Here is a 57,671-nt window from a genome sequence, read left to right on the forward strand (position 1 = left end):
GGTATAATTACTGCAAAATCCATTACATTCTCCTTTTTAGCTCTGTTAATCTTGCAATTTCTGAGCCAATTTGCAAATCACTAAATTCTTTTTTTGAAAGTATATACAGCTCCTCAAATTTCAATGCCTCTTTAATGGCATTATCTGTTTCTAAAAAAATCTTTGTAGGCAATATCACTTTTCTCGTTTCTAATTTATAAATCATATTTTTTAAGTTTGGATATTTACTATTTATTATCTCAATAGTTTTTCCAGAAACACTCCCACCTACTGTAAAAGTAAGATTTGCATTTTGTATTTTTTGCCCAATTGCCTGTAAAAGTTTAAAAGTAAATTCACTATCTGGTTTTATATCTTCATTGAAATACGAAGCAGTTAAATCAGATCTTCCTATCGTGATGTTGTCAAATTTTCCAATTGCAAATTCTAATATTTCATCTAATTGTTCCATTGCATTTTTTGTTTCAAGATTTAAAGTTGTATGAATTTTGCATTCACCGTAAACTTTTTTTATACTGTCTGCAAACTTCTTAGCTCCGAACTTACTCTCTACCATAGGAGCAATAATACCATCTACATCTATTTCAGCAGCATCTTTAATATCTCTAACAGCTTCAACGCCACCAATTTTTAAAAATAGCTTGATTCCCGCTTTGGAAGTAAGTCTTCGTAACCTCATCAGGTCTCTAAAAGATGAACCTTCGGCTTCAAATTCTGCTTTTATTCCTTGTAAAGCATATTCGTCACGAAGTTTACAAAGCTGATCATATAATTTAATTTCGATTCCAAACATTTATCTGACCACCTTCATAATTTGATTAAACACCTGTTTTTGGGATAATGCATTAGTATCTAGTGGAGATATATAGCCCCAGTTCGCCTGTAATAATTGCAAATTTAATATATTTCTACATTCATTTAAGTGTTCACTATTGTCATCTAAGAAAAGAGCATATGGGATTTTTTTATTAATCATAATTTCTTGTATTATAGTTGCTTTACTTTTATATTTTGCGAAATCCTCTTTATCGTAGATAGATTTTTCGCTCAAGTATATACCTTCAAACTCTAAAAGTTTTTTGACTGTAGCTTTATCTTTAGTGGTAATAATTAAAAACTCATCTTGCTTATTGATCAATAGTGACTTTATCATATCTAGAAAACTATAAGATTCATTTAGTTTTAGCCATTTTTGTAAATCATTAGTTTGTAATTCTTCTCGTGTATCAAAAAACAACTTTTCAAAAACTTTATAATCTTTTTGTAAAGCGTTGTCAATAATCTCTTTGTACTTTTTCTCAAAATTGATAGCCTGGGTATCAAGAAGTTCTAGTAAATATTTATAGTTCCATGCAGGTCCTACTAAATATCTATATTTTAAAAAGAGCTCATAATGTTTCGATGTGAATTTAATATCTTCTATGGTTTTATATTTATGCTTCGCAATCATCGAAATGACATATGCTTCTTTAACTGTATTAAATAAAACACCATCGAAATCTAAAAATATCATTTGGCAATTGACTCAAGGATAATATCAGTAGGAGCATAAGCAAACCCTTGTATCGTACGATGAGATGTAACTATATTAATTTTATCAAAAGGCCATCGTTGATCTAATTCTACTCTAGGAGTAAAACTAATATCTGCCATACCACAATCTATAAAATACTCTCCAGCTACAATATTTAAATCAAACTCCATTGAGATTTTATTCAAACCTTGTGTTAAAGTGATTGGAGTATCTATCGTATTATCTCCCCAGATCGTTATTCCATCACGATTTTTAATGCTTGTTCCCATAACAATAGAGGGGAACTCTCGTTTTGCTAAGATATAAAAGCGTAAATAAACTTTTTTTCCAGCCGTCAATACCGCATCAGTTGAAGTTGCTTTTTCATCATGAGATAGCGTTACTTTTGCAAATATAGCTTCATGAGTCCCAAAACGATGTTCATTCACTTCTTTGTTTGGAGTAATATCAAAATCTAATTCTATATTCTGTACTTGTGTTTTTTCAACCTCTTTTAGTTCTTCAATATTAAAACCATCATGCTTTCTTATTAATACCTCATAATCGTAAGTAGTTTGCTTCACATCATCTGAATATTTAATTAAATTTCCACTATGAATAAGCATAGCTTTATTGCAGTACTGAATGATTTGTTGTGTACTGTGGCTTACAAAAAGTATCGTTTTTCCTGCTTTTTGAAAGGCTTGAAACTTTTGAAAGCACTTGAACTGAAAAGCAAAATCCCCAACACTCAAAGCCTCGTCCACTATCAAGATATCTGGATCAACATTGATAGCCACAGCAAAAGCAAGTCTCGCATACATGCCGCTACTGTACATTTTAACAGGCTGATACACAAAATCTCCGATATCAGCAAAAGCAATGATCTCGTCTACTTTTTGCGCTACTTCTTCTCTCGTATAACCCATCAAAGAGCCTTGAAAGTAGATATTTTCAACACCCGTGTACTCAGGGTTGAACCCAGCACCTAATTCAAGCAAAGAAGCGATGCGACCGTGTACATGTACGCTTCCATTGGTTGGTGTTAGAACTCCTGTGATGATCTTAAGTAGAGTACTTTTCCCAGCACCATTTTTACCGATGATGCCTACTGTTTCACCTTTTTTGATCTCAAAGTTGATGTTATCTAGAGCATAAAACTCTTTATGATATTGTTTTTTTAATGGATGTAATGACTCTTTGAGACGGTCTACGGGTTTGTCGTAGAGTTTATAGATCTTTGTTAAGTGGCTTACTTTTATGGCTGTGCTATTCATTTTTTTATCTTCTTTATACTTCTGCTTACTTTTGCAAATCCAAGATTAAACTCAAACTTTGTAGTAGTTTCGACAATCTCTCCATCTTCATCATCCGCTAAGATATCAGGCTCTATCTCTATGATCTCTTCAAGTATTTTGTTTGATTTATTTGCTAGTTCTTTTTGTCTTGCTTCCTCTTCCGTTTTCATGATAGCATTTATGTTTCGAGATAACTCTTTCACTTTTGCAAATGTTTCTATGATGTTCAGTGTGGTTTCTGTAGCTATTTTACTTTTTATAATCGTAGCTAACATATATAAACCTTTTTCAGTGAAAACCTTTGGGGTAACTGTTGAATGCTTTAGATTATTGAACCGATCAAAATTTTTGATTAGTTCAGTTTTTTCCTCTTTGGTAAGCTCTATGATATACTCATCAGGAAATTTATCAGGATTATTTCCTACTGCTTGATTTATCTCTCTCGTTTCTACACCATACAGTTGTGCTAGATCGCTATCAACTATCACAAACTGTTCTTTATATTTGATGAGTTTACTTTCTATTGTTTCAAATTTAATGATGCTCATCTATAGGTATCCTTTTTTGATCTCAAAGATGACATCGTTTAGAGCATAAAACTCTTTGTGGTATTGTTTTTTTAGTGGGTGTAGTGACTCTTTTAGTCTGTCTACGGGTTTGTAGATCTTTGTTAAGTGACTTACTTTTATGGCTGTGTTCATTTTAGCTTCCTTAACATTTCGAACGAATCAATATCTATCTTTGATACTGCAAACCATTTTTTTCCAAGATCTTTGAGACTTGCGCCAAAATGATAAACATCCATATCGTCTATGATTAAAAATCTATCATGAGAGAGGTCAAATGTTTCTATCTCTATTTTTGGATATTGAGCATTGTGTTTTTGTATATCAAGTTGAAGTTGTTTTGAAATCGTCTTTGTATATATTTTCATAGTGACTTTTATGTCTCTTTTGGTAAATAATACCAAAGTACTCTCATCTATATAATTGTCCAAAAGTTTGATAGAAGTTTTTGCAGATTTTATGATGTCGCTTACAAAAAGGTAGGCATCAAAGATTTGACCATCATAAAAAATATGTTGTTTTTGTTGGACTTCATTGTTTTCAATCGCTTCAAATATTTTATTAAATTGTTCATCGTGCAAAGAAAGTCTTTGTTCGACCCTTTCAAATCTTTGAAATATATTTGCATTCAAAGATATAAATTTTCTCATTTCTACAAAAGTGTCTATTATTTTTATACTTACTTCAATAGCCGTTTGGCTTTTAAGCACTGCTGAAAGCATAGATACACCTTGCTCTGTGAAAACATATGGTAAGTATTTTCTGTGTGTTCCCCAGCCTTTTTCAAAACTTAAGGTCGCAAATTGCGACCTTAAGTTTTCATACTCATTTTCTGTAAGTTGAAATCTAAATTTTTCAGGAAATCTTTCAATATTTCTTTTAACTTGTTCATTCAATCTTTTAGCTTCTACACCATACAAAACTGCTAAATCCTCATCAAGCATTACCTGTTTATCTCTGATTGTATAGATTTTATTTTGAATAGATTGGGATTCAACTGGTATTATAGTATGCATCACAACACATCCGCAAAGTGAGGTCTGAGTTTTCTAAATACAATGGCTCCAAGTACAAAGAAAACCAATGTAATTCCCCAAAACTGCAAAGCTTCCATAGGCTTTTCCCAAAACCATACATGATTTATCAGTGCATCACGATACCCTTGAGTGATGTAATGGGCAGGATTGAGTTCAAAGAGCCAACGGTATTCTTTTGGAACCATCGACAATGACCAAAAGATAGGAGTTAACCAAAAACCAAACTGTATAGACATGCTAACAAGTTGTCCTAGATCTCGAAAGAAGATAACCACACTACTGGTTATCCACGAGATACCCAGTAAAAGAATAATGGCTGAAAACAGATAATAAAACATCTGAAGCCAATAAAGATTTGGTTCATACCCATAGATAATATACATTGACATCATAAATGCCATAAAAAAGAGATGAACAATAACGGCTGAAGTAATTTTAACAATAGGTAATAAACTTACCCGAAACACAATTTTTTTGACCAAAAATGTACTGTCTAAAATAGCATTTGTAGCGGAGGCAAGAGCTTCGGAGAGAAAAAACCATGGAATCATCCCGGCTACAAGCCAAAGGATAAAAGGTACATCTTGCACAGGTGCGGCTTTAAAACCGACTTGAAACACAAACCAAAATATCAAAACTGATATAGTAGGCTGGATAAATGCCCATAAAATGCCAAGGTAATTGTTCAAATAGCGCGACTTAAAATCGTTCTTAACCAAATCTTTGAGCAGTCTTCTGTTTTGGTAGATGTCTCGTAAAAATCTATAAAATGCTTTAATATATCTCAATTATACTTCCTCAAATACCACTCAATGGTTTTCACGATGCCACTATCAAAATTTTCATCGGCTTTCCATCCTAGTTCATTTTCAAGTTTTGTGGCATCGATAGCATAGCGCCTATCATGTCCTGATCTATCTTCCACAAAAGTAATGAGCTCTTTATAGCTTTTTGTTGTTGGAACTTTTTCATCAAGAATGGTGCAGATGCGGTCTACTATTTGTAAATTTGTTCGCTCATTTCTTCCACCAATGTTATAGGTTTGTCCTGATTTTCCATTGTGATACACAAGGTCGATGCCCTTACAATGATCTAATACATAAAGCCAATCGCGGATATTTTTACCATCTCCATAAATGGGGATGGATTGGTTGGAAAGAGCTTTTCGAATGATGGTTGGGATAAGCTTTTCATCATGCTGTTTGGGCCCATAGTTGTTTGAACAGTTTGTTATCACGGAGTTCAGTCCATACGTCTCTTGGTAGCTTCTTACTATCATATCGCTACTGGCTTTACTGGCACTATAAGGCGAATTTGGTGCATAAGGAGTGCTTTCTGTAAAAAAGCCAGTCTCGCCAAGTGTTCCATACACTTCATCAGTTGAGATATGGTGAAACCTTGCATCTTGGTATTTGGCTTTACATGTAAAGGGTTTATCCATCCAGTATTTGTATGCTATATCAAGCAGTGTGAATGTGCCGTTGATATTGGTTTGGACAAACACACCAGGATTTTTGATGGAATTATCGACATGAGACTCTGCTGCAAAATGAATAACACCTTGTATATCGTACTCGCGAAAGATAAACTCTACTAATTCACGATTGCAGATATCGCCTTTGATAAACTTATATCTTGAGTTACCTTCGCACTCTTTGAGGTTTTCAAGATTGCCTGCATAGGTCAATAAATCTAAATTTATAAGAGTGTACTCTGGATATTTTTCTAAAAAATACGGTACAAAATTGGAACCGATAAATCCTGCTGTTCCTGTTAATAATATATTTCTCATTATTTTCTTTCTCCCATTTTACGCAAACATACCTCTAAACTATCTTTCCAGTAAGGAATTTCTATAGTGTACTCATTTTTAATTTTTGATTTATTTAAAAGTGAATAATGTGGGCGTTTGGCTGGGGTTGGATACTGCGACGTTTCAATAGGATTCACTTTACATGTAAGCTTTGCCATCTTCATAATTTCTTGTGCAAAATCATACCAACTAGCAACACCTTCATTGGAATAGTTATAGATTTCTGTTTGAGTATTATTGATTTTCGGAAGTATCTCTAAAATCGTTTTTGCTAAATCTTTAGCATAAGTAGGAGATCCTACTTGATCAAAAATGACACCTATAGATTCTTTCTCTTTACCTAGACGAAGCATTGTTTTTACAAAGTTAGCCCCATAACTGCTGTAAACCCAAGAAGTACGGATAATGACGCTATTTGGAAGCTTTGTATGTAAAAGTGCATTTTCACCTAAAAGCTTGGTTTTGCCATAAATCGATTGAGGATTGGTTGCATCTGTTTCAAGATAGGGTCGATAAATTGTCCCATCAAAGACATAGTCTGTTGAAATATGAATAAGTTTAATATTGTGTTCTTTTGCGATTGTTGCTAGGTATTTTACCGCGAGATGGTTAATCTTATCGGCAAGTTCTTCTTCGCTTTCTGCCTTATCAACTGTCGTATAAGCAGCACAGTTAAGAATAGCATTGATAGCATTGTGTTCAATATACTGACGAAGAGTTTTTGCATCCGTAATATCAAGCTCTTCTTTATCCGTAAAAAAATAGGTGTTGGGATACTCGTGAGACAGTTCATGTATCTCACTTCCTAATTGTCCATGTGATCCTGTCACTAAGATATTAAGCATAGTAATTTCTTCCATACTCAAAAAGGTCAAGTGTATCTTCGAGCTTTGGTTGTTTTGTGTCTTTTACAGAGAGATGCAAAAGTTCTGACGTGATTTGCCAATCAATTCCAAGATTGGAATCATTAAACGAAATACCCCTATCACACTCTGGTGCATAATAATTATCAACTTTATAGGTAAACGTACATGTTTCACTAAGCACTACAAAGCCATGCGCAAACCCTCTTGGGACAAACATCTGTTTTTTATTTTTACCATTAAGCTCTACACTCACATACTTGCCAAAAGTGGGGCTTCCTACACGTATATCCACTGCGACATCAAGCACTCTTCCATCAATAACACGCACCAATTTTGATTGGGCATAAGGAGCAAGTTGGTAGTGTAATCCTCTTAAGACACCATGATGACTTCTGGATTCATTGTCTTGGCAAAAATTGACTTTATAGCCTAAAAAATTTTCAAATTTATCGTGTCTAAATGTCTCTACAAAATACCCACGCTCATCGCCATGCACTTTGGGTTCTATAATAATTACGTCTGGTATAGCAGATCTTGTAAATGTCATCTTCGTTTTCCTTGATTCGCTCTTCGTATAAGATATTGCCCATATTGATTTTTTTTCAATGGTTCCGCCAAAATGAGAAGTTGCTCTTTGGTAATATACCCTTTTTCATACGCTATCTCTTCCAAACAGGCTACTTTAAGACTTTGTCGATGCTCTATGGTTTGTATAAACTGACCTGCATCAAGCAGGCTTTCATGGGTTCCTGTATCGAGCCATGCATAGCCTCGTCCCATCAATTCTACTTTAAGATCGCCCATCGCAAGATATGCCTGATTTACCGAGGTAATTTCAAGCTCACCTCTTTCACTGGGCTTCACTCCCTTCGCTATTTTAATCACCGAATTGGGATAAAAGTAAAGCCCTACAACCGCATAATTTGATTTGGGATCTTTTGGCTTTTCTTCTAAGCTGAGTACATTATCCTCTTCATCAAACGCAACAACACCGTAACGCTCAGGATCACTTACATAGTAACCAAAAACAGTTGCTTTAGACTCTTGTTTTGCATTCTCAACCGATTTTTCTAAAAGCCCCGTCAGTCCTTGCCCGTAAAAAATATTATCACCAAGCACCAAACAAACACTATCATTTCCTATAAATTCTTCACCTAAAATAAACGCTTGTGCTAATCCATCGGGGCTTGGCTGAACAATATAAGTAAATGCCATACCAATTTCTTTCCCATCACCTAAAAGCTCTTGGAAACGCGGTAAATCTTGAGCTGTAGATATGATAAGTACTTCACGAATACCTGCTAACATCAATACTGAAAGTGGATAATAAATCATCGGTTTATCATAAACTGGCACAAGCTGCTTACTAACCCCTTTTGTGATAGGGTAAAGCCTTGTGCCACTGCCACCTGCTAAAATAATACCTTTCATAACACATATCCTTTAGGATTTTTAATTTGAAATCGCCACATATCTTCACATATTTTATCTAAATCATACTCTACTTCCCACCCCAACAGCTTTTGCGCCAATGTGGGATCAGAATAAAACTCTGCAATATCTCCAGCGCGCCTTGGCATCACTTCAAAAGGTATTTCTTTGCCACTCACTTTTGAAAAGGCGTTGATGACTTCCAAAACACTGTACCCTTTTCCTGCACCTAGATTGATAGCGGTGCATTGAGGCTTGTTCAGTGCTTGCAGTGCTTTGACATGACCAAGAGCTAGATCCACCACATGAAGGTAGTCTCTTACACCTGTTCCATCACGGGTTGGATAGTCATTGCCAAAAACATTAACGCATTCACGTCTTCCAATCGCCACTTGTGCAATGTAAGGCATCAAATTGTTGGGAATGCCTTGCGGATCTTCGCCGATGAGCCCACTCTCATGCGCTCCTACAGGGTTAAAATAGCGAAGAATCATGATCTGCCACGTTGGGTCGGAGCGAAAAAGATCACGCAGTATCTCTTCGATGACCAATTTGGTCTGACCGTAAGGATTAGTAGTTCGCAAAGGGTGATTTTCAGTGAAAGGAAGAAATTCAGGATCACCATATACGGTGGCAGAAGAGCTAAAAACAAGTTTTTTAATGTTCAGTTTTTGCATCACGCGAAGCAGACAGAGGGTGCCGTGTACATTATTGTCATAATATGCTAATGGTTTTTCAACCGATTCACCCACGGCTTTAAGCCCAGCAAAGTGAATGACCGCATCACAGCCTATAAGTGCTTTTTCAAGAGCCACTTCATCGCGAACATCACCAGATATAAAAGAGAGTTGTTTACCTGTAATTTGCATTACACGTTTTAAAGACTCAAACGTGCTGTTGGAAAAATTATCATAAACGACAACATCAAATCCTGCGTTTTGTAGCTCTACGCAGCTATGGGAGCCTATATACCCAGCTCCGCCCGTTACTAAAATCTTCATATAGCTCACTTTGTTCTTTAAATAATGAATCAATAAATAGTTAATGAAGTGTAACAACTTTTCGCTTTATTTAGAGTTAACTACTCCTTTCGAGATTACAAAAATGTTACTTACTTAGTTTCAGGCAATAAGTTTGAAGATTTTCCACATTACATGTAAGGAGGAATCCTTACATGTAACAGAAGATTTTAAAGTTTTTCGATACGTACAGGAATGGCTTGCCTTGCGTTAGAGCCGACCACAAAATCACTTAGGGTTGCAATGTTAAGACGAGAGGTATCGCTGAGTCCTAATTTGTTGATATTCACACCGCTTCGTCTGGCGATTCTGCCTTCTTTTATCGTGCCATTGATTTGCACACTCATACCTCCTTCTCCCTCTCTTCCGCCGCCATGTTCGATGCCGATGGAGCGAAGATGTAGCCCCTCACGAATACGACAAATGCCCTGCACTTTTCCTTCACGTGAACGCACGACCACACGATCGCCATGGGCAATGCCGTAGTTTTTTGCGGTTGTCGTGCTCAAATCAATAAACGTGGTATAGCGTGTATCACGTAAACTCTCCACGGAAGCTGAGTAGGAGGAGAGCACATTGGATTTGTAGCTAAAGGCTAAGAGATTGAACTCTTTGGAGTCCATATCGATCTTCGCTCCCGTGTAAAATCGAGGTGCATAGTAACGTGGCACGCCACTGTAAGGCTCACCACTTAGGGAATTAAACGCTGTTCCCACACTTTGGTTGTAAATGGCAATCGGTTTTTTGTACGCATTGCTCATTTTGTTACCCTCATAAGCACTTGTTTTATCGGCAAAGCGTCCACCCCTGCTCATCACATACGCGACTCTGCGCCAGTTATCCGTGCAGATACGCTGTAACAAAGGAACGTACTCACCAAGTCCTGCAAGAGCGATCTCCTCATCACTCGCTTCAGGTGCAGGATTAGCGCCATCCATGGCAACGTTTTCAAAAGCGCGTAGGTAAAAATCTTCAGGCTTATCAAAATCAAACTTAGCTGTCGTTCCGCTAATCGCATTTTTGCCAAAGCCAGCTAATCCCAAAGCTTTTCCAAGCTCGATCATAAAGCTGTCCATACTGATAGGCTCACCGTTGGCAAATGTCGCATTCGGCGACTTTAAAATCGGATAACGAACATGCGTTGTTTTGGTCAAATGCCCTGCCCAAGGAGACAGCACGCCCCATGTCTCATACAACACCGAATCGGGCACGATATAGTCCGCATAGCGACTGGTTTCATTGATAAACGGATCAATCGCAACAAAAAGAGGAATCGCCTTGTCAGGGTCTTTCAGCAGTGGTAAAAGATGCTCACTCCCGCTTTGTCCATAGACAAAATTTGCATTCCAACTAATCAGCGCTCCTAGTTTATACGGGTACGCGTTGGCACTGCTGTTAATGACCTCAGATTCAATGGCAGGGCTAAAAGGAAACCACGCATCTTTGGCAGGGTAAGGATTGACGCCTTGTTCCACTTTACGTCTGTATTCACTACTTTTTTCATACGCCATTCGAGCTCTATCGATGCGGACGCCAAAAGGTTTTTGCTTACCGGCATAGGCTAGAAGATTGTAACATGCGCCATTGAAATCTTTAAATTTTCCTCCGCCGACACTCATGCCGCCTTTATGGTTGAGATTGCCCACAAGGGCTCCTAGCATCATAATGGCATAGGTCGTATAAAATCCTGTCGAGTGCATCGTCCCACCGTGACAATCCACCCCAACACTTCTGCCATAAGAGGTAAATTCACGGGCAAGTTCTAGAATCGTTTGTGCATCGACCCCACTCTCTTTGGCATAAAAATCAAGAGAGTGTTCAAACGCCGCTTCTTTAAGGAGCACAAAAGAGCTTTTAACCGTGTACTTCACACCTTCTAGGCTTACTTCGCCTTCATACAAGATGTCAGCTTCCAAAACATTAGCGGCATTTTTAAGCAGTCCATCGGCTTTATCAATCACATGAACCGCTTTAGTAGCATCCACTAAAATTTCACCTTTTTTCGCCCCATCCATAATGACAAGATGCGACGCATTGGTAAAACTCACCTCGTTCAATGTTTTTTGAGCAGCATCGCTTGGGATAGCAAGATACGCTTTTAAGTAGCGCTCTTCTTCAATAATCACGCGAATCATTCCCATCACCAACGCCAAATCACCACTGGGTTTGATCGGCAACCAACGTGACCGATCCCCTACCGCAATCGAATCGCTGTTGGTTAAAATAGGTGTTACGATCACATAACGAAGCGCTCCACTTGTACGTCCTTTGGCAAGCAGTTTCGCTTGACGTTTAAAAGGGTTGCCTGCTTGCGCAGGAGCGGTTCCAATGCTGAGTAAAAACTCGCAATGTTCAAAATCGGGCTTCATGTGGGGAGAACTTGCAAAATCATCCAAGTACGCTGCTTCTCCAGCCCTCATCGAGAGCCCACAGATAGAGGTATGCCCCATAAAATTGACCGTGCCAAAGCTTTGAACAAAACGGTGTACCATGTAGTTTTGACGCCCTTCATCCGCCGTTCCTAAAACACAGAGTTTATTGGCAAGAGGACCGTAATCTGGATTTTGCGCATCGATCAAGGTTTTGGTATCGGCGAATGCTTTAAGTCCTTGCACTTCGCCTTCACCAAAGAGATTGCCCCCTTCGCTGATCTCTTTAATAAGCTGTTCGATGGAAATGCTCACCCATTTATCTTCGCCACGTTTGCCCACACGTTTGAGTGGTGTTGTTACACGGAAAGGATCTTTGAGTTTTTCATAGACGAGATTACCGCGTGAACATGCCGTTGAGCGCATCTCTAGCCCACTCTCTTTCCAACCTGACGTCGCTTTAAAGCTCTCTTCCAATGGTGTTTTGTAGGGTAACCACGGGTCACTGGAGAGCAAACTGTACGGATTTCCAAAAACACGTACCACTTCGCCACTTTTCGCATCGATTTTGACGCGTACGGAACAGAAGGTTGTACAGCCATTGCAGACACTTGGTTTGACTACAAAATCGTTTGAATGCGTGATGACACCCTCTTTTTGTGTGATTTCCGTAAGCGGTGCATTGCCATAAATCGCATCTTTGGCTTTTTCACCTCTTCGCTGCATCGTGATCGCTTTTCCAAGTGTCTCATGATACCCACCCACCGCGGCACTTCCTGCGACGATGCTCGTTCCGATCAAAAAATTTCTGCGTGATGTTTCCATGATTATCGCTCCCCTTGTTTAACATAATAATTTGCCATCTCTTTATCCCAAGGGAAAAGCACCATTACCAACGCGATCAACGCGATCAACAAACTCCAGTTGGAGAGTACCGATACGATGCTATCAAACCCTGAAAAATGCGGATGGTATTCAAGTAAAAATGGTGTCGTTTTGCCAATGCTTTGACCGCCAATAACCGTGTTCCAACGAAAAATCCACACACCAATGGCGGAGAGAATGCCTCCAAACAAAACCCATTTGAACGAGCGTGCAAAATAGTTTGTAAACCCGATGATCATCGGCACCAAAAGACAAATGACATAATCAACGATCAACACTTCCCAAAAATTTTCACCAAAAAAGAGTTTGAGCGCGTATTTTTCTTCACCGTTAAACGTAATGGCAAAAGTCAGCCAGAAGAAGCGAATCACAAGATCGATCACAATAAACCACGCTAAAAGGCGTGCAAGACGTTGCATCATATCCATGTCTACGCGTTTAAAATCCGTAAAGAATTTTTGAAAAATCGGCAGTAAAATGATGAGCAAGCCCGTTCCAGAAACCATCGCCGAAGCTAAAAATAAAATAGGCATGAGTGGTGTATGAAACAGAGGTATCGCATGCACAGCCCCTAAAATATAACCCGTGTAGCCGTGTACGCTCAGAGCCAATGGTATACCAATCGCACCTAAAATAACGCCTAAATGGTGGTCTTTTTCGACCTGTTCTTGGCTTCTCACCATCCCTTTTGAAAACCAAAAGTAAGGGCGGTAGAGCACTAAAGCTTCAACCAAAATCAATAAAGGATACGCGATCAATAACAACACACCCCATTTCATCGGAGAGGTAGGGAAATTCTCCCAGCCATAGAAGAAGAAGTTGATGATGCGCCCTGGTTGGCGAAGATCATCGATCAAGTTCATGGGCGCTGCAACGAGCAACACAAAGGCTAAAAGAAGCGAAAATCCCGCGATGGGTTTGTACTCTTTCATGCCAAAAACATGGGCAAAACTGGAGATAATAAACGCCGCCGCAGAGCTTCCCGTAAACCAAAAATAGTTGGGAATATCAATGCCCCAAGGGCGATCAGGCGTTATGCTCGAAATCGTATGCAGTAGTGTTCCAAAGTCCATCTTATTCTCCTTTTCCTGACCACTCGTGTGTAGCCATTCCATCGATTTTTCGTGCCATATCGTCTAATACTCTTGGTGAATACGGCAAACCTTGAATTTCGCCACTGAGCGCTATGTAAAAAACGCGTGGTTTGGTTCCACTAGCAGGTTTTAAAACCGTCGTTGGAAAGCTTGCCAGTAGTTTGGAAACAGCCGAGTGCGGGTCATTAAAATCACCAAAAACACGCGCTCCTCCCACACAGCTTTCCACACACGCAGGCAATAAGCCATGATCGACTCTGTGTGCGCACAGCGTGCATTTATCAGCAACATTGGTGATCGGATTGAAATAGCGTTTGTCATAAGGGCAGGCGTTGATGCAGTATCCACAGCCCCAGCACACTTCACTGTCGACAACGACAATGCCATCTTTGCGCGCAAACGTCGCACCTGTAGGGCAAACACTCACACAGGAAGGTTCCGCGCAATGGTTACAAAGTTGGGGCAAAAACGCCTTATGCACATTAGGATAAGAGCCTAATTCATACTCAGGCACATAGGTTCTAAATTTCTCTTTGGGGACTCTGTTTTCGCTTTTGCAGGCACTCGTGCAGGCTTGGCAGCCAACGCATTTGCGCAGATCAATCACCATTCCAAAGCGCTTACCCTCTTGTCCGATGTAGCGTGCATCGCCACTTTCTCGTCCAGGATTGGTAAGGCTTATGGCGTTGGCACTAGGGGCAGTTAATACAGCAGCACCTATAAGAGCGGTTGTTTTTTTAACAAACCCTCTGCGGCCTTGTTGCAGCTCTTTCTCATCCATCATAACTCCTTTTGGTCTATTCCAAAAGCAATCATAACAATCACAAGAGAGAAACTAGGGAGAAAGCCTTAGAGGATGATCTCAAATACAGCGCCTTTATCGCTATTGTACGCGCGTAAAATGCCATTCGCATTTTTTTCGATGATGGTTTTGCTCATGTAAAGTCCAATGCCCGTCCCACTCTTGGCATGTTTGGTACTCACATAAGGCTCAAAGATTTTTTCGATCGGCTCTAATGCGATGCCACCGCCATTATCCGCAATGCAAATCAACGTTTTGCCCTCTTTACATGTAAGACTGATCCAGATCGTCGGATCACTGATAGAACGCTCTAAAAGCGTATCTTTGGCATTGCTGATAATGTTTAACATCACTTGGGCAAATTGACTCGGATAGCCCTCCACTTCACAGCTATGTTCAAGCTCTAAGATCAATTTGATGTGATGATTTTTCAAAGCAGATTCGATCAGTTCCAGCGATTTATGAATCGCCTCGCTGACACGGTAACGCTCTTTCTTTGTTTCACTCGCAAAGAAGTTACGAAAATCATCAATCGTTTTGGACATATACGCGATCAACCCTTCCGAGCGCTGAATGCGATCCTCAAAAATCGCTGTCGTGAGTTTCTGTTTTTCCCAAAGGATTTGCAGATTCATAAGCGTTGCACCCAGTTCACTCAGAGGCTGTCGCCATTGATGCGCGATATTGCCGATCATCTCGCCCATGCTCGCAAGCCTGCTTTGGTGCATCAAGATTTGCTCATTTTCCATGCGCCCTTTGATCTCTTCATTGACGCGATCTTCGAGCGTATGGTTGAGCTCTTTGAGGCTGGCTTCACTCTTTTCGAGGCGTAAGATCAAAACATTAAAACCATAATTGAGTATGATGAGAAGAACAGCCATCATACTCATCGCCACAAAAAAGGCTGCATAGACCGCATCTAAAAGCTTTTGCTGCTGATCGCTGATGTCTTGAAAGAAGATCAACTGAGCTAAATCATCGCGAATCAACCCCTTAAGCGTAATGACATGCGTAATGTAGGTACTTTTCTTATTTTGAGAAATCTCGCCATCGTGAAGACTAATGCCTAAAAGCGCCTCATCAGGAGGAACAAACGCCTCGCCTTTAAAGAGAATATAGCCTTTGAGGTTGGAGAACTCTTCGACCTCATTGAGAAAAAACTCAGGGGCAATCGCAAACTCAAGCATTCCGATGACTTTTTCATGCACGATGACTGGCACCATAATATGATACGCAGCGTAATGTTTGGAGAAGAAAAAGCCTATTTTAGGCTCACTAGGAACTTCGCCACTTTGCTCGATCTCTTCGTGTTTAGGTTCTTTGCCAAGGTACGCAAGAAGCATCAAGTTTTCATCGTAAAAACGAATCCCCAGCAGATAAGGATTTTCTTGTTTCAACACGTTCCAGCGAAAGCTTGAAAGTCCCGTAAGTTGCGCGATGTTTTTCTGCTCAAGTGCTTCTTTAATGCCGTATGAATCAAGATTGGCGTAGGCGCGATTAAGGTAAAAAGCACTCGTGCGCTTCAGCGTCATCGCATAAATGCTGTGAATTTGCGCCGCATAATCTTTACGCGACTTTTCAATGCCATCTCTCACATCCAAATAGCGCATCCAGCCAAACAGCGTCGCCATCGCTAGAAATAGCATCAATACGAAGATCATCGTTTTGGTTTTGGTCGAAGGCGTCGAGAGCGCTTTAATGTAAGACAAGTTTGTATCCGATGCCAAAGACATTTTCGATGCTCTCTTTGGTCAGTTTTTTGCGAAGCTCTTTCACAAGCGCTTTAAGCGCTTCCTTACTTCCGCCCTCTCCTGCCCAAATCGCCTCTTCAAGCGCGTCAAACGAGATCACACGATTTTTTTGACGCAGCAGATACTCAAATAAAAGACGCTCTTTTTTGGTGAGCACAAACGATACCCCTTCATTGATCAGCGTTCCCCCTTCTGGGTCATAGAAAAGGTCACTCCCCGCTTTGATTAAACCGCCTTCACCCCATTCGTACATCCACTCGGCACAGGTTTTAAGGGCATCTAAAAAGCTCTCTTTGGAAAAGGGTTTGAGAAGGTATTTACAGATATTGAGCTCAATGGATTGTTGGAAATAAGTAGGTTCTGCATGCGCACTCATAATGATCACGGGGACGCGCTTATGCGACTTTCGAATCTCTTTAAGCAGTTTGAGCCCGTCGCATTTTGGCATGCAAATATCTAAAAGCAAGATGTCAGGGTTGTGTTCAAAAAAGAGCTCCAGTGCCTCTTCGCCATCTCCCGCTTCGATGACTTTGTCGAAAAAAAGCTCCAAGGTTTGTGCCACGCTTTTACGTAAACTCGCTTCATCTTCAGCGTATAAAATAGACAGATGCTCAAAGAGAGAAAGTGGGTTTGCCATAGCGTATCCTTATCAAAAAAGACTATTCTAACGCACCTCAAATGAATTGTCAACCATCTTTACATGTAACGATTTCTAATGCTTAATCACACCCAAATCCACACACGCGATATGTGTCGGTGAAGATTTAGCACTCTTTTTTAGGACGCCAAAGATTTCATTGAGTTCGTTATCATCCAGATCGTGCTGGTAGCCGAATCCATGGCAAATAACCGCAGCACTGACCGTCATCAAAGGAAATTGCTGAATCACACCATCGCGATTTTTTGCCATAATGTACCCCGTACTTAACCCTTGTTCGCAGTAAAAACTCTTGATGTCCTCTGCAAATTTACTCACGATTTCTAAAATAATGCTATAGACTTTCTCAAAGCTATCATCATCTTTGAGGCTCCAACCAAGGAAAAAATCATCGCCACCAACGTGTCCGACCAAGCACTCATCAAAGCCAACGGAGCTTCGCAGAATGTCGGCAAAAAGTGTAATGGCGCGGTCTCCTTTGCGAAAGCCGTAGTAGTCGTTAAAGGGTTTAAAATTATCAAAGTCAAAGTACGCCATCATCACTTTTTCTTTACCGTCGACTGCATTGGCGACAAACTCGTTAATGATGCGGTTACCTGAAAGTCCTGTGAGCGGATTTTGATCTTTGGCATCGACAATATTTTTTTCATTGACAATATCCAGAAGCACTTTGGAGCTCAAAAAGCCCACGTATTTTTCATTTTCGGTGATCAAAATCGCGTCATTATCATCATCAAACGCGTAAATTTTGAGAATTTTTTCAATCGGGTCGTTGATGTCGGCTCGCCCACAATGTGAAATGATCTTTTTAAGGCTTCCTTGCGTCATATTATAAAGCAATGCTTTGCCGTAATTGGAGTAGATGTAGGCTTTAATATCCGTATCTTTAATGATGCCAAGCGGTGTGAGATCGCGTGCAAGCACCGGCACGAAATGGATCTTTTTATCACTTTTAAGCACATCATAAACCTCGTTGATGTGCGAATCAATAAAAACCGTGTGACTCTTTTGTAGGTATTTATCAATGTTGGCGATCTTACCACTTTTACGTTTGTCATTTTGAGAAACCATCTTGAGATGTTCGTACGAAGGAACGATTTCCAGAACATTGAGTGTTGGTCTTTGCACGAAATAGCCTTGCACCATATTACACCCAAGCTTCTTACACTCGACATACTCCTCTTCGCACTCTACGCCCTCGGCAATCGTGAAAATTCCCATCGCTTGGGCGATTTGAACGATGGAGCTGACGAAGAGTTTCTTCTTTTTACTGAGGTGGATTTCGCTGATAAAAAAACGGTCGATTTTGATGAAATTTGGATCGGCATTAAAGAGCATTTGAAGCCCTGAGAAGCCGACACCAAAGTCGTCAATCGCCATCTTATAGCCTTGCTGTTTATAGAGGTTTAGCACGAGTTTATCAACCCCAGCATACATGCCCACTTGGTGTTTTTCGGAGAGTTCAAAGCAGATATTGGACGTGTCCATCTCGTAGGTGGAGAGCAGTTCGCACGTGTAACCCGATTTAAAATCAGGCATCATCGTGATGCGATTGTCTAGGTTATAAAAAAGTTTAATGTGTTTGGAAAAGGGCAGTAATGAAAATTTGTGAATCGCTTTTTCACGCAATTTCACATCAATCATATAGAGTGCTTTCTCACTGTAAGCCGTGTCAAAAATGCAGTCAATCGTCGTAAATCCAGCAGGTTCGTAATTGCGTATCAAGGCTTCAACGGCGTAGAGTTTGCCCGTGTAAATATTGACAATGGGCTGAAAAGCAAAATCCGCCACTTCGACCAATTTTTGCCATTTGTCATTGAACATCGTGTATGATTCCTCTGTGTTGATGGGCAAATCATACACCAAAGCGATTACTAAAACATTACATGTAAAAGCGCTAGTCGCAGTTTTCCACGCAGATTTTATGCGGGATGACTTGTCCACCACACCCTACAAAACAGGTGTCATAGTGTTGGTCACACCCACAATTGGTTGTGCAAAAACTTTGTTGATTGACCAAAATCTGCTCAAACGTTGGACGCGTAGGAACCCAAGGCTCACGAGGACGGTCGTGGTTGAGACGGTTCATATAGCGACGTAATTCATCGCGTCTTTTACACGCATTGGGATCTTTGTTTTGTTCACACTGCCTTTGAAAATGGCTCAAGTCGCGACTGTAATCGTAATAATCCCTCTGCCAATGCCTCAAGTCCATCTCAAAACGCATCATGTCCATTTGGTAGCGACTGTATGCCATCTCGTACGCTCTTTGTTCATCCATTTCAACGGCTTTGGCTTTGCCATACGCATCATCAAGACAATACTGATAATTTTGTTGACACTGATCTTGACACCCTTGGCGAATCAGCGAACAGTTATTGAGGCAGGGTTGCGAGCGCGATGAGGCAGGAGGAATGTACTCATTTTTAATGACATAACGAGGACCGCATCCTGCAAACAACAGAGCGATACAGACCCAAAGTAAACGATGCATAATAGCCGCCTCTTTCAAATAATTTTGCGTATTATAGGGTAAAATCGTGAAGTTTGGGTGAATTTTTAAGGCTGAAGCACAGCACCTTTGAGGTAGTGTGAGACAATACGCTCATACATGCTTGAACCTTTACCATCAGGCTCTTTAAGACGGTTTAGCTGCGCTTGCATGATGCTCATCTGCTCTTTAGGAATCTCTTTACCCACGCAGATATAATAATCGGTGTTTAAAATGATATGCGCCAAGCGGTACTGCGCAACATCTTGATTTTCACTGATCAGATGGTACACAAACGGAACATCGGTATACACAAGTGCGTCAACTCTGCCATACTCCAACATTTTATAGCCCTGAATCGGTGTTGAAACGCGGGTAATGTTCAGACCATGCTTTTCGCCAATCTCTTGAAAAAGCACTTTTTCAGATGAAGTCTCTTTAATCGTCACAATGCGAAGCGGGCGTAAAATCTCTAACGTCGTTTTTCCCTTGGGCAGATCCATTCCGCGTTTGGTAATCACCGCAAGTTTCACCGTTGCCACAGGTCCTAGCCAGTAAAAAAGAGGTTCTCTCTCTTTAAGCTTCACTGCGGTGACCAAGTAAGATCTGGGATGTTTGAGGGCTTCATCGTACATTTTATTCCACGCATCAAATTCAATCTCGTCTTGGGAAAATTGGGGTCGTAACGAGACAAGACTCGCTTCCAAAAGATCAATACTTAAGCCTTTAATAGCACCTTTGTCACGAAAACTAAACGGCGGATTGGGGACGGCGTAGAGTGAAATGTCGCTCCCTATAAGAGAAGTTAATCCTAAAATAATGACACTAATTCCATACACAAAATGAGATCGAAGCTGCATGATAGACCCTTAGTCAATTCATTTGAGAGGCTTTAAAAGTGTAACACATGCCGCCTTACGTGCAACCAAAAGTGTGACAAAAATGACGAAGAAATTAAACGTCACCTTGTGTGCGCGTTTGATACAGAAGGTACAAAATCGCGCTGATCGCACCACTGCTCAAAATCATCGCCATCACGACAATTTGGTAGCGCACCGCAATGAGAGGGTTGACACCTGAGAGAATTTGTCCCGTCATCATGCCTGGCAACGAGACAAAACCGACGGCTAGAAACGAATTGATCTGAGGAATCATCGAAGCTTTAAACGCGATAGCGCGCGCTTTTTCCATGCTGTGATGCTCACGCTCCTTGTCATAACGCTCCGCACACAAAGAGATCGCATTCATCGCATTGGCATAGATCATACCTGCTAGAGGAATGACATAGCGCGGATCGAGTGGGTTTGTAAGCTCCAAAACGCCGCCTAACACAAGAGCAAGGCTGAGCGTTCCACCCACAGTGATGCTTACCAAAATGACCAAGTAGCTTTGAAAAGTTTGAGCGTGAATATTGCGCCTCGCAATCAGTGACGCCACAATGAGCATGACCGCGATCAAAAGGGCTAAAAGCCACAGGGAGTTGGTGCTAAAAAGTGAAGTCAGCACATAGCCAATGAGAATAAGCTGAACACTCATGCGAAGCGTTGCAACAGCAATCTCTGTTTTGTCTCCTACCCAACGGTAATAGAAAAAAGCAACCAAACCAAGCGGTGGAAGCAGGTAAAGCAGGTTAAAAAGCGAGATCGTTTGCATGGATTAAGCCTTACATGTAAAGAGGAATGCCAAAGCACCCCTCTTTAAGAGATGATCTTACAACCCTTGATTTTTAAGTGCCGCCACAATCGCCGCGATGTGCTCATGTTTGATCTCATCTTCTTCGATGTCATGGATCGCGTCTAAGGTAAAGGTTGGAAGTTTTTTATCAAGATACGTCGTGTTAAAGATACCATTTTTAAAATCTTCGTCCCGCACAATTTGACGATGCAGTGGAATGTTGGTTGGAATGCCTGAGATGATAAATTCATCCAAAGCACGTCTGGCTTTGCGCACCACGCCATCCCAGTCAATGCCCACAACAATGAGCTTTCCAATCATAGAATCATAGTTGGTCGGAACCACATAATCTTTAAAACCAATGGCATCAAGTCTTACACCAGGACCGCCAGGAGAGAGATAGGTCGTAATGCGACCCGAAGAGGGGATAAAGCCATTTTTGGGGTCTTCCGCGTTGATACGACACTCAATTGCGTAGCCTCGAAACTTGATATCTTCTTGCATCGTAGGAAGTGGTTCACCCTCCGCAATGCGGATCATACTTTGAACGATGTCGATGCCCGTAATCGCCTCAGTGATCGTGTGCTCCACTTGAACCCGCGTGTTCATCTCGATAAAGAAGAAGTTATCGTCTTCATCGACCAGATACTCCAGCGTTCCAACGCTCTCGTAGCCTAGTTTAAACATCGCTTTTTTAGACGCGCGAAGGAGTTCATTGCGCACTTTGGGGTTCAGTCTAGGACTCGGAGCGATCTCCACCACTTTTTGATGACGCCTTTGAATCGAACAGTCGCGCTCGCCTAAGTGAATCACATTGCCACATTTATCTGCCATGACTTGCACTTCAATGTGGCGAGGATTTTGCACGTATTTTTCAATAAACGCATCGCCCCTGCCAAAAAAGCGCTCTGCCTCTTTGGTTGCGGCTTCAAACATCGCGCCAAACTCTTCCTCTTTTTTGACAATTCGCATCCCTTTTCCACCACCACCAAACGCTGCTTTAATAATGACAGGAAAGCCAATCTCACGTGCCACACGAATCGCGGCATCGATTTCAAGAATGGGCTGATCGGTACCACCAAGAACGGGAACACCTACGGCTTTCATCGCAATTTTGGATGCCATTTTGTCACCAAAAAGGGCGATATGCTCTGGCTTTGGACCAATGAAAGCAATGTCATGATCGATACAATACTGCGCAAAATCAGCATTTTCAGACAAAAATCCGTATCCTGGATGAATCGCGTCTGCGCCAACCTCGATGGCAAGTGCTACGATATTTTTATAATCCAGATAAACCTGAATGGGATCGCCCTTGAGCAGATAACTCTCATCTGCTTTGCGGACCCAAACACCATTTGCATCAATCGTTGAAAAAACACACACACTCTTAATCTCCAACTCTTTACATGCCCTAATGACCCTAAGCGCGATTTCACCGCGATTGGCGATCAATACCTTTGTGATTTTCCGTGCGTCCACTTGTCTTCTCCCACTCAAAATAGAACACGAATTATAGCACTTACCTATTAAATTCGTTGCCCTATCCCAAGTATTTTTTCACACCTGCCATTCGCCTCGCTGCACACTCTCATCAATGTCGCGTCCCATGCTTTGGTGCAACGCCCAATAATAGTCCACAAACTGTTTTACATGTAACACATTAGGCATGTAAAGTCCTTCGTTTTTAGTGGCATACTGCTCTAAAAAAAGCTTCGCATCGGTTTTGGAAAGATAATGACGCAACAACGCTGTATAGGTTTTAAGATACCACGCTTTAACTCTTTCATACGCTGAATCACTCAAATCGATCTGCAATGTCCCCTCAAATTTCAACACACCACACTCAAAAAGTCCTGAGAGATGAATCAACCCTTCACAATAATAAGGTTCAACTTCACCCGTTTTCATCCACCCAATGAGCCCCACCGAACGCTTAATAAGATCGCGCAAGAGTGCTGTTTTTAAGTGCTCATCTTCATTCATAAAAAAGGCAACCAGTCCGCCCGTCGTGGCTTTAAACTCTTCGATATTTTTAAACACGCCACTTTGGTTCATGCGCGCTTCCGTATCGTGATCCATCCACAAGATGTGCCCGAACTCATGCCCGATCGTGCTCACTTCATAGACTTGATGCCATAGAGGCGCTTGATGAAAGATGATCTCCCGTTCCGCGTCCATAAACGCTTTTCCAAAAACCTGTTGGTTGATTTTTAAAAAGGGTTTGGCACGCAGAGAATCTAAAATATTATCGGAAAAGGCAAAGATCTTTTTGCCCAGTTCTTGACTAACCGTTTCGTCATTGGGAACCACTTGCGCGGAGAAAAGTCCGTTAAATTCTGCGGCATAAAAGAGTGCTGGACGCCCGATGTAGAGTTGAACGCGCTTGAGGTTTGAGAGGACATTCTCTTTTACATGTAACGCATTTTGACCGTTTTGATCAAACAAGGTGGTAAACATTTTAAGAATGCGATCAAACGTGCCATACGCCCCTTTGTTTTCAGGGTTGGAGACTCTCACATCCCACTCCAAAGCGACCGCTTTTTTGTAGTGATCTTCGTAGTATTCCAAAGGATGACCGATCTGAATCGGCGTGGTGATTTTCATCCATCTGCGATCCACTTCCGCCCATTTGGCGATCAGTTCACTGCGCTCTTCTTCGCCAAATGCCTCATCAAGCGCTCTAAAATAATCAATGTAAAACGTTTTGTGATCCCAATCAGGATCGTCCATTTCGGACAGGTCGTCGCATAAACTCTGCAATGCATTTCTCACCTGCTGAACTTCTTTTGCAAACGCCGTTGCATAAGCTTTTGCGATATAACCGCCCTCCACTTTTTCAAGCACTGAATACGACCGATCGCCATCTTCGCCATTGGGGGCTGGGTCGAGCAAGCCGTTTACATGTAACATCTGCGCGATCGCTTCTTGGTCTTTGGCGTATTCCAGTTCCAAAAGAGGATTGATCGTGTTGATGATGTGCTCATTCCACGACGATTGCCATGTGCTAAGTGCTAGCCCTACTTCATGAACACCACGCAACATGCGTCGGTAAAACGGTGAAAAGAGCCACTCTTTATCGACAAGCGTCAAGAGTTCACCGTGCGCTTTGAGGTAAAATTCACTCACCCAAAGATAGGCTTTCTCTTTTGCTTGCGTGATGAAAACCTCATCTTTTCCCTCTTTTTCCAACGCTTGTACCAGCTGTTCATCCCGAAGGTTGATCAGACGTGTGAGGGCTGCAACCCTGTTTTCGCGAATCAACGAAAGCTCAACGCTCTGTAAAAACGTGTCGATAAACGCTTCCATGCGTTTATCGTACGTTTGTGACTCCACAATACTAAAGTAATTCCCAAGCTCCCTTTGGCGCTCACCTAAAAGATCGTAAAATCGTCTTAAATCATTTTCAAATTTCTGGCTCATCATTTTTCTCACATTTGTTTGTCAATTTAAGTATAATCTTAACGCCTTTTTCATCTATACAAGGTTAAGAAAAAGAGCTGCCCAACAAAATTCTCAACGATTGCCGATTTAGCTTGTTGATCCTAGATCATTAAACCAGGAGTTGCTATGACCAGCCGCTACGAATCCATCAATACCTATTTGAATCGTGGTATCATCGAGGCGAATATCGCCTATGCCAAAATGCACCAAAGCTCTTTTTCGATTGTAAAGTTTGGATTTGAAGTCGACTTGGAAGATGGCTTTTTCTTCAAAGATCTCATCGCGTTTATTCACACTGAACTTGGCTTTCACACATTGTTGCAGCAAGGGGTGGACACCTTTTTGATCGTTTTGCGCGACATTAAAATTCACCATGCCAAAAAGGTGCTCAAAAAGTTAGAACACGCCATCAAACAAAATTTCAAACTCGAAATCAAACACATGGGACTCACCTTGTTTGATGCGAGCGATAGCTACAAATCACTTTTAGACCGCCTTGATAAATACTACGTCATGTCACGCCTTTCCACCCGTAAAAAGATCTTTTATGGCACGTTGGATTTTGACTTTTACGAGACACAAAATAAAAATGATGTCTTAGCCTCCATTTTACGCAAAGAAAATACCGTCACCTTGCACAATCTTTACAACGGTATTCCCATCAAAGAGGTCGCAACGATTGCTAAGTTTGATGAAGGCATCGCGCAGATCAAGGTCATGACGCCCAAAATCTTCTACTACACGAAAGAGAGTTTTACCTTTATTCAACACGACAAAATCCCAAGCATCATCAAAGCCAAAATCATCAAAGTCGATCCTTCTAAAACCCTGGTCGTGCTTGCCAATTTGGAGTTTTTAGATGCTTCGCCACTGGATCGAAGCTATATCAGAGTGCAACCTCAAAAACCGATCAATGCAACCCTTTTGATCAACAAAATCAAGTTCATCGATGGCACGCTCGATACAATTTCGGAGAGCTCTGTGGTTTTACATGTAAAGCTTGACGCTATTGAAAAAATCATTCACCAAGATTTTGTGGAAAAAGAGTTTGACATCGCCTTTCATATTCCCAGTGAAAAAGGCTTTTTAACGATGGTTTCCGCCAAAGCGACCATTTTTAGCATTATCAACGAAACCATTGTCATCAATCTCCAAGCAAATCCATTTATGAAATCCAAACTAAAAGAGTACGTCTCCATGCGTCAAAATGCCCTTTTGGTAGACTTAAGGCAACAACTTAAACACATGAGCTAGTCCAACACTCAGAATCTTTAGTAGATTTAAAGTGAACTTATACTACATTTCCCAGCTACAATAAAATCATTACAGATTGATTACAAAAAGGAAATGTATGGAGTTAAAATCCATCAAAGATGTTCAAAAAGCAGAGGGATTTGGGCTCAATGACCTCATCAAACTTATCGGTGCTATCACGTTTATTCTCCTCGTTATCTGGTATGTTTCCACCCTTTCCAATGACCTTCCCAACAAAAATATTCTTATCATCACCGCTATTTTTGGTGGCTATATGGCGATCAATATTGGGGCGAATGATGTTGCCAACAACGTGAGCCCCGCTGTTGGCGCGCAAGCAATTACCATTTTTGGTGCGGTCATCATCGCAGCTATTTTTGAAGCAGCAGGCTCGCTCATCGCAGGTGGAGATGTTGTGGGAACCATTAAAAATGGCATCATTGATCCTAAGATGATTCAAGATACGAACACCTTTATTTGGCTTATGATGGCGGCGTTACTCGCAGGAGCTATCTGGTTGAACCTTGCCACCGCTTTTGGTGCACCTGTTTCGACCACGCATGCGATTGTCGGGGGTGTTGCCGGCGCTGGTATTGCCGCAGCGGGATTTGATGTTGTCAACTGGGCAAAAATGGGCGAAATTGTCTTTAGCTGGATGATCTCCCCCTTTCTTGGTGGCATTGTAGCAGCAGGCTTTCTCTATTTTCTTAAGCAACGTGTTATTTACCAAGACAATATGCAAGAAGCGGCGCAAAAAGTGGTGCCCTGGATGATCGCCATTATGACCTGGTCTTTTGGCACTTATATCATTCTCAAAGGGGCTAAGCAACTGATTAAAGTTGATTTTATTACAGCCTCTGCCATCAGTTTTGTGCTTGCTATTATGACCTATTTTGCCGTTAAAGCCTCCATTAAAAAGACAGATAAACTTGAGAGCACCCGCGCCTCCGTCAATAAATATTTTAACATTCCCCTCATCTTCTCTGCAGCTCTTTTAAGCTTTGCGCATGGAGCAAACGATGTCGCCAACGCTGTTGGACCCTTAGCAGGCATTTACGATGCGCTGACAACGGGACATATCTCCTCCGCTGCGGGAATTCCCATCTGGGTCATGCTCCTTGGTGCATCGGGTATCGTTGTGGGACTTGGGTTGTATGGACCACGACTGATTAAAACCGTTGGCAGTGAGATCACGGAGCTTGATCAAATCCGCGCGTTTTGTGTCGCAATGTCAGCAGCCCTCACCGTCATCATCGCTTCACAAATGGGACTGCCGGTTAGCTCAACTCACATTGCCGTCGGCGCTGTTTTTGGCGTAGGCTTTTTACGTGAATACTTGTTAAGAGATCATACCAAGCTGACCGAAGAGGAGTTGAAGCAACACAAGCTTGATGATGAGATGCAAAAACTTGAAGAGTACAAGCACTCACTTGAATCGCTTGGCAAACTCAAAAAAGTCGATCCTATTTTAGTCAAAACACTCATGGGTAAAATTAATGAAGAAAAGGCTATTATTAGCCATATCTATGAAGGGGAGTTGGAGCTCAGTAAGGTCGAGAAAAAAGCGCTTAAAGCCGTTCGAAAGCATGAACTGGTGAAACGCTCTGCTCTTAAAATGATCCTCGCAGCATGGCTCATTACCGTTCCTGCTTCTGCCCTTTTAGCCGCTATTTTCTACTTTATGATTCGAGGAATGCTGCTGTAGTTTTTGAAGGTCTCATACGTCAGGTACGAGGTCTTCTCTCTATTTTATCCCTAGTTTTGACTAGGCAATGTTTACATGTAAAACTCTGTTAAGATCATCTCCTGTGACACTATGAACAACCCAAAAGGAAACCAAAAATTTATGTTATTTTCAGATTTAAAACTCAGCCCTGCGCTTTTAAAAGCGATTCACGATGAAGGCTATACGACCCCAACACCCGTACAAGAAAAAGCGATTCCTTCCATTTTAGAAGGTCGCGACATGCTTGCAGGTGCGCAAACGGGAACCGGAAAAACCGCAGGCTTTACGCTTCCTATTTTAGAGCTTCTCTCCCAAAAACCTCACGCTAAAGGCAAACCGCTTCTTCGCGTGCTCATTCTCACCCCAACACGTGAACTTGCCGCACAAGTGCAAGAGAGCGTTAAAGCGTATGGCAAATACCTTCCGTATAAAAGTGCGGTTATCTTTGGAGGGGTGAGTATCAACCCTCAGATTCAGATGTTACGTGCTGGCATCGACATTTTGGTCGCAACACCAGGTCGTTTGTTAGACCACGTCTCACAAGGTACGATTGATCTCAAACACATCGAAACTTTAGTCCTCGATGAAGCCGATCGTATGCTCGATATGGGCTTTATCAAAGACATTCGTCGTGTCATTTCGTTACTTCCAACCAAGCGTCAAAACCTACTTTTCTCAGCGACCTATTCGGATGATATCAAAAAACTCTGTGAATCGATCTTGAGAAATCCCGTCATTGTCGAAGTGGCACGTCGCAATACATCGAGTGAACTGGTCAATCAACGCGTCATTATGGTCGATTGCAAGCGCAAAACTGCCCTACTTGCCAAGCTGATTCAAGAGAACAAATGGGAGCAAATTTTGGTTTTTACGAGAACCAAACACCATGCAAACAAAGTCTCTGAATACCTTGCCAAGATCAATATCAGCTCTGCGGCGATTCATGGCAATAAAAGCCAAGGTGCCCGAACCAAAGCGCTCGCTGATTTTAAAAACGGCTCGGTCAAAGTGCTGGTGGCAACCGACATCGCAGCACGCGGTCTGGATATCGACCAACTCCCACACGTGGTCAATCTTGAGCTTCCCAATATTGCAGAGGATTATGTTCACCGTATCGGACGAACAGGGCGTGCTGGCAACAACGGCGAGGCGATTTCACTCGTGTGTGTCGATGAGCATGAGTACCTTGCAGGCATTGAAAAACTGATCAACCGCAAGTTTAAACGTGAAATCATCGAAGGGTTTGAGCCCAATCCTGACATTAAAGCAGAGCCCATTCAACAAGGTCGTGGCAGTAAACCCCAAGGTCAACCGCGTCGCAGAGACAATGCGCCTCGTGAATACGTCGAAAAAAGAAGAAACAGGTAAGCAATGATCTACGTTGACGCCGATGCTTTTCCCAACACGCTTAAAGAGATTTTGCTTCGTGCGGTCTTTAAGCGTGGCATTACCACCCATTTTGTGGCAAATAAAAAAATACCACTCCAAGACTCACCACTGCTAACCATGATCATCGTTTCCCAAGGTGCGGACGAAGCCGATCATTACATCGTCGAGCATGCCGTGAGCGATGATCTGGTCATCACCGCGGACATTCCTTTAGCCGACAGACTGGTCAGCAAAGGCGTGCTTGCGCTTGATCCACGCGGCACGATTTACGATGAAAGCAACATCAAAAGCTTGCTTGCGATGCGCAATTTAATGCAAGAACTCCGCGACGCAGGTGAAATCACAGGAGGACCTAGTGCCATTGGCGAAAAGCAAAAGCGAGCCTTCGCCGATGCGCTCAATGCGCTCTTGCAAAAACAAAAATAGCGTTACATGTAAAGATCAAACGCCTTTGCGTTTGAAAAATAACAGGGTAATCATCCCCGCGCAAAAGCTGACGATACAGAAGATAAGCAGCGAAAATTTTGAAACCCATGATGTGTCCACAAGTTCACTCATGCCCTCACTTGTTTGCGCCTTTTCAACCATGCTACGCAATGTCTCCGCATTTTCATTCATCCGCGGAAGCAGCTCTTCAAAGGTCGTGGTCAAAATGGCTTTTTTTGCCTGTGAATTGCGTGCGATCTGCTCGAATCCTTGGGCGTAAAGCGCAAATGCCTCTTTAAAGATTTTGATGCGTTTAAGGCTCTCTTTGTTGTCCACAACCACTTCAATTTTGTTGGCATGCTTTTCGATCTCATCTTTAAGCTCTTTGATGCGAATGAGAAAAAAGTCGTTGTTGTTGAGCGTAAAAGAGGCGGCTGAAATTTTATATTTTAACAGAGCATCCAGCAAGTACGCTGCGCTGTTACCGCTCATTGGGTCATTATCCATAAACGATTGAAAAAGAATTTTGTTGGGGTGCTCTTCTAAAAGCGTGTTGTATTTTGCAAATACGTTACCTTCAATGCCTGCGTTCTCTTTCTCCAGAGCCACGATCCTTTTAAACGATTGCTCGTACGTTTTAAGATCGCTACTGAGCGCACCAATGCCTTTTTGCATCGCACTGCTTTTTGCAACCAAACTCTCTTTGCCAAGCTTCGTTAACGTCTCAGCCAACTTCGCAGCTTCCGTGTCAAAATCGCGCAGGTATTTGTCATCTTGCACCATCAAATACTCTTTGATGTCCAGCTTGAGTCTCATGATGCTTGGATTGATGGAATGAATGTTCGCTTCACTTTTATAAAGTGCAGGGGCTGAGTTACCTTGGTGTGGAAGCAAAAACTGAACGATCACGGTACTGGCTAAAAGAAAGCTCAGTAAGAGAAGGAGTTGGAGGGGAGAGAAACGATTCACGGTGCATTCCTTCGTTACATGTAAAGCTTAAAGCGCTTTACATGTAAACATAAATTAACTTCTTGCCAATAGACTTCTTGCAAAACTCATTTTGCAAGAAGAAAAAAAAAGCACCAAAGGTGCGTGGGCATTGCGCCGAGCAAAACACAGTGTTCACGTAGTCTTTAGAGCTTTGCTTTAAAGACGTGTAAAAAGTTCTTGCAGAACTCTAATGAAATGTAAGCGCTATTTATCCAAAACGACCCGTAATGTAGTCTTCTGTTTTTTTCTCTTTGGGATTGACAAAGAGTGTTTTAGCATCACTGTATTCGATGAGATTGCCCATGTGAAAAAATGCGGTGTAATCTGCGATACGCGCGGCTTGTTGCATGTTGTGCGTGACGATAACGATGGTGTAGTTTTTTTTGAGATCCAACATCAAGTTTTCAATCTTCTCGGTTGAAATCGGATCAAGTGCAGAGGTTGGCTCATCCATCAAGATAACATCGGGCTCAACCGCAATAGCACGCGCGATACACAAACGTTGTTGCTGTCCGCCTGAGAGTGCCGTGCCTGGGTCTTTGAGTTTATCTTTAACCTCTTCCCAAAGATTGGCACCTTTGAGTGCTCGCTCGACCAACTCGTCACACTCTTTGCCTTTTTTCACGATGTCATGCATCAAAGGAGCATACGCGATGTTTTCATAGATACTTTTTGGGAAAGGATTGGGTTGTTGAAACACCATACCAACGCGTTTTCTAACCGCAACGACGTCGATGTTTTTGTCATACACATCGTGCCCATCAATGCCAACGAACCCTTCTACTCTACAGCTGGGAACGAGATCGTTCATACGGTTGATGCAACGTAAAAAAGTAGACTTTCCGCAACCACTCGGTCCTATGAGTGCTGTGATTTTTTTCGTATAAACATCCATATTGATGCTATTGAGAGCCTGTTTATCGCCGTAAAAAAGATCAAGGTTTTTGACCTCTATTTTGATACTCTCTGCAATCTCAGGAGTCTCATCACGATCGTTAAAGGTTGTGTGAATAAAACCATTTTCCATTGTCATTACCACTTTCTTTCAAATTTTTTTCTAAGGTACACGGCGCCGGCATTCATGGAAAGAAGTACCGCTAAAAGAACGATAATACCTGCAGCAGTACGCTCCAAGTAAGCTTTTTCAGGCATACCTGCCCATGTAAAGATTTGTGCAGGAAGCACGGTTGCAGCGTCGGTAAAACTCGTCGCCGCATCGGGAACAAATGCGATCATACCGACAATAATCAAAGGTGCCGTCTCACCCAAAGCATGCGCAATGGAGATGATGGAGCCTGTCATAATGCCTGGCATCGCCAAAGGTAAAACATGATCACGCACGATCTGCCATTTGGTCAGACCCAGCCCAAAACCCGCTTGGCGAATGCTTGCAGGAACCGATTTGAGAGATGCTTTAGAGCTTACAATGATGACCGGCAAACACATGAGTGCCAAGGTCATACCACCTACCAACGGTGAACTCCTTGGAACCCCAAAGAAGTTGATAAAAATTGCCAAGCCTAAAAGACCAAACAAAATGGAAGGAATCGCGGCAAGGTTGTTGATATTCACCTCAATGATCTGCGTCCAACGATTATCAGGAGCAAACTCTTCGAGATAAATGGCTGTCATAACGCCAATTGGAAACGCAATCAACATCGTGACGATAATGGTCATCACCGTTCCAATGATGGAAGAGTAGATACCCGAATTTTCAGGAATTTTTGAATCGCCGGTGGTGAGAAAAATGGTGTTAAACTTCAGTTCAACCAGCCCTTTTTCTTTGAGTTCATCCACATAGGCACGTTCATTTGGCTTGGTTCGTGACTCTTTGCCTTTGACATATTGGTCAACCTCAGAGTTGGCGAGTACCCAGTGTTCTTGTGTCGTATTCATCCATGTTGGATTTTGTTTGACTTGATTGGGAATGTCTCTTAGCCATGCGCGACTGATAATTTTAAGGTTTTTACCTTTAACCGCAACATAAGGATTTTCCAAAACCTCTTCATTGATGGTGACTTCCATTTTGACATAGGTTTGAAAAAAAGCGGGATAGCCGGATCTTCCTAAATCCACCAAAAAGAAGATCAAAAAAGAGACAGAGAAGACAATCGCCATAATCGTAGCCCCTTTAAAAAGAGCTGCTTTTTGGTTACGTCTTTTGATCTGTGGTATGTAAAAATAGTTGTCGTTTTGCTCTTTCATATCTGCCCTTTAAAGCGTTGAAACTTTGTATTTTCTATGGAACTTACGAATGGTACTGACCGAGATAATGTTAATGACCAATGTCACCACAAAAAGCACCAAACCCAGCGCAAAGGCTGAGAGGGTGAGTGGGTTGTTAAACTCTTGATCACCCGTAAGCGATTCAACGATTTTAACCGTGACGGTGGTCATATCTTCCAGTGGATTCCACGTTAAGTTTGGTCTTAAACCTGCTGCCATAACAACGATCATGGTCTCTCCAAGGGCTCGTGAGACACCAAGGAGGATCGAAGCGATGATACCTGGCATCGCAGAAGGGAGAACCACAAAACGAATCGTCTCTGCTTTGTTCATACCAAGTGCATACGCACCATTGCGCATATTTTGAGGTACAGAGCTGATAACATCATCGGAGAGGGAAGAGATAAACGGGATAATCATAATCCCCATGATAATACCTGAAGAGAGTGCGTTTTGGTACTGTGCTTCGATGCCAAAGACCGCAAAAAATTTAACCACAAGCGGAGCGACCGTAAGGGCAGCAAAGAATCCATACACAACGGTTGGGATACCCGCTAAAATCTCTAAAAAAGGCTTCACTTGAGATCTAACACTTGAACTGGCATACTCAGACATAAAAATCGCAGACAGCAGTCCCATCGGAATGGCAACCACCATCGCAATAGCGGTGATGTAAAAAGTTCCTGCAAAAATAGGCACGGCGCCAAATTTAGCTTCCGCCGCGTTCGCATCTGCTCTACCCGCACCCTCTAAAAAGGCGGTATCGGGTGACCACTCTAAACCAAAGATGAAGTGAAAGAAACTTTGCATTTGGAAGAAATGAAGCGCTTCAAAGATGATAGAAAGCAAGATACCAAAGGTTGTTAGCACCGAAACCAATGAAGCGGTGAAGAGCATTCCCTTAATCAAATCTTCTACCAAGTCACGCGCTTTGGTCGTACCTTGGATATTTTTAATCAAGAGTCCAAGGGTGAGTGCTCCCACACCAAGGGCTGCTGCTAAAAGCATCGTTGGGGGAATGGCGTGAACGCCAAAAAGATATAAAAATACTCCACAAACCCCAATCGTAATGATCGGAAGTCCTGTATAAAGAGCTCCAAACCAACCGTATTGGTCAGGTTGAGAATGCATTTTAATACCTTGTGAACGAATCGTGATGGCTTTTTGTCGGCCTAAAACATAGCCTAGAAACATTAGTGGAACAAGTCCACCAAAAAAGATAAGATAGAGTGTTTGCGTACTCACCAGAGTCCTTTAAAAAGAGGTGCGAGAGGCTCTAAAAGCCTCTCATCGGTCTTACATGTAAACTTATGGAAGAATGGTATTTTTCTTAACCATCTCTTCAGTGAGTTTAGTCTTAGCTAAAACAGCTGCTTGTACTTTTTTAAGATCTCCCTCGGTCATTGGAACCAAACCGATTGTTTTAAGTACACCTTTTGTACCGATCATTTTTGCATCAACATACAATTTCAAGAATTCATCCATCCCTTTAACTTGAGAACGGTGTGAGTTTTTAGCGTAGATATAAAGGCTTCTTGAGATTGGGTATTTTGCAGATGAAATCGTATCAAATGCTGGTTCAACGCTATCCACAGATGCGCCATTGATTTTATCGCCATTCTCTTCAAGGAAGCTGTAACCAAAGATACCAAATGCAGCAGTGTCTTTCGTCAATTTTTGAACGATTAGGTTGTCATTTTCACCTGCTGGAACAAACACACCGTCTTGGCGTACTGCTTTGTATTTGCCTTTTTTGTCGCCATACGCTTCAAATTTCTTTGAGCTGTGCTCCATAACCATTTCATCAAATGAGTCACGTGTTCCTGATGTGGTTGGAGGACCGTAAACGGTAATTTTTCTATTTGGAAGAGCCGCATCGATCTCATTCCATGTTTTGTATGGGTTTTTAATGAGTGACTTACCATCTTTACTTGGTACTTCTTCAGCAAGTGCTAAGAACATTTGCTCACGTGTAAAGTTGATTTTGCCATTGGTTTTAGATTGCGCAAACGCGATACCATCAAATCCTACCATCATACCCGTGATGTCTGTGACGCCATTCTCTAAACATGTTTTGTATTCAGACGCTTTCATAGGGCGTGAAGCATTGGTAAAATCAGGTGTATCAAGACCATTACCTGAACAAAAAATCTTCATACCACCACCAGTTCCTGTTGACTCAACGACAGGTGTCGCATTGCCTGTTGTTGCTTTAAACTCTTCAGCGACATAGCTGGTAAAAGGATACACGGTAGATGATCCAACAATTTTAATCTGATCTCTTGCACTCGCAGTTACACTTAAAGCTGCAACACTTAAAAGGGCAATTGCACATGTTTTGATAGTCATTGTATACTCCATTTCTAAAATTTGGTAATGTCATTGTAAGGGAATTTGATTACAACTTGGTTACGAATTGTTTCTCAATAGAGGATTAAAATGCTTCGTTATTATCATTTTTTTGGGAAGAGCCCGTTATAATTCTAAGCTAACTTGCTACAAGGAATTTTTATGCTTCAATCTATCCGTGCTAAACTCTTATTTCTCTTTGTTATTATTTTTGTAGGAACACTAGGACTCGGCTATTTACTCGTTTCAAATACCCTAAAAGCGGAAGATGCCGTCGAAAAAGTACAACATGCGGGCGACATTGCTACGTACACAAATGAACTCTTAGTCCACGCAAGAGGACACCAAATCACCTTCAATCCTAAAATGACGGAGGCGTACTATAAAGCCTATGACAACCTTCTCAAAGCCGCACAAGAGCTTGAACCAACACTGCATAATCAAGATAATATTACACTTTTAGAGCAGATTAAAAAAGTAGCTGCCGAGGTGAAACTCTCCAGTGATGAACGTTTTGTTTTAGTCGATAAATACAAAGAAGCGATTAATTCACCTGAGTTTCTAAACTCTCCCGAGGGCAAGCGATTTACGGTGATCACCAATGAAGGGCGTACGAGCTTTATTACCCTCTTAGACTCTTCGAAGCAACTGACGAAAGCCATCGAAGCGTATGAAGATCAAACCCTAGATCAAGCCAATATAGTTGGTGTTATTATGGCGTTGTTGGTCTTAGTTGCTTCAAGTTTTATCTTTTGGTACGTCTCAGGTCAGATCAGAAGCTCCATTCAAACCGCGTCTAAAGAGTGTGAATACATTGGCAATGCTAAAGATTTAAGCCATAGCATCAACACCAAAGGAAATGATGAAATCACCTCGATGATGGCAATCGTCAATACCCTACTTTCACAACTGCGCACTGCCATTGATGGGGCAAAACGTACGGCATTAGAAAATGCTGCCGTTGCTGAAGAGCTCTCATCCACCTCACTTCAAATCGGAAAACGAACCGAAGAGGCCGCTAAAGAGGTCGATCATGCACTGGATTCTACGAAAAAAGTCGCGACCATCTTGCATACGAGCGAAGAGAGTTCAAACCGTTCTGAGTCGGTCATTCAAAATGTAGCCGATGGGCTGAGCAACGCTTCTCAAGAGGTGCTCTGCGTCTCCAATGATCTTCAAACCATCGTGGTCAACCAAACCGATCTTTCAAGCCGCATTGAGCATCTCGATCAAGAAGTGACCCAAGTGCAACAAGTGCTCTCCGTCATATCTGATATTGCAGAGCAAACCAATTTGCTAGCCCTCAATGCTGCCATCGAAGCAGCGCGTGCGGGAGAACACGGTCGTGGATTTGCCGTTGTGGCTGATGAAGTACGAAAATTGGCAGAACGCACCCAAAAAAGCTTGGTGGAGAGCAACGCAACCGTCGCTGTCATCACCCAATCCGTGGCGACCTCATCCGAGCTCATGAAAAGCAATGCGCAAGAGATTCAAGCGCTGGGGCAACGAGCTGAAGAGACGCAAAAACTGATGCTTAAAACCGTCTCCACGATGAATGAAGCCAAAACATTGGCACAAAACAGCGCCAAAGATGCTAAAGAAGGAAGCGCTCAAGCTTCTGAAATGTTGGGGCGCATTGATGCGATTCATCAAATTTCTGCGACCAATGCCAGAAGTGTTGAAGAGATCGCGAGTGCAGCAGAGCATCTTTCAAAACTCTCTAACACTTTAAGCATTGCGCTTGCAGCCTTTAAAACCACCTAAGGAAAAGCAATGAAAAACACTATGCCTTGCCTCTTTTTGGGACATGGTTCACCGATGAATCTTGTGTTAGAAAACAGTTTTACCGAAGCGCTTGAAGCACTCTGCAAAGAACTTCCCACACCCAAAGCGATTCTGGTTATCTCAGCACACTGGTACACAAACCAAACAGCCGTGAGCATCAGCTCAGGCATTGCGTATGAGACGTTGTATGATTTTTACGGCTTTCCGCCCACGCTGTATGAAATGAGCTACCCATCACCCAGCAACAACACGCTCTCCAAGCGTATCGCCACGCTTTTAGATGCCCCCTTAGTCGAGCGAGGCTTAGACCATGGCGCGTGGATGCCACTGCATTTTCTCTTTCCCAAAGCAAGTGTTCCCATCATTCAGCTCAGCCTCAATAAAAACCTGCCCCTGTCTTTACATGTAAAGATTGGAGAACAACTCCAAGTGCTCAGAGAGGAAGGCATTATGATCATCGGAAGCGGTAACATCACGCACAATCTTGGCATGGTCGATTTTTATAACATCAATGCCCCCGCCGTGCAATGGGCTCAAAATGTGGATGATTTTGTCCATCAAGCCTTTACATGTAACGATGTTGAAAGCTTAGTGCGCATTGAAGAGCGATGCCCTGATTTTAAAACAGCACACCCAAGCATCGACCACTATCTGCCACTGCTCTACATAGCAGGTGCTAGACGCGAAGACGATACGGTGAAAATACTCACCCCTTTCTTCCAAAATGCCAGCCTCTCGATGCGAGGGTATATGCTCTCCTAATCTACACTTTTTACCACCCTCTTTGCAAAACCGTGCACAGAGGGCTGGTCTTTTTACATGTAAAAAAATTCTCCTTCTCAAATGAGCGCTAACGCTTACAAAAAGCCCTATTTTCAACGATGATACTATCCATTCATGGCACCATTTTTATATTTATTAAAAATATCTTAATTTTATAAATTATTTTTACGGTCAGTTTTTGTCACTGATTTTCCCCTGAATTCTTTTTAGCGGTCAATTTCTGTCCATACTATCGGCTACTATTTTCCTTACAAAAACTTGTTTTAAGGAGAAAATTATGGCTTCCAGTTCAGTTGATAGTAGAGTATTTGGGGTTCTTTTCGCAAGCGAAGAGATGAAAAAGATTTTCAGCGATGAAAACCGTGTTCAAAAATGGCTCGATACCGAAGCGGCTCTTGCACGTGCACAAGCAAAACTTGGCATCATTACACACGATCAAGCAGATGAAATCACTAAAAAAGCAAAAGCAGAGCTTCTAAATTTAGACGCCATTGGCGAGACGTACAAAAGTACGATTACCATCGTTCCTCTTTTAAAAGAGTTCAAAAAAGTTCTTGATAACAACGCAGGTGAATTTGTGCATTGGGGCGCTACGAGCCAAGATATTATGGATAACGGATTGATTCTTCAAATGCGAGAAGCGCATACACTTTTAACACAATTGCTGACAAAAACGTATGAAGAGTGTCTTAAAATCTCTGAAAAATACAAAGATACCGTTATGGCAGGACGTACCCACGTCATCCATGCGTTACCAATTACTTTTGGTTTTAAAACAGCGATGTGGGCAGATGAGCTTAAACGAAATCTCATCCGTTTGGAAGAGCTTAAACCACGCCTTCTTAAAGGGCAACTCAGTGGTGCCGTGGGAACACTTGCTTCTCAAGAAGGTAAAGGTTTTGCAATGCAAGAACTTATGATGAAAGATCTAGGTCTTGCTGTACCTGTTATTTCATGGCACCCAACACGCGATCATATCGCAGAGTATGTTTCACTTTTAGCGCTTATTTCGGGAAGTATTGGTCGCATTTCACATGAGATTTTAAGTCTTCAAAGAACAGAAATTTGTGAAGTGGAAGAACCTTTCTTTATGGGGAAAATTGGAAGTTCTACCATGCCTCACAAACGTAACCCACAAGTATGTGAAAGCATCATTGCGTTAACAAAAATTGTTCGCGCTCAAGCACCGCTTGCTGTGGAAATCATGCAATGTGAAAATGAAAGAGACTGGGGATGTGAAGCCGTTGAATGGGATATCGTACCTAAAACGTCTATTTGTATGGCAGCCGCGTTGGAAAAAATGAATGACACCCTTGAAAACCTTATTGTCTATCCAAAAAACATGAAAGAAAATCTCAATAAACTCAAAGGTGCAATGCTTAGTGAAGCGGTTATGTTACATCTTGGTGAAAAACTGGGTCGTTTAACTGCACATGAGATCGTTTATGAAGTGTGTATGAAAGCATTCTCGGAGGGAACAATGGTGATCGATGCCCTTCTTGAGCGAGAAGAAGTTGCGAAAGCATTTAATAGAGCCGAATTAGCCGAAATTCTTCGACCCGAAAAATATACGGGGCTATCATCAGAATTTGTTGACAGAGTATTAGCAGATCGTTTAAAATAATTTAATAAGGGGTTTTCGATGAATAAGAATATTATTAACGGCCTTCTTGTCTTGTTTGTAGGTGCTTTACTTTGGTTTATACCTGCACCTGATGGAATAACTGCGCAAGGGTGGCATCTTTTTGCTATCTTTGTGGCTACGATTTTAGGATTTATCTTGCAGCCTCTACCCATGGGGGCTCTTGCATTTATTTCCATTACACTGACTATCCTTTTCAACGTTTTAAAACCTTCTGAAGCACTCTCTGGCTTTGGCAATAACACCATTTGGTTGATTGCTTCAGCCTTCATTTTTGCTAAAGGTTTTATTGTCACAGGCTTTGGCCGAAGAATTGCTTATATCGTTATAAAAATGATTGGAGATAGCACACTTAAGCTTGGTTATGCTGTAGTTATTAGTGATCTCATCATGTCGCCAGCGATGCCATCAAGCGGTGCTAGAGCGGGTGGTGTGCTATATCCTATTGTTAGAAGTCTTGCTACTGCTTTAAAATCTGAACCAAATGATGGAACAAACCGAAAAGCTGGTAGCTTTTTGATGCAAATTTTGTATCAAGGTAATACCATTACCAATGCAATGTTTCTAACCTCAATGGCAGCCAATCCACTAATCGCAACGTTGGCACAAAAAGCACTTGGTATAGAAATATCATGGGGGTTATGGGCACTTGGGGCTTGTGTACCAGGCATTGTTTCTTTGATCATTATTCCTTATTTTCTCTACAAAGTGTATCCTCCTGAAGTGAAAGAGTTTCCTGAAGGTAAAGAGATAGCTAAAGCAGAACTGGCCAAAATGGGACCTCTTTCTTTTGGTGAAAAAATAATCTGTGGTGTTTTTGTGGGTGCGCTTGCTTTATGGTCAACTTCACAGCTTACAGGCATTAATGCAACCGTTGTGGCCATGCTAGGTGTCAGTGTAATGGTCATCACGAAAACATTGGATTGGAAAGATGTTTTAGAAGAAAAAGGTGCGTGGGATACGCTTATTTGGATGGGAACATTAATGACATTGGCTGGATTTTTAACTAAATTTGGGCTTATTGGCTTATTTTCAAAAGCAGTAAGTGCTCAAGTTACAGGTATCTCTTGGCCTCTAGCTATGACCATCCTGATCATTGTCTATGTCTATTCACATTATGCTTTTGCAAGTTTAACAGCTCACATAACAGCTATGTATATAGCATTTTGTACTGTAATGGTTGCTGCTGGAGCGCCTGCTTATCTTGTAGCACTTTCAATGGCGTATATGTCTAACATTTGTATGTCGATTACCCATTACGGTGGAGCGCCTGCGCCGATTATCTTTGGTGCTGGGTATGTTGATCAAGCAACATGGTGGAAACTAGGGTTTTACACGTCTATCATCAATCTGATCGTTTGGGTTGGTATTGGTGGCGTTTGGTGGAAAGTCATCGGACTTTGGTAATCAACACAGATTGGAGCAGAATATTCTTTTCTGCTCCAATCTTTACAAAAAAAGGGGAAAGACCGTGATGAATGTTGGATTTAAACAACGAATTATTTTGGTTGCAAGTGCGTGTCTTGTTATATCTCTGCTTATTTTTGCTCTGATTAGTTTCTACGAAATTAAACGTAATTTAAGAGGCGAAATCATTGATAAACAGATGCAATCGATGGCAACACTTCAAACGGATCTTAATGGATGGTTTACCTCCCAAGTCAAAGTGATCACAGCACTTGCTAAAGAGCTGAATATTCACTCTTCTTTAAGTAAAGAAGAGACAATGCCACTTCTTAAAATGGCAAATGACAGTATCAATGCGGAAACAACCTACTTTGGGTTGAACGATGGCACGATGATCTATGAAAATGGCAAAACGCCATCAGCGGGGTATGACCCACGAACACGTCCTTGGTTTACGGAAGCTATGGGCACAACAACCACGTCCATTATGGCACCTTTTATGGGATCTAGTAGCAAAAAATTGACCATCTGCATCATCTCGCCCATTATTCGAAATGGCGTTAAAGAAGGTGCTGTTTCAACCAATATCTTAATAGACGATGCGATGAAAAAAGTGTATGCTACAACATTTGATGGCGGATATGCTTTTATTATGGATAAAGCGGGTCAATTCGTCATCCATCCAGACAAAAGTGTCATCAATAAAAAGTTCCAAGAGTTATCCCCTGCCCTTAATGATGCCTACAAATATATCACCGCTCATGACAAAGGCTCGGTTGAATATACGATCAATGGCGAAGATAAAATTCTTACGTTTGGAAAACTTGAAAATGGTTGGATTGTGGCATTATCGATCGATACAAAAGTTGCATTTTCTTTTTTAGATCAACTCATTACCATGTTTGTGATCATCGGCTTTGTTATGACTGTTTTATCGGTTTTAGTGCTGCTCGGTGTCTTAAAAATACAATTTCAACCCCTTACCAGACTTAACCAACTCATCGAAAATCTCTCCAGTAGCGAGGGGGATTTGACCCAACGACTGGAAATCAAAAACAAACACGATGAAATAGGCATTATGAGCCATAATATCAATGCGTTTATCGAAAAAATTCACGGTATGATCATCGCCTCAAAAGTGAGCAGTAGTGAAAATGCTTCTGTCTCCCATGAACTCTCCAACACCTCACTCGAAGTGGGTAAGCGTGCTGAAGAAGAAGCCATTATTATCACAAAGGCGACCACACAAGCCATCACCTTGAAAAGTTATCTAGAGACATCGGTGGAAAATGCCAAGACATCCAGCAATGAAGTCAGTGATGTTGTCGAGAATCTTCAACGTGTGAGCACGGAAGTTAGTAATCTCTCAACTTTGTTACAAGAGAGTGGTCACCGCGAAGTTGTCTTATCTGAAAAATTAAATACGGTCAGTCTCAATACAGCGGAGATCAAAAACATCTTAGGAGTGATCAACGATATTGCTGATCAGACCAATTTGTTAGCACTCAATGCCGCCATTGAAGCAGCACGTGCAGGAGAGCATGGAAGGGGCTTTGCGGTTGTTGCGGATGAAGTGCGAAAGCTCGCGGAGCGAACCCAAAAAAGCTTAACCGAAATCAATGCAACCATCAATGTCGTCGTTCAATCGATTGTTGATGTGAGTGGCGAAATGAACACCAATTCGCAAGAGCTTAATAAAATCACCGATACATCTATCGCGGTACAGAACAATGTTTTTGAGGTCATGAAGACGTTAAACAACGCTGTAACAAATGCCAATAAAACCATTCATGATTATATCGATACCGCCAGTAGGATCGGTCTTATTACCGAAGATATATCCAAGATCAATGAAATTTCAAGCATCAACGTGCGCAGTGTAGAAGAGATAGCCTCAGCAGCGGAGCATCTCAATAAAATGACTGAAAATCTCAATATTGAGCTTGGGAAATTTAAATCGTAGCGTAGAACTCTTTCAAATATGACTTTACATGTAAACAATTTGTGGAAGTCATGTTAGAATAGTAAATTACTTAAAATTGCGTCGAGGAAAAATGGACAGTAAAAAAATATTTGAGATATTGGAACTTTTGCAAGAATTATCAACAGGAAAAGAGGTCATTCTTGCGGATTATGCTGCCCAAAAAGAGGTCTCTGTTCGTACAATCAGACGTTATTTTGAAGACATTCGCTCTTTTTTTGGGAAAGAGTGTCTCATCCAAACAGCAAGAGGCAGCTATAGCTCCATCAATAAAGAGTTTTTTACAAATGCGCTTTTGCCAAGTGTTGAAGACAAGATAGAGATAGAACACCTCATTGACCTCTTGCACATCATCAATCCTGGCTTTACCAATGAACTCCCTTCTATGCACCGCAAAGTAGATAATAAAATTCAAAAAGAGCTCACCCAAGTTTTGCTCATCAAAGGGAGTCCCTCCGAAACATTGCCCTCACAAGAGACGTTTGATACGCTTAAAAAAGCGATCAAAGGCAGACGCTATTGCGACATTGTGTATGAAAAAGAGCTTCTCAGTGATGTGAGACCTTTAAAAATTATCTACTGCAAAGGGAATTGGAGTTTAGCCATTTTACACGAGCATGAGCCTAAAAACAGTGGCTTTCGATACATTCGTGTTGGATTCATTGATTCTATTGTATTGCATGCTAAAACATTCAATAAAGATGCCTATGCGGAAAACTTTGTCTGCAATGCCCAGAGCTTTTTTGAAGGCTACAAAATACCAAGTTATGAAGCGATTGTCGCCATCGCTCCTCATGTCGAAAAATTTTTCCGTCAAAAATCTTTCTCTCGAACCCAAAAAATTTTAGACACATTGCCAAACGGCTGGATTAAAGTATCGTATCAAATTACGAGTAATGATTTTTTATTGATGCTAGCACGCAGGTGGTTTCCCGATATGATCATTCTTGAACCCAAAGAGGCACGTGATGAGATGGAAACTATGATCCAAAAATATCAGGACAATAAAAACGATTTTTTTGACGAGCTTTAAACCTTTATACTCTTATTTTCTTACTTAATTTTTATTTAAAAGATTAACTTTTTTTACACGAATGATCATATTTAAAAACTCTACAGTGCGTGCAGTAGGATATTTTGTGTATATCTCACGCAAAATCTCACATGAAAAAACTACAATTAAAGCTATAATATAAAAATTAAAAGTTATTTATAAGGGGCACTTTATGTTACAGACAATCCGCGCTAAACTCATGTTTTTATTGGTGATTATTTTGATCGGCACTGTGGGGCTCAGTTACCTGCTGATTTCACATGCAGAAGATGCCGAAATAGCCGTTAAAAAAGTGCAACATATCGGGAAACTTCCTCGCTACACCTCAGAGCTCTTGATGTACTCCAGAGGCTACCAAATTTCGTATGCACCGCAATTTATCGAAAGCTATGTCCAATCGCAAAAGAAGCTTGATGAGCATATTAACGAACTTCGACCACTGCTGAGTGCGGAAAAAGATATCGCTCTTTTAAATCTCATCCAAAAAGGAGCGGATGATTTTAGAGTCAGTGCTATGCCTCGCTTTGAGATGCTTAAGCAGTATAAAAATGAGACCAGTTCTGCCGAATTTATTGCTACACCTGAGGGAAAGAAATTTATGGAACTGACCAACAAAGGACGTGACGCATTTATTTCCATCTCTAAAAATTCCGATGCTCTCTCTCAAGATATTGAACAAGAAGAGCACGAACTCCTCGACGGTGCCAAAAAAATTGGGATGCTCATGGCACTGCTTGTTTCAGGCGTCACAGCGTTTCTTTTCTGGGTGATTGCGACTAAAATTAAAAATTCACTCTCCAACGCTGCCAAAGAGTGTGACTATATCGGAAAAAATAAAGACCTCAGCCACCCTATCGAAATCACAGGCAATGATGAGATCGCAAACATCATGCGCACCGTCAACACGCTTTTCGAGCAGTTACGCATCGCCATCGATGATGCCAAGCGTACCGCGATGGAAAATGCCGCTGTTGCCGAAGAGCTCTCCTCAACATCGCTTCAAATTGGAAAACGCACCGAAGAGACCGATCAAGAGGTCGATCATGCGGTCAATACCACCAAAAAAGTTGCTAGTATTTTACATGACAGTGAAGAAAATGCGGAACATGCAGGCACTATAATGCAAAATGTGGCGAATGAGCTGAATAACGCTTCCAATGAAGTCCTTGCCGTATCGACGGATCTTCAAACCGTTGTCGTTAACCAAACCGATCTCTCTGCGCGTTTAGAGCAACTTGATCAAGAAGTCTCCCAAGTGCAACAAGTGCTCTTAGTCATTTCAGACATTGCCGAACAGACCAATCTTTTAGCGCTCAATGCCGCCATCGAAGCAGCGCGTGCAGGCGATCAAGGTCGTGGCTTTGCCGTCGTCGCCGATGAAGTACGCAAACTAGCAGAACGCACTCAAAAAAGTCTTGTGGAGAGTAACTCCACCGTAGCGGTCATCACCCAATCGGTCAATACAACGTCCGATCTCATGAAGAAAAATGCTAAAGAGATTCAATCCCTCGGACACCGCGCTGAAAACACGCAACAGTTGATGCTTAAAACAGTGAGTAGCATGAATGAAACCGCAACCGTTGCAGAGGGTGCAGCACAAGAAGCCAAACGTGGCAGCGTGGAAGCCAATGCCATGATAGGACGTGTCAATACCATCCATAAACTCACCTCAACCAACGCCAGAAGCGTCGAAGAGATCGCGAGTGCGGCAGAACACCTCGCCAAACTCTCCACCAATCTCAGCAACGCCCTCTCCTCTTTTAAAACAAACGTATAATCCACAAAAGCCAAGCCTCTATTTAGGGCTGGCTTCCCCTTTGATATAGCGCGTCTTTTTGGCTTCTTTGATTTTGGTGATGTCCACTAAAATAAAGCTATCCACACAGTTAGCGAACTCTTTGTCGATGTTAAAATCTAAAAAGGAAATTCCACCCTCTTCACAGAGTTCCGTGTACTGTTTATACAGCGTTGGCACACTAAGATCCATGTGTGAGAGTTGCTCTTTTAAAACGGCAAAGTCCTCTTTATAATCATCGCCTTTGAAAAAAGAGAGTGCTTCTTCTTTCTCTAACTTACTCATAAAAAATGAGTTTCGCGCGAGCACCAAGGATTGTGCTGAACCAAAATAAAGGGAATAGAAGGTGATGATGAGATTTTTGGCGATTTTAGGATAAACATCGCTCAAACTCACAGGACCGTACATGTAACGAATATGCGGATTTTTAAACAAATACGCCCCAATGCCTTGCCAGAGATAATCAAGGGCACGTGTGCCCCAATAGCGTGGCTGAACAAAACTTCGCCCTAGCTCAATGGAGTTGTGCAAATAAGGCTCAAATTCAGGGGCAAATTCAAAAAGGCTGTGTGAATAAAACCCTTCCATTCCAAAATACTCACTGATATAATTGGCTTCGCCAATACGATACGCGCCCACGACTTCAAGCTCGTCATCGTCCCATAACACGATGTGTTTATAGTGTTTATCAAACGCATCCACATCGCGTTTTCCACCTGTTCCCTCTTCCACTTTACGAAACGTAAACTCTCGCAAACGTCCTATCTCTTTCATCAAAATAGAACCTGCTTCATACTCATACAGATAGATTTTTTTGCCATCACTCGTTTGACCTAAAAGGGTGGATTTTTTAAGTTCAGCGCGTATGGCTTTGCGCTCTTCAGGATGCGCGATCGCTCTTTGGGTCGCAAAAATTCCCTTTTTACCTTTACTGATTTTATAAAGATGTTTTTTCAAAAGCGTAATCAAGGTTGTGTCGCTAAAGCCTGAGCTTTGAAGTGTTTTATAGGTGATCATCTCGCCAATTTTAAAATTAATCACTTTGGAGCGTTTTTTAAACATCTCGCTGGCAAGTAAAAAGGTCGATATTTTTTTGTTGATCATCGAAAGGGTGTAAAAAAGTGGCGAATTTTTCGCATCAATAAACACCGGTAAAAGAGGTGAATTGGTCTTTTGCGCAAACTTTAAAAAGCCTTTTTTCCATTTCGTATCTTTAATGCCTGTTGGCTGAGCCCGTGAGACTTCACCGGAAGGAAAGACGATAAGTGCTTCGTCACGCTCAAGCGCATCGTACACTTTTTTGATCGACTCTTTCGCCGTTGCACCTGTAAGATTATCGATGGGAATGATCAGTCCGCTGAGCGGTTCAATCTGCATCAACACATCATTTGCGAGCACTTTCACATCGCTTCGTATCTCTTTGATCAGCGAGATAAGTGCCAACGCGTCCAGTGCGCCTAACGGGTGATTTGCGATGATGATGATGCGACCAGAAGAAGGGATATTGGTTTTATCTTTATTAGAGATGGTGTAGCCAAAGTTAAAATACTCCAGCACCGCTTCGACAAAATCAAACCCACGATACGCCTCTCCGTGCATTAAAAAATCGTTAATCTCATCTTGATGAAGTAGCTTTTTCAGGAGATAAACAACGAAATTTCTCACAATACTCGGATAATAGACAATGCTAGGGTACTTGAGGCTTAACGTTTTTTCTACATCTACCATGAATGCTCCTTTACGTTTATTATTTTGGACTGATTATATGGTGAGCTGATTACGATGTGGTAACGCTGAGAGGGTTTTTATGTTACCATATTGTAATGATTTCAAACTACAATGATGGCAAACTATTATAAGGAAAACGTATGCTTCAAAAATATGAAGAGAGACTTATTGAGATCAAACGAATGTTGATTGATTTAGGTTCTGAAATCTCTATGGCAAGTGAAAAAGCTCTTTGCGGTATGGAAAGTTTAGATATATCTCGTTTTGACTCGGCAAAAACCCTTCTTAAAAACATTGAAAACAGAGCCAATGCTATTGATAATGAAATCGTTGTTGCACTCGCCCTTTTTGGACCGGAAGCAAAAGATTTACGTAAGATGGTTGCGTATCTTAAAATCACCAATGAACTGGTCAAGATTGCTGAAAACATTCGTGGGTTTAGCAAACGTATGGCACAACATCTTCAAGGCGATGTACCGTTTGTCTCTTTGCATGAATACTCCACGCATTTGTGTAAAACATCGATTAAAGCGGTCACCTTAGCCATCAGCACGATCGAAATCGGTGATCCTGAGACACTGGAAGACATCTACCGAAGGGTTAAAGTTGAAGAGAGCAAGAGCGATGATCTTTACTCGATTTTGGAGAAAAACATCCTCAGTGACATTGCAAAAATGATCGACCAATCGGCTGATTTTATCCAAATTCTTAGCACCATGCGAAAGTTGGAACGTATGGCAGATCGTAGTGTAAATATTGTACAATTAATGATCTTCGCACGTGTGGGTGGAGAGATGAAGACGTATTAAGTTAACACGCATTTCAAGCGCTTTGAATTTTTCGTGTATTATGAGGTAAAATGAAACAGACTATTTTGATTATTGAAGATGAAGAAGATTTACTCGAACTCTTAGAGTACCATCTTCAAAAAGAGGGTTACGAAACACTGGGATTTTTAAGCAGTAGAAATGTTGAAAAATGCCTCCAAGAAGAACCAATTGATCTTTTAATCGTGGATCGTAACCTCCCTGGGGTTGAAGGAAGTGAATTTGTAGAGAACTTGCGTAAGAAAGGGTTCTCTCAAGCGGTCATTTTTGTGACCGCAAAAAACAGTGATACCCACATCGAAGAGGGATTTTTAAGAGGGTGCGATGACTACGTCACGAAGCCTTACAACATGAAAGAGCTCTTGCTTCGCATCAAAGCTATCTTAGCACGCACCGCACCTACAAGCAAAAATACGCTCTCGTATCGCGATCTCATCTTAGACCTTGAAGCGCACCGCTTGTCTGTCAATGACAAAGATGTGGAGCTTACAAAGCTGGAGTTTGATCTGCTCAAAACAATGATAGAAAATAAAACCGCTGTTTTAAGCCGCGAATTTTTGCTCGAACATGTTTGGAAAAACGATGAATTTTTTCAAGATAAAACGGTCAATGTCGCCATCAATCGCCTCAAACAAAAGATAGATCCAACCAAAGAGAAGGAGTACATCAAATCCATCTGGGGAGTAGGATATAGCTTATGCTAATGCTTCATCAACATGTGACCAGAGCGCTTCTCACCCTTTTTCTTGGCACCTTATTTCTTTCGGGCTTGGTGAGTTATTTTACAATTAAAAGTGACAACATAGAACGTTACCAAATGGAGCTTGAATCGCACATCAAGATCATCAAGCACCAACTTCCGCATATCGAAGACTTTGAAGCTTTCGCGAAGATGATCAAAGAGAGTTCGAACATTCGTTTTACCCTCATTGATGAAGCAGGTGTCGTCCTTGTCGATAGCGACAAAGACAATGAAACGATGGACAACCACTCACACCGCGAAGAGATCATCAAAGCTCAAAAAGTAGAATTTGCCCATGCGGTGCGTTTTTCTGATTCGGTGCAGAGTAACTTTTTGTATGTGGCGCATCGGTTTAAACTAAATGATCGCATCCTTTTTTTACGTCTTGCCACGAATATTGATACGATTATGTACACCTTCTACAACCTTTGGATCAAACTGACCATTATCTTTGGTCTCAACATCTTAGCAGGACTGTATGGCGCGTATGTGTTCAGTCAAAAAGTTCGCCACGAAATCGATAAGATCATCGAAAATCTCCAACAAATTGCCGACAAAGACTACAAAATCAGCCTCTCGTCTCACTTCTGTTTGGAGTTCTTTGAGATTGCCAATTACCTTAAAAAACTGGCAGCCAAATTGGAAAAACGTGCCAAGCAAAAACGCAAATACACCGCCAAGATCAAGCTCATAAGCCAACAAAGAAGCGACGTTATCTCTGCTATTAGCCATGAGTTTAAAAACCCTATTGCGTCCATTATGGGCTATGCGCAAACACTTCTGGATGATCCGCTTGCGAACCCGCAAATTAGGGAGCGCTTTTTAGGTAAAATCGTTCAAAATGGACAAAAAATCTCTGGAATGATCGACCGACTCACACTGACAACCAAGTTTGAAAATGGTGACTTTAACACGCAAAACAGTACGTTTGATGTGGTCAAAATGACGCAAGATATCGCGCAAAACTTTAGGGAAAAACACCACAATCGCCCCATTGTCTGCACCCTTCCTGAGACATTTCCCATTACGGCTGATCGCACGATGATCGAAATCGTCATCTCCAATCTCATCGACAACGCACTCAAATACTCCGACGATACCATCGAGATTTACCTCACAGAGGGATCTTTACATGTAAAAGATAATGGCGTTGGCATTAAGGAAGAAGAGATCGAAAAAGTAACCCAAAAATTCTACCGCTCCAACTCGCATTCGTGGGACAATTCGATGGGACTTGGGCTTGCATTGGTGAATTACATCCTCAAGATGCACAACTCCATGCTTGAAATACAAAGTAGCTTAGGCGTAGGATCTGATTTTTCATTTAAATTACCTTCAAACAATGTTGTATTATGATACGCAAGAAAAAGCGTAGCTTTTAGACATTTACAAAGGTTTTATATGTATCAAATGGGTGAACCTCGCATCAAAATCGTCGCTATGCCAAAAGACACCAACCCCTCTGGTAATATCTTCGGAGGTTGGATCATGTCGCAAATGGACATCGCTGGAAGTCTCGCCGTACGTGATCTCAACGTGGGACGTGTCGTAACCGTTGCGGTACAATCCATGGAATTTCGAGAAGCCGTCAAAGTGGGCGATGTACTAAGCTGTTACGCTAAGATCATTACTGTAGGCAAAACATCGATTACCGTGCGCATCGAAGTTAACGCCGAGCGCTCTATCGAAGGCACTCACCGCTGTTTACATGTAACGAGTGCGGTCATCACCTACGTAAACGTCTCAACGGATGGTAAAAAAACGCCTATTCCCTACACGGAAAATGAACTGATCGCACTGGGTATTGAAGTAAAAGCGTAGTCTGCTATACTGTTTGGTACAAAGAGTATCATACTCCACCGCGCAAAGGATACGCACATGCAGTCAAAAACATGGTATGCCAATTTTACAAAGTATCTTGCCAAGCTCACGGGTAAATCAAGTACCTTTACCCTCTCCATTCTGATCATCGTTGTCTGGCTCATCAGTGGACCTTTTTTTCACTACAGCGATACATGGCAACTCGTGATTAACACGACAACGACGATTATCACGTTTATGATGGTTTTTGTCATTCAAAACACTCAAAATCGCGACACAGAAGCAATGCAGGTTAAACTCGATGAGCTGATTCGCGTCACGCAAGGAGCACACAACGCTTTGCTTGATTTGGAAGAACTCGAAGAAGATCAGATTGAACAGTTTCGCAAGCATTACGAAATGCTCGCCGAAAAAGCACGAAAAGCACTCGCAAAAGGCGGCATCGACACCAATACACTCGATGAATAAGCTTTACATGTAAAGATCAATCGACAATAAAAAGCTTCGCTCCACACGGCGTATACGAACGATGCGCCATTGTATCATCCGCCACTTCGTAACTCATACCCGCTTTTAAAAGATGCACGTCGCCGTTTTCAAGCTCCGTGTAAAGCTCACCCTCTAAACACAAAAGAATATGCCCTTTTTGACACCAATGATCGGCTTTATAACCAGCCGTATACTCAACCATGCGCACACGAATATTGCCACACTGCTTCGTTCGCCAAAAGGCACTGCCACTTTCGCCTGTGTGCTCTATTTTTTCGATACTCTCCCAATCGGTTGTACCAAAAGGGATGCTGGTCATTTGCATTGTATTTCCTTTTAAGATGGATTACTAACTTTCCACCTTTCTTTCCAAGCTAAATAATTAAAATCTTCATTATAAAATGATAATGTTCCGACTATCTCATCTATAAGTATTTCCATATCTGCTATAACATCAGCGCCAACCATAACACCAACAATAGTACCACTTGAGAATTTCCCTTTTGGCATGTGCTTAGCCCAATGAAAATCAAATCGTTTTTTTACATAATCATCAATAAACTCTTCGGAAGTTTTTCCTTCAAAATTATGCGATGTATAAAATTCAGACAACTTAAGCCATGTATCTTTTAAAAATTCTATGACATCATAATTACCTTCTCTCATTGAAGAAGTAATGCCTGTATCCCATTTTTTATGAGCATTTTTATAGGCTAAATCTCTTTCTTCAGGTAAACTCTCTATAAATTTTAAATTATTAATATCGAATACATCTCTTTTAGCTTCGTGCACTTCAGGAATATTATCTATGTTCAAATTATCGATAATTTGTTTTTTCTTTTCATTTTGTCGTTTTATATAACTAGAAGTCTTTTCAAACAGATAGTCTATGCCAGTAATAACTCCGAAAATAGTTGCAATTATGCCCAAGACTTCAAGCATATTTAAATTCCTGCATATATATTTTTATTCCACCCTCATCTATCGCCATTTTCAAGGCTTTGTCACTAATCTTATCGTAAATCACAACATCAAAAAAATAGGGCAGATTAGTCTCTTCTTCAAGGATATATTTGAGTTTTGCAAGCGTATCGAGGTCGATGTTTTTGCCTTTGATGGCGAGGTCAACATCGGAAGCTTTTTGGTGTGTTCCAAAAGCGCGGGAGCCAAAGAGTATGACTTCTTCGATGGCATCAAACTTTGTGAAGACTTTGCGCAAGGTTAAGAGTTCTGTTTCGCTCAGTCCTAGCATTATTTTGTCGCCAATACATCTTTGAGTTTTTCCATCATCGGGTAGTACGTATGCACGATGAGCTTTTTAAGTTCATCCAAGATGGTTTCATCATACGTGTGCGCACTTAGATTGCGTTTTTCGAGAGCTTCTAGCCATAGTGCACCATCTTCAATGAGTCCGTATTGAAAAGCTTGTTTGATGCTCTCTCGGGGACTTTTGACCTCATAGCCCTCTGCCACAAGGTAGTCTTTCATCACTTTCCATGCCAGTTCAAACCCGACTTCAAAAAATTGGATAAGTCCTGCTTTTTCGATCTCATTGAGGCTCTCTTTTTCCACGGTCATTTTAAGATGCCTCAAAGACTTTTGATAGTTTGTAAAACGTTGCCTAAAGCGCATTAATATATCGCTCATTACTTCACCTTTTATCTGTTGTATCTTTACATGTAAAGCTTATTTTTTGTCTTTACTGCCGTATTTTACAGCATACGATTCACCAAAAACGTACATCGAGTCTAGAACTTTTTTAAGCTCCAAACCGATGGGGCTGAGAGCATATTCGACGCGTGGGGGTACTTCTGCAAATACGGTTCGCTCGATTATGTGGTCGGCTTCAAGCTCTTTAAGCTTTTGGGTTACGGTTTTTTGTGTGACTTGCGAGAACGCTTCGCAGATGTCTTTAAACCGCTTTTGACCGCCGAGTAAAATGTAGACGATAAAGATTTTGCTCTTGTCGTTAATTATTCCCAGTGTCAACTCGACAGGACAGTGGAACTCTTTTTCATTGATTGTTATCATAATGGTCACCTCTTGTTTTGAATTATACCATAATACCTATTTTTGTTCTTTACTTACTTTTTTTTCTGTAAGGTAATTATAAGTTATTTAGGTATATATTTTCCAAAACACTTTAAGGAGAACCCATGAAAAAAACACTGATACTCTTAGCCCATCCCAATATGGCAGAATCAAACGTCAACAAAGCGTTGATACAGAGCATTCAAAACGAACCCAACATCACCGTGCATGACTTGTATGCGACCTATAAAACCGTAGAAGCCATTGATGTCGCGAAAGAGCAAGCCCTTCTTCTTCAGTTTGACCGCATCGTCTTTCAATTTCCACTCTACTGGTACAGCGCACCTGCCATGTTAAAAGAGTGGCAAGACAAAGTATTAAATTATGGCTTTGCGTATGGACCTGAAGGCAGTAAATTAGCAGGCAAAGAGAGCAAGATCATCGTTAGCACAGGCTCACCCGAATACGCTTACCAATCGGGCTTTTACAACAACTTTACCCTCAGTGAATACCTAAGACCTTTGCAGTCAACGATTCTGTTTACGGGCATGGACTTTAAAGGGATTTTTGCAGCGTATGGGGCGATGAAACTCAGCGCGGAAGCACTGGAAAAAGATGTGAAAACATACCAAACTGTCCTAAAAACAGATGACTGGAGCAGTTCGCTTTTTAAATTTCTTGCGAGCTAACGAAGAGGGTTTTAAACCCTCCTCTACGCCTGAGGCAGGACGATGCTCATGCACAGCCCGCTTTGTTCATTGCGCGCACTGATGGAGCCTTGCATGTTCTGCTCGATGATCTGCTTTGCGATGTAAAGCCCCGTTCCACTTCCACTAGCAGGGTCTTTGGTCGTGAAAAACGGATCGAAAAGGTGCGGAAGTTTAGAGGCTTCCACCCCACCTGCGTTATCCAAAACTTCAATGACAATGCTCTTCTCTTTCACAAAGCCTTTGATCGCAATCGTTCCATGAGCAATTTCGCGCCCTAAAATGGCATCTTTTGCGTTGTTGATAAGCACCAAAAGCACATGCGAAAACTCTTTTTTAAAGTTATGAATGACGATCTCTTCGGGACACTCTACGGAAAACGTCATGTCTTTATTGGCAAGTCCTCCATCGGTGATCTTGATGCTCTCTTCAATCGACTTATGCAGCATAAAGTCCACTTTGGAACCCTCTTGCGTAAAAAAGTCTTTGAACTCCTCAATCAAAGAAGACATCAATGTAATGTGCTCTCGAAGCTTGATGATCTCCTCTTCAAGCCCCTCTTTCGTCAACTTTTCCATTTTACTCTCTAGGTAGATCTTGTTGATCACTACGCTGATGGTATTGAGCGGTTGTCGCCACTGATGCGCGATGCTGCTAAGCATCTCTCCAAGGGCTGCAAACTTGGCTTGTTGAAACAGCACTCTGTCTTTGAGCCTGCTTTTGTCAACCTCTTGTGCAACCTTTTGCTCCAAATGGGCATTGAGCTCTTCGAGCTTGTTTTTGGTATCAAAGGATTCGCACAGCTCTGTTGCTATGGCTCCGTATTCGTTCTCTTTAAGGAGGTATTTTCGTAAAATCGTTTTGTCTTTGTGTTCAAGTGCCAGCATAATGTCGCGCAACGGAAGGGAGATAAACTTCATAATCAAAAAGATAAAAATCACCATCATCAAAGCAGTGATTGCAAAACTGAGCTTTAAATCTTGGATGGCGTACTCATCTAAAAATTTTCCCATCTGATTTTTTGAGCTCAAATAGAGCGTTATCGCAGGTTTTCCGTCTATGCCTAGCAGCGGAAGATCTTGGATGAGCGTGTAAGGTTCGGCTATTTTTTTACCAAAATTGATCTCAGCGATGCCATAGCTATTGAGTTTTTGCATCCATGCCGCGTCCCATATTTTGGCGATGATCAAGAAGCCATGCGCAAGATGCGTGGCATCAATGGGGGTACCTAGGTCATGAATGGGAGCGGCAAAAAACTCCACCAGTCCTTCATCTCGCTTAACAAAAAAATGCTTCATTTCACCATCGCTCAAGGAGAGCTGATCCAATGCAACCAAAGAAGAAATATCCCTTAAAAAAGGTTGGCTGGTTTCGTTGAAAAAAGGAGTTTTCGTTTGATCAAGGAGAAAAAAACCATCGACATTGAGTTGTGCGATGGCCCCACCAAAGTTTTCTTCAAACCACGCTTCATCACGATTTTTTACGGCATAAATGATTGGTTTTGAAAGGGAAATATCCAAGGTTTGTTTGCGATAAGGCTCCGCTTTGTCCAGCATCAGCTGTTTAAAGTTTTCACTCATCTCTTGTGCGTAGTGTTGGGAGAGCGCTTCAACCTCTTCACGGTCCTCTTTCCAGTTATAAAACTCAAAGGCAATCATCGAGAGCAAAACCAACATGGTTAAGCTAAAAAAGGAGGCTTTGACGCTCATTGACTGCTCCTTGCAGATTGTTTACATGTAAAGATTTAGATCGATTCTGAGTAGGCTTCCCATCCCGCTTTTCGTAGCACACAAGCAGGGCATTTTCCACAGCCATAACCCCAGTCATGTTTTTCACTATGGTCACCATTATAGCACGTATGCGACTCATCAATAACAAGCCCCAAAACCCCCTCTTTGTCTGAAAGCGCAAAGGTCTCAGCCTTGGTGAGGTGCATCAAAGGGGAGTGAAAGGTGATGTTCGCTTCGCTGCCCACATTGAGTGCGAGTTCCAGTGCCTTAACAAAGGGTTCCCTGCAATCAGGATACCCAGAATAATCGGTCTGATTGACCCCAATGATGATATGTTTTATCCCTTGCTTTTGCGCAAACGCGTGTGCGAGGGTAAAAAAGATCGCGTTGCGATTGGGAACAAAGGAAGCGGGAAGATTGGTGTGGGTTTTATGGTGTGCGCCAATGTCTTGCGTTCCATCGATCAAGGCGGAGTCATTGAGCTGTGAAAAGGCATCTAAACTTAAAAGAGTATTCTTTACATGTAAAGCCTTGGCGATCTTTTCCGCCTGCGCGATCTCCACACGATGCTTTTGCCCGTAATCAAACGTAATGCTCTCAACACTATCAAAACGGTTCTTCGCCCAACCAAGACAGGTCGTACTGTCTTGTCCACCACTAAACACCACTAGCGCTTTGGAAGCAATTTTAGCCATTACTCGACTCCTAAAAACTTGTGCAACTGCACACTTAAGATAAATTGTGGATGCGCTTTGACAAACTCCACACAGAAATTCACATTCTCTTTATTGGGCCGATCGGTCTCATTTTGAGGTTGAATAAAAATGGGTTTGTAGCTTTTAAACGCCAGTATCTTCTCAACGTCGGACTCTTTGCTCACCACAAATTTGACCTCATCGTAGCCATATTTTTCGATCAAATCCCAATTTTTTGGGCTGTACGTCACCCAGTTCGCATTGGAAATGTTTGAGAAATTATACCCATTGGTCTCCACCGCCACCGAGTACATGTACGCTTGCAAATACTCAATAAAGCCATTGAGATTGTAAATCGTAGGTTCCCCTCCCGTGATGATCACATGCATCGAAGGATACACCTTGATGCGCTCCAAAACCTCATCAAAACTGAGGCTTGCATACTCACCTTTATGCAACAGTTCATCGCAGAAACTACAGGCGAGATTGCACCCATGCAGACGAATAAAAATGGAAGGAACCCCGACCTGCGTGCCTTCGCCTTGAATAGAATAAAATATTTCGACAATTTTTAACATATCGCTCTTCTTATATATGATTGTTTTATCATAATATAGTTTCACTAAAAAAGACGTCAAGAATTTTTTTTATATCTCTTTTTGGGTATCATTAAAATATAAAAAGATAAGGTATGTAAATGATTTGGCAAATAAGTAAAGAGTTCGATTTTTGTTATGGGCACCGTGTTTGGTCGCAGCAGCTGGACAGTGAATTTTCGCTCACGGGCTGTTTGGCGTGTCGTCATTTGCACGGGCATCAGGGCAAAGTCATCGTCTATCTTCAAAGTTCACAGCTCAAAGATGGTATGGTCACGGACTTTCATCATCTTAACTGGTTTAAGCAGTTTTTAGACACGACGCTCGATCATAAATTTATCATCGATATTCACGATCCGCTTTTTGAGACTTTGCTTCCGCATTTTGCCGATAAAGCCCATCTTATCGAAAATGAAGCAGGCTATAAAATCCCCGATCTTAACCGTGTAAAAGACGAACCTAGCCATATTCTTGAGATGTACGATGGCTACATTATCGTTGATTTTGTGCCCACGAGTGAAAATATCTCGACATGGTTACTTGAGATCATTGCGAAAAAGATGAGTCGTTTGGGAGTGGAAGTATCACACGTGGAGTTTTTAGAAACGCCTAAAAGCAGAAGTATCGTTTACAATAAACAGTAGGAAAATCCTACCGTTTATTACGCCTTGGGATAGGCTTTTTCGAGCTTTTTATAGAGTGCATCCACCGTTGGAGCCGCTTCACCTTGCAAAAATGAAAGCATCACTTCGTTGTCCTCTTTGCCATTCCACACTTTGATGTAGTG

The 57,671-nt window shown here is 41.6% G+C and carries 57 protein-coding genes and 1 pseudogene (2 of these 58 only partly in view); 18 read left to right on the plus strand and 40 right to left on the minus strand.

The genetic code is table 11. The annotated features are described in order from the left end of the window. From SMUL_RS12730 to ciaB, 24 genes are all read right to left on the minus strand, one after another. Positions 1–23, minus strand: the start of a protein-coding gene (locus tag SMUL_RS12730; RefSeq protein WP_025345640.1) for a cytidylyltransferase domain-containing protein. Its footprint begins 628 nt before the window's first position; the window shows 23 of its 651 coding nt (coding positions 1–23); it begins with the start codon at positions 21–23; the stop codon falls past the left edge of the window. After that, positions 23–793 (minus strand): aldolase/citrate lyase family protein, encoded by a 771-nt coding sequence (locus SMUL_RS12735; protein ID WP_025345641.1) that lies wholly within the window; start codon positions 791–793, stop codon positions 23–25. Before SMUL_RS12735 ends, SMUL_RS12730 begins: the two co-directional genes overlap by 1 nt. Continuing rightward, entirely contained in the window at positions 794–1,513 is a 720-nt protein-coding gene (locus SMUL_RS12740) for a hypothetical protein (RefSeq protein WP_148295303.1), read from the minus strand. It lies immediately after the preceding gene. After that, entirely contained in the window at positions 1,510–2,790 is a 1,281-nt protein-coding gene (locus tag SMUL_RS12745) for an ABC transporter ATP-binding protein (protein ID WP_025345643.1), read from the minus strand. Before SMUL_RS12745 ends, SMUL_RS12740 begins: the two co-directional genes overlap by 4 nt. Beyond that, entirely contained in the window at positions 2,787–3,359 is a 573-nt protein-coding gene (locus tag SMUL_RS12750) for an ORF6N domain-containing protein (protein WP_025345644.1), read from the minus strand. Before SMUL_RS12750 ends, SMUL_RS12745 begins: the two co-directional genes overlap by 4 nt. Further along, positions 3,360–3,512, minus strand: coding sequence for a hypothetical protein (locus tag SMUL_RS17105; RefSeq protein WP_223809707.1), 153 nt, complete (start codon positions 3,510–3,512; stop codon positions 3,360–3,362). After that, positions 3,509–4,393, minus strand: coding sequence for an ORF6N domain-containing protein (locus SMUL_RS12755; protein WP_025345645.1), 885 nt, complete (start codon positions 4,391–4,393; stop codon positions 3,509–3,511). The genes SMUL_RS17105 and SMUL_RS12755 overlap by 4 nt, the downstream gene beginning before the upstream one ends. Then, positions 4,393–5,202: an ABC transporter permease gene (locus SMUL_RS12760; RefSeq protein ID WP_025345646.1), complete on the minus strand. Its 810-nt coding sequence runs from the start codon at positions 5,200–5,202 to the stop codon at positions 4,393–4,395. Before SMUL_RS12760 ends, SMUL_RS12755 begins: the two co-directional genes overlap by 1 nt. Then, entirely contained in the window at positions 5,199–6,206 is a 1,008-nt protein-coding gene (gene rfbB / locus SMUL_RS12765) for a dTDP-glucose 4,6-dehydratase (protein WP_190278592.1), read from the minus strand. Before rfbB ends, SMUL_RS12760 begins: the two co-directional genes overlap by 4 nt. Then, positions 6,206–7,072, minus strand: coding sequence for a dTDP-4-dehydrorhamnose reductase (rfbD, locus tag SMUL_RS12770; protein WP_025345648.1), 867 nt, complete (start codon positions 7,070–7,072; stop codon positions 6,206–6,208). The genes rfbB and rfbD overlap by 1 nt, the downstream gene beginning before the upstream one ends. Continuing rightward, positions 7,065–7,640: a dTDP-4-dehydrorhamnose 3,5-epimerase gene (gene rfbC, locus SMUL_RS12775; protein WP_025345649.1), complete on the minus strand. Its 576-nt coding sequence runs from the start codon at positions 7,638–7,640 to the stop codon at positions 7,065–7,067. The genes rfbD and rfbC overlap by 8 nt, the downstream gene beginning before the upstream one ends. Continuing rightward, positions 7,637–8,524, minus strand: coding sequence for a glucose-1-phosphate thymidylyltransferase RfbA (gene rfbA / locus SMUL_RS12780; RefSeq protein WP_025345650.1), 888 nt, complete (start codon positions 8,522–8,524; stop codon positions 7,637–7,639). Before rfbA ends, rfbC begins: the two co-directional genes overlap by 4 nt. Continuing rightward, positions 8,521–9,525 carry a UDP-glucose 4-epimerase GalE gene (galE, locus tag SMUL_RS12785; RefSeq protein ID WP_025345651.1) on the minus strand — a complete coding sequence of 335 codons (1,005 nt, stop codon included), beginning with the start codon at positions 9,523–9,525 and terminating at the stop codon, positions 8,521–8,523. The genes rfbA and galE overlap by 4 nt, the downstream gene beginning before the upstream one ends. 188 nt (positions 9,526–9,713) lie before the next feature. After that, on the minus strand, positions 9,714–12,737 hold the full coding sequence (locus SMUL_RS12790; RefSeq protein WP_025345652.1) for a molybdopterin-dependent oxidoreductase: 3,024 nt from the start codon (positions 12,735–12,737) through the stop codon (positions 9,714–9,716). A 2-nt stretch (positions 12,738–12,739) separates the two neighbouring features. Then, positions 12,740–13,870, minus strand: a complete 1,131-nt coding sequence (gene nrfD / locus SMUL_RS12795; RefSeq protein ID WP_025345653.1) for an NrfD/PsrC family molybdoenzyme membrane anchor subunit — start codon at positions 13,868–13,870, stop codon at positions 12,740–12,742. 1 nt (position 13,871) lies between these two features. Next, the gene (dsrO, locus tag SMUL_RS12800) at positions 13,872–14,672 is read right to left on the minus strand and encodes a sulfate reduction electron transfer complex DsrMKJOP subunit DsrO (protein ID WP_038533423.1); all 801 of its coding nucleotides are present in this window, start codon (positions 14,670–14,672) and stop codon (positions 13,872–13,874) included. A 68-nt stretch (positions 14,673–14,740) separates the two neighbouring features. Further along, a complete protein-coding gene (locus SMUL_RS16800; RefSeq protein WP_051492700.1) occupies positions 14,741–16,426 on the minus strand; it encodes an ATP-binding protein in 1,686 nt (561 codons plus the stop codon). Further along, the gene (locus SMUL_RS12810; protein ID WP_025345655.1) at positions 16,389–17,081 is read right to left on the minus strand and encodes a response regulator transcription factor; all 693 of its coding nucleotides are present in this window, start codon (positions 17,079–17,081) and stop codon (positions 16,389–16,391) included. The genes SMUL_RS16800 and SMUL_RS12810 overlap by 38 nt, the downstream gene beginning before the upstream one ends. A 75-nt stretch (positions 17,082–17,156) precedes the next feature. Then, on the minus strand, positions 17,157–19,046 hold the full coding sequence (locus SMUL_RS12815) for a GGDEF domain-containing protein (RefSeq protein ID WP_223809708.1): 1,890 nt from the start codon (positions 19,044–19,046) through the stop codon (positions 17,157–17,159). Then, complete coding sequence (locus tag SMUL_RS12820; protein ID WP_025345657.1) at positions 19,000–19,596, minus strand: hypothetical protein; 597 nt, start codon at positions 19,594–19,596, stop codon at positions 19,000–19,002. The genes SMUL_RS12815 and SMUL_RS12820 overlap by 47 nt, the downstream gene beginning before the upstream one ends. A 65-nt stretch (positions 19,597–19,661) precedes the next feature. Continuing rightward, positions 19,662–20,453, minus strand: a complete 792-nt coding sequence (locus tag SMUL_RS12825) for a substrate-binding periplasmic protein (RefSeq protein WP_025345658.1) — start codon at positions 20,451–20,453, stop codon at positions 19,662–19,664. Positions 20,454–20,547: 94 nt separating this feature from the next. Then, the gene (locus tag SMUL_RS12830) at positions 20,548–21,246 is read right to left on the minus strand and encodes an ABC transporter permease (RefSeq protein ID WP_025345659.1); all 699 of its coding nucleotides are present in this window, start codon (positions 21,244–21,246) and stop codon (positions 20,548–20,550) included. Between the two features lie 57 nt (positions 21,247–21,303). After that, the gene (locus SMUL_RS12835) at positions 21,304–22,749 is read right to left on the minus strand and encodes an acetyl-CoA carboxylase biotin carboxylase subunit (protein ID WP_025345660.1); all 1,446 of its coding nucleotides are present in this window, start codon (positions 22,747–22,749) and stop codon (positions 21,304–21,306) included. A gap of 78 nt (positions 22,750–22,827) precedes the next feature. Beyond that, entirely contained in the window at positions 22,828–24,693 is a 1,866-nt protein-coding gene (ciaB, locus tag SMUL_RS12840; RefSeq protein ID WP_038533427.1) for an invasion protein CiaB, read from the minus strand. Between the two features lie 144 nt (positions 24,694–24,837). On the opposite strand from ciaB, the gene SMUL_RS12845 reads away from it, so the two are divergent. The 4 genes from SMUL_RS12845 (at position 24,838) to SMUL_RS12860 (ending at position 29,506) form a co-directional block, all read left to right on the plus strand. Continuing rightward, positions 24,838–25,965, plus strand: a complete 1,128-nt coding sequence (locus SMUL_RS12845) for a hypothetical protein (RefSeq protein WP_025345662.1) — start codon at positions 24,838–24,840, stop codon at positions 25,963–25,965. Between the two features lie 97 nt (positions 25,966–26,062). After that, positions 26,063–27,670, plus strand: a complete 1,608-nt coding sequence (locus tag SMUL_RS12850; RefSeq protein WP_025345663.1) for an inorganic phosphate transporter — start codon at positions 26,063–26,065, stop codon at positions 27,668–27,670. Between the two features lie 141 nt (positions 27,671–27,811). After that, positions 27,812–29,059, plus strand: a complete 1,248-nt coding sequence (locus SMUL_RS12855; protein ID WP_025345664.1) for a DEAD/DEAH box helicase — start codon at positions 27,812–27,814, stop codon at positions 29,057–29,059. 3 nt (positions 29,060–29,062) lie between these two features. Continuing rightward, entirely contained in the window at positions 29,063–29,506 is a 444-nt protein-coding gene (locus tag SMUL_RS12860; protein WP_038533431.1) for a YaiI/YqxD family protein, read from the plus strand. A gap of 15 nt (positions 29,507–29,521) precedes the next feature. Here the strand turns inward: SMUL_RS12860 and SMUL_RS12865 are convergent, their stop codons facing one another. From SMUL_RS12865 to SMUL_RS12885, 6 genes and pseudogenes are all read right to left on the minus strand, one after another. After that, positions 29,522–30,475 carry a hypothetical protein gene (locus tag SMUL_RS12865; RefSeq protein ID WP_025345666.1) on the minus strand — a complete coding sequence of 318 codons (954 nt, stop codon included), beginning with the start codon at positions 30,473–30,475 and terminating at the stop codon, positions 29,522–29,524. 229 nt (positions 30,476–30,704) lie between these two features. Continuing rightward, positions 30,705–31,457, minus strand: coding sequence for a phosphate ABC transporter ATP-binding protein PstB (gene pstB / locus SMUL_RS12870; RefSeq protein ID WP_425353314.1), 753 nt, complete (start codon positions 31,455–31,457; stop codon positions 30,705–30,707). A gap of 71 nt (positions 31,458–31,528) precedes the next feature. After that, positions 31,529–32,701 (minus strand): phosphate ABC transporter permease PstA, encoded by a 1,173-nt coding sequence (gene pstA, locus SMUL_RS12875; RefSeq protein ID WP_025345668.1) that lies wholly within the window; start codon positions 32,699–32,701, stop codon positions 31,529–31,531. A 9-nt stretch (positions 32,702–32,710) separates the two neighbouring features. Beyond that, positions 32,711–33,619 carry a phosphate ABC transporter permease subunit PstC gene (pstC, locus tag SMUL_RS12880; protein ID WP_223809824.1) on the minus strand — a complete coding sequence of 303 codons (909 nt, stop codon included), beginning with the start codon at positions 33,617–33,619 and terminating at the stop codon, positions 32,711–32,713. Between the two features lie 228 nt (positions 33,620–33,847). Then, positions 33,848–33,916, minus strand: a pseudogene (locus tag SMUL_RS17575) (hypothetical protein); the annotation flags it as partial. 114 nt (positions 33,917–34,030) lie between these two features. Beyond that, positions 34,031–35,071 carry a PstS family phosphate ABC transporter substrate-binding protein gene (locus SMUL_RS12885; RefSeq protein ID WP_025345670.1) on the minus strand — a complete coding sequence of 347 codons (1,041 nt, stop codon included), beginning with the start codon at positions 35,069–35,071 and terminating at the stop codon, positions 34,031–34,033. Between the two features lie 162 nt (positions 35,072–35,233). Between SMUL_RS12885 and SMUL_RS12890 the strand changes: the two genes are divergently transcribed. The 7 genes from SMUL_RS12890 to SMUL_RS12920 all read left to right on the plus strand — a co-directional run bounded on the left by SMUL_RS12890 (position 35,234) and on the right by SMUL_RS12920 (position 45,500). Then, a complete protein-coding gene (locus tag SMUL_RS12890; protein ID WP_025345671.1) occupies positions 35,234–36,835 on the plus strand; it encodes a methyl-accepting chemotaxis protein in 1,602 nt (533 codons plus the stop codon). Positions 36,836–36,844: 9 nt separating this feature from the next. Continuing rightward, complete coding sequence (locus SMUL_RS12895) at positions 36,845–37,618, plus strand: dioxygenase family protein (protein ID WP_038533435.1); 774 nt, start codon at positions 36,845–36,847, stop codon at positions 37,616–37,618. Between the two features lie 298 nt (positions 37,619–37,916). Then, positions 37,917–39,263: an adenylosuccinate lyase gene (gene purB / locus SMUL_RS12900; RefSeq protein ID WP_025345673.1), complete on the plus strand. Its 1,347-nt coding sequence runs from the start codon at positions 37,917–37,919 to the stop codon at positions 39,261–39,263. A gap of 18 nt (positions 39,264–39,281) precedes the next feature. Then, complete coding sequence (locus SMUL_RS12905) at positions 39,282–40,688, plus strand: anion permease (RefSeq protein WP_190278593.1); 1,407 nt, start codon at positions 39,282–39,284, stop codon at positions 40,686–40,688. 67 nt (positions 40,689–40,755) lie between these two features. After that, a complete protein-coding gene (locus tag SMUL_RS12910) occupies positions 40,756–42,651 on the plus strand; it encodes a methyl-accepting chemotaxis protein (RefSeq protein ID WP_025345675.1) in 1,896 nt (631 codons plus the stop codon). Positions 42,652–42,742: 91 nt separating this feature from the next. Beyond that, the gene (locus tag SMUL_RS12915) at positions 42,743–43,702 is read left to right on the plus strand and encodes a helix-turn-helix transcriptional regulator (protein ID WP_025345676.1); all 960 of its coding nucleotides are present in this window, start codon (positions 42,743–42,745) and stop codon (positions 43,700–43,702) included. A 193-nt stretch (positions 43,703–43,895) separates the two neighbouring features. Beyond that, positions 43,896–45,500: a methyl-accepting chemotaxis protein gene (locus SMUL_RS12920; protein WP_025345677.1), complete on the plus strand. Its 1,605-nt coding sequence runs from the start codon at positions 43,896–43,898 to the stop codon at positions 45,498–45,500. Positions 45,501–45,518: 18 nt separating this feature from the next. Here SMUL_RS12920 and SMUL_RS12925 read toward each other — a convergent pair whose 3' ends face one another. Beyond that, on the minus strand, positions 45,519–47,246 hold the full coding sequence (locus tag SMUL_RS12925; protein ID WP_025345678.1) for a lysophospholipid acyltransferase family protein: 1,728 nt from the start codon (positions 47,244–47,246) through the stop codon (positions 45,519–45,521). A gap of 140 nt (positions 47,247–47,386) precedes the next feature. Here SMUL_RS12925 and SMUL_RS12930 point away from each other — a divergent pair, with 140 nt between their 5' ends. The 5 genes from SMUL_RS12930 to SMUL_RS12950 are packed head-to-tail and all read left to right on the plus strand — an operon-like array spanning position 47,387 to position 51,104. Then, complete coding sequence (locus tag SMUL_RS12930; RefSeq protein ID WP_025345679.1) at positions 47,387–48,055, plus strand: phosphate signaling complex PhoU family protein; 669 nt, start codon at positions 47,387–47,389, stop codon at positions 48,053–48,055. 50 nt (positions 48,056–48,105) lie between these two features. Further along, a complete protein-coding gene (locus SMUL_RS12935) occupies positions 48,106–48,777 on the plus strand; it encodes a response regulator transcription factor (RefSeq protein WP_025345680.1) in 672 nt (223 codons plus the stop codon). Beyond that, entirely contained in the window at positions 48,771–50,171 is a 1,401-nt protein-coding gene (locus SMUL_RS12940) for a sensor histidine kinase (RefSeq protein WP_025345681.1), read from the plus strand. Before SMUL_RS12935 ends, SMUL_RS12940 begins: the two co-directional genes overlap by 7 nt. 45 nt (positions 50,172–50,216) lie before the next feature. Next, a complete protein-coding gene (locus SMUL_RS12945) occupies positions 50,217–50,636 on the plus strand; it encodes an acyl-CoA thioesterase (protein WP_025345682.1) in 420 nt (139 codons plus the stop codon). A gap of 57 nt (positions 50,637–50,693) precedes the next feature. Next, a complete protein-coding gene (locus SMUL_RS12950) occupies positions 50,694–51,104 on the plus strand; it encodes a low affinity iron permease family protein (protein ID WP_025345683.1) in 411 nt (136 codons plus the stop codon). A gap of 16 nt (positions 51,105–51,120) precedes the next feature. On the opposite strand, the gene SMUL_RS12955 is transcribed toward SMUL_RS12950, so the two are convergent. Genes SMUL_RS12955 through SMUL_RS12975 form a run of 5 tightly spaced genes read right to left on the minus strand, consistent with a single transcriptional unit; the run spans position 51,121 to position 53,156 of the window. Then, entirely contained in the window at positions 51,121–51,450 is a 330-nt protein-coding gene (locus SMUL_RS12955) for a DHCW motif cupin fold protein (RefSeq protein WP_025345684.1), read from the minus strand. Between the two features lie 11 nt (positions 51,451–51,461). Then, positions 51,462–52,067, minus strand: coding sequence for a hypothetical protein (locus SMUL_RS12960; RefSeq protein ID WP_025345685.1), 606 nt, complete (start codon positions 52,065–52,067; stop codon positions 51,462–51,464). After that, complete coding sequence (locus SMUL_RS12965; protein ID WP_025345686.1) at positions 52,060–52,377, minus strand: nucleotidyltransferase family protein; 318 nt, start codon at positions 52,375–52,377, stop codon at positions 52,060–52,062. The genes SMUL_RS12960 and SMUL_RS12965 overlap by 8 nt, the downstream gene beginning before the upstream one ends. Continuing rightward, positions 52,377–52,772 carry a nucleotidyltransferase substrate binding protein gene (locus SMUL_RS12970; protein WP_025345687.1) on the minus strand — a complete coding sequence of 132 codons (396 nt, stop codon included), beginning with the start codon at positions 52,770–52,772 and terminating at the stop codon, positions 52,377–52,379. Before SMUL_RS12970 ends, SMUL_RS12965 begins: the two co-directional genes overlap by 1 nt. Before the next feature lie 39 nt (positions 52,773–52,811). After that, a complete protein-coding gene (locus SMUL_RS12975; protein WP_025345688.1) occupies positions 52,812–53,156 on the minus strand; it encodes a winged helix-turn-helix transcriptional regulator in 345 nt (114 codons plus the stop codon). A gap of 125 nt (positions 53,157–53,281) precedes the next feature. Between SMUL_RS12975 and SMUL_RS12980 the strand changes: the two genes are divergently transcribed. Continuing rightward, positions 53,282–53,845 carry an NAD(P)H-dependent oxidoreductase gene (locus SMUL_RS12980; RefSeq protein WP_025345689.1) on the plus strand — a complete coding sequence of 188 codons (564 nt, stop codon included), beginning with the start codon at positions 53,282–53,284 and terminating at the stop codon, positions 53,843–53,845. Positions 53,846–53,868: 23 nt separating this feature from the next. On the opposite strand, the gene SMUL_RS12985 is transcribed toward SMUL_RS12980, so the two are convergent. From SMUL_RS12985 to SMUL_RS12995, 3 genes are read right to left on the minus strand one after another with little or no spacing between them, the layout of a single operon-like run. Then, a complete protein-coding gene (locus SMUL_RS12985; protein WP_025345690.1) occupies positions 53,869–55,572 on the minus strand; it encodes a sensor histidine kinase in 1,704 nt (567 codons plus the stop codon). A 35-nt stretch (positions 55,573–55,607) separates the two neighbouring features. Continuing rightward, on the minus strand, positions 55,608–56,288 hold the full coding sequence (queC, locus tag SMUL_RS12990; RefSeq protein WP_025345691.1) for a 7-cyano-7-deazaguanine synthase QueC: 681 nt from the start codon (positions 56,286–56,288) through the stop codon (positions 55,608–55,610). Then, the gene (locus SMUL_RS12995; RefSeq protein ID WP_025345692.1) at positions 56,288–56,866 is read right to left on the minus strand and encodes a 7-carboxy-7-deazaguanine synthase QueE; all 579 of its coding nucleotides are present in this window, start codon (positions 56,864–56,866) and stop codon (positions 56,288–56,290) included. Before SMUL_RS12995 ends, queC begins: the two co-directional genes overlap by 1 nt. A gap of 119 nt (positions 56,867–56,985) precedes the next feature. On the opposite strand from SMUL_RS12995, the gene SMUL_RS13000 reads away from it, so the two are divergent. Next, entirely contained in the window at positions 56,986–57,528 is a 543-nt protein-coding gene (locus SMUL_RS13000; RefSeq protein ID WP_025345693.1) for a 6-carboxytetrahydropterin synthase, read from the plus strand. Between the two features lie 17 nt (positions 57,529–57,545). On the opposite strand, the gene dut is transcribed toward SMUL_RS13000, so the two are convergent. Next, on the minus strand, positions 57,546–57,671 hold the 3' end of the coding sequence (gene dut / locus SMUL_RS13005) for a dUTPase (RefSeq protein ID WP_025345694.1). The gene runs 573 nt beyond the window's last position; 126 of the gene's 699 nt are visible here — the last part of the coding sequence; its start codon lies beyond the right edge, outside the window — the gene reads right to left on this strand; it ends in the stop codon at positions 57,546–57,548.

Origin of the sequence: Sulfurospirillum multivorans DSM 12446 (genome assembly GCF_000568815.1) — a bacterium.
GTDB classification, from domain to species: domain Bacteria; phylum Campylobacterota; class Campylobacteria; order Campylobacterales; family Sulfurospirillaceae; genus Sulfurospirillum; species Sulfurospirillum multivorans.

Excerpts from the sequence above, each read along its gene's own strand:
- SMUL_RS12810 (WP_025345655.1), bottom strand. The coding sequence starts at position 17,081 with ATGGCAAACCCACTTTCTCTCTTTGAGCATCTGTCTATTTTATACGCT.
- SMUL_RS12790 (WP_025345652.1), bottom strand. The coding sequence starts at position 12,737 with ATGGAAACATCACGCAGAAATTTTTTGATCGGAACGAGCATCGTCGCA.
- SMUL_RS12945 (WP_025345682.1), top strand. The coding sequence starts at position 50,217 with ATGTATCAAATGGGTGAACCTCGCATCAAAATCGTCGCTATGCCAAAA.
- SMUL_RS12860 (WP_038533431.1), top strand. The coding sequence starts at position 29,063 with ATGATCTACGTTGACGCCGATGCTTTTCCCAACACGCTTAAAGAGATT.
- SMUL_RS12890 (WP_025345671.1), top strand. The coding sequence starts at position 35,234 with ATGCTTCAATCTATCCGTGCTAAACTCTTATTTCTCTTTGTTATTATT.
- SMUL_RS12825 (WP_025345658.1), bottom strand. The coding sequence starts at position 20,453 with ATGCAGCTTCGATCTCATTTTGTGTATGGAATTAGTGTCATTATTTTA.
- rfbC (WP_025345649.1), bottom strand. The coding sequence starts at position 7,640 with ATGACATTTACAAGATCTGCTATACCAGACGTAATTATTATAGAACCC.
- SMUL_RS12905 (WP_190278593.1), top strand. The coding sequence starts at position 39,282 with ATGAATAAGAATATTATTAACGGCCTTCTTGTCTTGTTTGTAGGTGCT.
- pstA (WP_025345668.1), bottom strand. The coding sequence starts at position 32,701 with ATGAAAGAGCAAAACGACAACTATTTTTACATACCACAGATCAAAAGA.
- rfbA (WP_025345650.1), bottom strand. The coding sequence starts at position 8,524 with ATGAAAGGTATTATTTTAGCAGGTGGCAGTGGCACAAGGCTTTACCCT.
- SMUL_RS17105 (WP_223809707.1), bottom strand. The coding sequence starts at position 3,512 with ATGAACACAGCCATAAAAGTAAGTCACTTAACAAAGATCTACAAACCC.
- SMUL_RS12935 (WP_025345680.1), top strand. The coding sequence starts at position 48,106 with ATGAAACAGACTATTTTGATTATTGAAGATGAAGAAGATTTACTCGAA.
- queC (WP_025345691.1), bottom strand. The coding sequence starts at position 56,288 with ATGGCTAAAATTGCTTCCAAAGCGCTAGTGGTGTTTAGTGGTGGACAA.
- SMUL_RS12750 (WP_025345644.1), bottom strand. The coding sequence starts at position 3,359 with ATGAGCATCATTAAATTTGAAACAATAGAAAGTAAACTCATCAAATAT.
- SMUL_RS12920 (WP_025345677.1), top strand. The coding sequence starts at position 43,896 with ATGTTACAGACAATCCGCGCTAAACTCATGTTTTTATTGGTGATTATT.
- dsrO (WP_038533423.1), bottom strand. The coding sequence starts at position 14,672 with ATGGATGAGAAAGAGCTGCAACAAGGCCGCAGAGGGTTTGTTAAAAAA.
- ciaB (WP_038533427.1), bottom strand. The coding sequence starts at position 24,693 with ATGATGAGCCAGAAATTTGAAAATGATTTAAGACGATTTTACGATCTT.
- rfbD (WP_025345648.1), bottom strand. The coding sequence starts at position 7,072 with ATGCTTAATATCTTAGTGACAGGATCACATGGACAATTAGGAAGTGAG.
- SMUL_RS12745 (WP_025345643.1), bottom strand. The coding sequence starts at position 2,790 with ATGAATAGCACAGCCATAAAAGTAAGCCACTTAACAAAGATCTATAAA.
- SMUL_RS12960 (WP_025345685.1), bottom strand. The coding sequence starts at position 52,067 with ATGCTTGAAGTCTTGGGCATAATTGCAACTATTTTCGGAGTTATTACT.
- purB (WP_025345673.1), top strand. The coding sequence starts at position 37,917 with ATGGCTTCCAGTTCAGTTGATAGTAGAGTATTTGGGGTTCTTTTCGCA.
- SMUL_RS16800 (WP_051492700.1), bottom strand. The coding sequence starts at position 16,426 with ATGTCTTTGGCATCGGATACAAACTTGTCTTACATTAAAGCGCTCTCG.
- SMUL_RS12985 (WP_025345690.1), bottom strand. The coding sequence starts at position 55,572 with ATGAGCGTCAAAGCCTCCTTTTTTAGCTTAACCATGTTGGTTTTGCTC.
- SMUL_RS12885 (WP_025345670.1), bottom strand. The coding sequence starts at position 35,071 with ATGACTATCAAAACATGTGCAATTGCCCTTTTAAGTGTTGCAGCTTTA.
- SMUL_RS12820 (WP_025345657.1), bottom strand. The coding sequence starts at position 19,596 with ATGCATCGTTTACTTTGGGTCTGTATCGCTCTGTTGTTTGCAGGATGC.
- SMUL_RS12850 (WP_025345663.1), top strand. The coding sequence starts at position 26,063 with ATGGAGTTAAAATCCATCAAAGATGTTCAAAAAGCAGAGGGATTTGGG.
- SMUL_RS12955 (WP_025345684.1), bottom strand. The coding sequence starts at position 51,450 with ATGCAAATGACCAGCATCCCTTTTGGTACAACCGATTGGGAGAGTATC.
- SMUL_RS12735 (WP_025345641.1), bottom strand. The coding sequence starts at position 793 with ATGTTTGGAATCGAAATTAAATTATATGATCAGCTTTGTAAACTTCGT.
- SMUL_RS12830 (WP_025345659.1), bottom strand. The coding sequence starts at position 21,246 with ATGCAAACGATCTCGCTTTTTAACCTGCTTTACCTGCTTCCACCGCTT.
- SMUL_RS12995 (WP_025345692.1), bottom strand. The coding sequence starts at position 56,866 with ATGTTAAAAATTGTCGAAATATTTTATTCTATTCAAGGCGAAGGCACG.
- rfbB (WP_190278592.1), bottom strand. The coding sequence starts at position 6,206 with ATGAGAAATATATTATTAACAGGAACAGCAGGATTTATCGGTTCCAAT.
- SMUL_RS12940 (WP_025345681.1), top strand. The coding sequence starts at position 48,771 with ATGCTAATGCTTCATCAACATGTGACCAGAGCGCTTCTCACCCTTTTT.
- nrfD (WP_025345653.1), bottom strand. The coding sequence starts at position 13,870 with ATGGACTTTGGAACACTACTGCATACGATTTCGAGCATAACGCCTGAT.
- SMUL_RS12970 (WP_025345687.1), bottom strand. The coding sequence starts at position 52,772 with ATGAGCGATATATTAATGCGCTTTAGGCAACGTTTTACAAACTATCAA.
- SMUL_RS12855 (WP_025345664.1), top strand. The coding sequence starts at position 27,812 with ATGTTATTTTCAGATTTAAAACTCAGCCCTGCGCTTTTAAAAGCGATT.
- SMUL_RS12950 (WP_025345683.1), top strand. The coding sequence starts at position 50,694 with ATGCAGTCAAAAACATGGTATGCCAATTTTACAAAGTATCTTGCCAAG.
- SMUL_RS12910 (WP_025345675.1), top strand. The coding sequence starts at position 40,756 with ATGAATGTTGGATTTAAACAACGAATTATTTTGGTTGCAAGTGCGTGT.
- SMUL_RS12980 (WP_025345689.1), top strand. The coding sequence starts at position 53,282 with ATGAAAAAAACACTGATACTCTTAGCCCATCCCAATATGGCAGAATCA.
- SMUL_RS12755 (WP_025345645.1), bottom strand. The coding sequence starts at position 4,393 with ATGCATACTATAATACCAGTTGAATCCCAATCTATTCAAAATAAAATC.
- SMUL_RS12845 (WP_025345662.1), top strand. The coding sequence starts at position 24,838 with ATGACCAGCCGCTACGAATCCATCAATACCTATTTGAATCGTGGTATC.
- SMUL_RS12965 (WP_025345686.1), bottom strand. The coding sequence starts at position 52,377 with ATGCTAGGACTGAGCGAAACAGAACTCTTAACCTTGCGCAAAGTCTTC.
- SMUL_RS13000 (WP_025345693.1), top strand. The coding sequence starts at position 56,986 with ATGATTTGGCAAATAAGTAAAGAGTTCGATTTTTGTTATGGGCACCGT.
- pstC (WP_223809824.1), bottom strand. The coding sequence starts at position 33,619 with ATGCTCTTCACCGCTTCATTGGTTTCGGTGCTAACAACCTTTGGTATC.
- SMUL_RS12895 (WP_038533435.1), top strand. The coding sequence starts at position 36,845 with ATGAAAAACACTATGCCTTGCCTCTTTTTGGGACATGGTTCACCGATG.
- SMUL_RS12925 (WP_025345678.1), bottom strand. The coding sequence starts at position 47,246 with ATGGTAGATGTAGAAAAAACGTTAAGCCTCAAGTACCCTAGCATTGTC.
- SMUL_RS12930 (WP_025345679.1), top strand. The coding sequence starts at position 47,387 with ATGCTTCAAAAATATGAAGAGAGACTTATTGAGATCAAACGAATGTTG.
- galE (WP_025345651.1), bottom strand. The coding sequence starts at position 9,525 with ATGAAGATTTTAGTAACGGGCGGAGCTGGGTATATAGGCTCCCATAGC.
- SMUL_RS12975 (WP_025345688.1), bottom strand. The coding sequence starts at position 53,156 with ATGATAACAATCAATGAAAAAGAGTTCCACTGTCCTGTCGAGTTGACA.
- SMUL_RS12740 (WP_148295303.1), bottom strand. The coding sequence starts at position 1,513 with ATGATATTTTTAGATTTCGATGGTGTTTTATTTAATACAGTTAAAGAA.
- SMUL_RS12915 (WP_025345676.1), top strand. The coding sequence starts at position 42,743 with ATGGACAGTAAAAAAATATTTGAGATATTGGAACTTTTGCAAGAATTA.